Origin of the sequence: Streptomyces sp. NPDC005791, from assembly GCF_042871485.1 — a bacterium.
GTDB lineage: Bacteria > Actinomycetota > Actinomycetes > Streptomycetales > Streptomycetaceae > Streptomyces.
Genome location: NZ_JBIAIP010000011.1, coordinates 1 through 57,531, shown reverse-complemented (window position 1 = coordinate 57,531; position 57,531 = coordinate 1). Strand labels below are relative to the sequence as shown.

Here is a 57,531-nt window from a genome sequence, read left to right as displayed (position 1 = left end):
CGCCTTCATCGAGATCGCGCAGAACCCGCACAGCCAGGCCGTGCCGGCCTCGAACAACGGTGGCCAGTACATCACTTCGTTCGGTGACTTCTCGCAGTCCGTCGAGGCGGGCAGGACCAAGGACCTGCACCGGGCCCTGAAGGAACTCGACGAGCAGATCGACGCCGACAACCTCCAGTCGGAAAGCTGAGGAGCCGAGTCATGGCACTTTCCTTCTCCACCCCGGCGAAGTCCGCCGGGCGGGGGACCGAACCGGCCCCCCGCGACTCCCCCCTGCGGCGCAAGCGCAACCGCGAGCGACTGCGCACCCTGGGGTTCCTCTCGCCCTGGCTGGTCGGGTTCTCGGTCTTCTTCGGCTACCCGCTGATCGCGACCGTCTACTTCTCCTTCATGCACTACAACCAGATCAAGGCACCCACGTTCGTCGGGCTGCGGAACTGGCGGTACGTGCTGGAGCAGATGCCGCTGTTCGGCCCGGCTCTGTGGAACACGCTGTGGCTGGTCGTCGTGATGGTCGCCCTGCGCGTGGTGTTCGGTCTCGGTGTCGGCCTGCTGATCACGAAGATCAAGACGGGGGTCGGGCTGTTCCGCACGGCCTTCTACGTCCCGTACCTGGCACCGCCGGTCGCGGCCACCGTCGCCTTCGTCTTCCTGCTCAACCCGTCCACCGGCCCGGTCAACGAGATGCTCTCGTGGATCGGTCTGCACGGCCCCAGCTGGTTCAACGACCCGGACTGGTCGAAGCCTTCGCTGGTGCTGCTCTCCCTGTGGGGCATCGGCGACCTGATGGTCATCTTCATGGCCTCCCTGCTGGACGTACCGAAGGAGCAGTACGAGGCCGCCGAGCTGGACGGCGCGGGCGCCTGGACGAAGTTCCGCTACGTCACCTGGCCCGCGATCACCCCGATCGTGCTGTTCGCCGTGGTCACCGGTGTCGTGCAGACGATGCAGTACTACACGCAGGCCCTCGTCGCCGGAAAGCTCGCCTCGGGCGTCTCCATCGGTCCCGGCACCGTGATCCAGCCCGGATACCCGGACCACTCCACCCTGACGGTGCCGCAACTCGTGTACTCGATGGGCTTCCAGAACTTCAACACCGGTGCCGCGTGCGTGCTCTCACTCGTGCTCTTCGCCATCGCCATGGCCGTCACCCTTCTGCTGATGCGTAAGAGCGTCGGCCTCATCCCGGCGGAGGACTGACATGACCACCACCACCCTGACCAGGCCGGACACCGCCGTGCGGACGCGTCCGAGCGGCCCGGACGCGGCAGGACACAGGCGTAAGCGCGTTCTGCACTGGATCGCGGTGCACTCCGTGGCCGTCGCCCTCGCCCTGTTCTTCGTCCTGCCGTTCGTCTTCGTCCTCCTCACCTCGGTGATGAGCGACGCGCAGGCGATGAGCGGCGACCTGTGGCCGGACTCCTGGAACTGGTCGAACTACTCGACCGTTTTCCACACCCCGGGATTCCTCGACTGGTGGCGCAACTCGCTGATGTACGCGCTGCTGGGCACCGTGTTCACGGTGTGCTCGTCGGTACCGGTCGCCTACGCACTGGCCAAGTTCCGTTTCCGTGGCCGGCGGACCGCGATGATCCTCGTCATCTCCACGATGATGCTGCCGCCGCAGGTCGTCATCATCCCGATGTACCTGGTGTGGGCGCAGCAGTTCCACCTGTCGGGTTCGCTGTGGCCTCTGATCATTCCCATGGCGTTCGGCGACGCCTACTCGATCTTCCTGCTGCGGCAGTTCCTGCTCACCATTCCGCAGGAGTACATCGAGTCGGCGAAGGTCGACGGCTGCGGTGAGTTCCGCACGCTGCTCAAGATCGTCGTGCCGATGGCCAAGCCGGGCATCGCGGCCGTCGCGCTCTTCCAGTTCTTCTACTGCTGGAACGACTACTTCGGCCCGCAGATCTACGCCGCGCAGAACCCGGGCGCCTGGACCCTGAGCTACGGCCTGGAGTCCTTCAAGAGCGCCCACGCGGTCAACTGGAACCTGACGATGGCCGCGACGCTGCTCGTCATGGCGCCGGTCGTCATCGTGTTCTTCTTCGCACAGAAGGCCTTCGTCGAAGGCGTCACCCTCACCGGAGTAAAGGGCTGAGAACCATGAAGCTCGCAGTAGTTGGTGGCGGGTCCACCTACACCCCCGAACTGATCGACGGTTTCGCGCGGCTGCGGGACACCCTGCCGGTCGAGGAGTTGGTGCTCGTCGACCCGGCGGCCGACCGGCTGGAGCTGGTCGGCGGCCTGGCGCGGCGGATCTTCGCCAAGCAGGGGCACCCGGGGAAGATCGTCACCACCTCCGACCTGGACGCCGGGGTCGCCGGCGCCGACGCGGTGCTGCTCCAGCTCCGCGTCGGCGGCCAGGCCGCCCGCGACCAGGACGAGACCTGGCCGCTCGAATGCGGCTGCGTCGGCCAGGAGACCACCGGGGCGGGCGGTCTCGCCAAGGCGCTCCGCACCGTTCCGGTCGTCCTCGACATCGCCGAGCGGGTGCGCCGCACCAATCCCGACGCCTGGATCATCGACTTCACCAACCCGGTCGGGATCGTCACCCGGGCGCTGCTCCAGGCCGGGCACAAGGCCGTCGGGCTGTGCAACGTGGCGATCGGCTTCCAGCGCAAGTTCGCCGCGCTGCTCGACGTGACCCCCGGTGAGGTGCACCTCGACCATGTCGGGCTCAACCACCTGACGTGGGAGCTCGGGGTGCGTCTGGGTGGCCCGGACGGCGAGGACGTCCTGCCGAAGCTGCTCGCGGAGCACGGCGACGCGATCGCCGGCGATCTGCGCATGCCCCGGCAGATCGTCGACCGGCTCGGCGTGGTCCCCTCGTACTACCTGCGGTACTTCTACGCACACGACGAGGTCGTACGGGAGCTGGGCACGAAGCCGTCCCGGGCGGCCGAGGTCGCCGCGATGGAGAAGGAGCTCCTGGCGATGTACGGAGACCCTGCCCTGGACGAGAAGCCCGCCCTGCTGGGCAAGCGGGGCGGCGCCTTCTACTCGGAGGCGGCCGTGGACCTGGCGTCCTCGCTGCTCGGCGGGGGCGGCCCGGCGGTGCAGGTGGTCAACACGTACAACAAGGGGACGCTGCCGTTCCTGCCGGACGACGCGGTGATCGAGGTCCAGGCCCGGGTCGACGGCACGGGCGCGACACCACTCGCCGTGCCCGCGCTGGACCCTCTGTACGCCGGGCTGATCGGGCACGTCACCGCCTACGAGGACCTGGCCCTGGACGCCGCGCTGCGCGGCGGCCGTGACCGGGTGTTCAAGGCGTTGACGGCCCACCCGCTGATCGGCCAGTTCGAGTACGCCGAGGCGCTCACCGACAAGCTGATCGCGCACAACCGGGAGCACCTGGCGTGGGCCTGACCGCGCATGTGCTCGCGATCGACGCGGGCAACAGCAAGACCGACGTGGCCGTGATCGGCGCCGACGGCACGGTCCTCGGCGCCGCGCGTGGTGGTGGCTTCCAGCCGCCGGTCGTCGGGGTCGACGCGGCCGTGGACGGACTCGCGGAGGCGGTCCTGCCCGCACTCACGCTGGCCGGGGTGGAGGGCGTCGAGCATGTGTCGGCCTGCCTCGCCAACGCCGATCTCCCGGTCGAGGAAGCGCAGTTGGCCCAGGCGCTGGCCGCCCGCGCCTGGGGACGCACCGTGGAGGTCCGCAACGACACCTTCGCGATACTGCGCGCGGGGGCCGACGAGCCCCTGGGGGTGGCCGTGGTGTGCGGGGCGGGGATCAACTGCGTCGGCATGCGGCCGGACGGGGCCACCGCCCGTTTCCCCGCGATCGGCCGGATGTCCGGTGACTGGGGCGGCGGTGCGGGGCTCGCGGAGGAGGCGATGTGGTTCGCGGCGAGGGCCGAGGACGGCCGCGGTGAGCCGACCGCGTTGGTGCGGACCCTGCCGGGGCACTTCGGGCTCGACTCGATGTACGCACTGATCGAGGCCCTGCACCTGGGGCACGTCCCGTACGCGCGCCGGCACGAGATGACACCGGTGCTGTTCGCCACCGCCGCGGACGGCGACCGGATCGCGCGTGGACTGGTGGACCGGCTCGGCGACGAGGTCGTGGCGATGGCCTCGGTGTCGCTGACCCGGCTCGGCCTGCTGGCGGAGGAGGTGCCGGTGGTGCTGGGCGGCAGCGTGCTGGCGGCCCGCCACCCGGCCCTGGACGACCGGATCGCCGGACTCCTCGCCGTACGCGCCCCGAAGGCGCTGATCCGGGTCGTCTCGGCGCCGCCCGTGCTGGGTGCCGGACTGCTGGGTCTGGACCGCACGGGGGCCGCCCCGGCGGCGCACGACAGGCTGCGCGCGCAGTACACCTGAGGCCCGGTCGGCCGGGAAGGCGTCCCGTGCGGTGTCGCGCGGGGCGCCCGTCGCGTCCGGGGAACCGATGAGTTCGGGAACCGAGCAGCTGTCCCGGACGTGTTCATGGTGGGGAGACCGGTCCGTTCGGGGGACGACCGGCCGATTACCATGATCACTTGCGTTCATACTGATCGAATACGGGTGGACAGACGGGATGTGACCGTTCCTGGTGGACCGGGGTCCCTGGGGTCATACTTCTGGCCAGGACCCAGTCGTCCCCCGATCGGCCGGGGGGCCGGGGCCGTCGCCAGTGACCGAGGGGGAGGTCGAGTGACATACCCGCCGAGCGGGACCGCGCTGCGGGAGCCCGGGCCGGACCAGCCGTCCGCGCCCGTGACCGTACCCGCGCAGCGCCGTGGTGTCCCGTCCGTGGCCGTCGAACGGCTGCGCGCCGCGGCGACGACCGAGCCGGGCAGGCTGCGGATCATCGGCGCCGCGCTGGCCCTGCTGGTCGTGGTGTTCGGAGGGGTCACCTTTCTGGAGGTCTCCGGCCGGGCGTCCTCCGCCGACGACGTGGTGACCCGCAGTCAGCCGCTGAGCGCGGGCGCCGCGGGCATCTACCGTTCGCTGGCCGACGCGGACACGATGGCGGCGAGCGGCTTCCTGGCGGGGGCGCAGGAACCCGAGGATGTGCACGACCGGTACGAGGCGGACATCAACGAGGCCTCCCGACTGCTGGTCGAGGCCGCGGCGAGCACCGACGCCACCACCTCGTCCCACCAGGAGATCGTCACCCTGGGTGAGTTGCTTCCCGAGTACACGGGCCTGGTCGAGCGGGCCAGGGCCAACAACCGGCAGGGGCTTCCGCTCGGCGGCGCGTATCTCCGGTACGCCAACCAGAAGATGACGAACGACATCCTCCCGGCGGCCGAGCGGCTGTACGCGGCGGAGACCGGCCGGCTCGGCACCGACTCGGCCGACGCGCGGCAGTGGCCCTTCCTCTCGCTGGCCGCCGGCATCGTGGCGCTGGCCGCGCTGGTGTGGACTCAGCGGCGCGACTACCGCAGGACGAACCGTGTCTTCAACCACGGACTGCTCGCGGCGACCGCGGCGGCCGCGGTGGTGCTGCTCTGGCTCGCCGTGGGACACACGGTGGCCAGGACCGAGCTGCGTAGCGCGATGGTGCACGGGCAGGAGTCACTCGACGTGCTGAACAAGGCACGGATCAACTCGCTGAAGGCGCGCGCGAATGAGAACCTCACGCTGGTCGCCCGAGGTGCCGTACTCACCCCGGACGGCACCCGGGACAAGTACGAGACCGACTACAGCACGGGCATGAAAGCACTCGGCGCACAGCTCGAGAGCGCGGAGAAGCTCGCCGGCGACCTCACGGCGAGAAAGCCGGTGGAGGACGCCATCAACAGTGTGTCCGAGTGGCAGGACCGCCACGAGCAGGCCCGGGAGACGGACGACCGGGGCGAGTACGACAGCGCGCTGTCGCAGATCATCGCCCCGGAGAACTCCACGGGTGAGTCCTTCGAACAGGTCGACGACGCCCTGGAGCGGGCCCTCGCCCGGGAACAGGACGAGTTCGACGCGGCGGCCGAGGACGGGCGCGGGGCGCTGGGCGGGCTGCCTGTGGGTGCCGCCGTCCTCGCCGTAATGGGTGCGGTGGCCGCGATCGCCGGGGTCAACCGCAGGCTCTCGGAGTACCGGTGAGGGGACGAGCGATGACCAGGGCGGAAGGCCGGTCCACAGTCGGCAGGCTGCGCGGCTGGGGCGGGGTGACGGCCATGGCGGTGGCCTGCGCCGTCACGGCCTCGCTCACCCTGCTGCCGCTGGCGCACGGCGACGGGACGTTCGGCGGGCAGAGTGCGGGCCACGGCGCCACCTCCGCGGTGCCCGCCGAGGCCGAGACGTGCGAGGACCCGGAGGCGAGCCTGCCGGCCCGGGACGCCGACGGCCCGAGCATCCGGAAGATCAAGGAGCGCGGGAAGCTGATCGCCGGTGTCGACCAGAACAGTTACCAGTGGGGTTACCGGAACACGGAGACCGGCACGGGCACGCTCGAAGGCTTCGACATCGATCTCGTGCGCGCGATCGCCCAGGACATCCTCGGTGACCGCGACGCCGTGATCTTCCGTGCCATCCCCACCAACCAGCGCATCGCCGCGCTGGAGAACGACAAGGTCGACGTCGTCGTGCGAACGATGACGATCAACTGCAAGCGCGCGGAACAGGTCTCGTTCTCCACGGCGTACTTCCAGGCCGGCCAGCAGGTCCTGGCCCCCAAGGACTCCACGATCGACGGCTACGACCAGTCACTCAAGGGCAAGCGGGTCTGCTCCGCAGAGGGATCGACGGCGTACGACGCGCTGGACGAGGAGTCCTTCGGCGCGATCTTCGAGGACGAGCACGACGGCACCCCGCGGGACGAGGACCAGCTGACCGTCCCCAACCAGCTGGACTGCCTGGTGCGCCTGCAGCTCGGCGAGGTCGACGCGGTGGTCACGGACAACGCGCTGGCGGCCGGCCAGGCGGCCCAGGACCCGGCGGTGGAGCTCAAGGGCGAAGGGCCGTTCACCACGGAGTACTACGGCGTCGCGGCGAAGCTCGGCGCCGACGACCTGGTGGCCCGGGTCAACCACGTACTGGAGGAGTACCGCGCGGGCGGCGCGGACAGCGACTGGATGACGTCGTACCGCACCTGGCTGGAGGAGGGGCTGCCCGGTATCACGGGCCCCCCGGCGCCCAAGTACCGGAGTAACTGAACCTGCCCGGGCCCCCGGGCCCGGCGGAACGAGCGGAGAGGTGATCGATGGGCGTCGCGGGTTCCTTCCCCAGCTTCGCGGGGAGGCCCCCCGACCCGGTCATGGGCCGGGACGAGGCGGACCGTACGCTGGCCCGGCTCGGTGCGGAACACGAGGCCATCGAGGCCTCGCTCCTCGCCCTGGAGGAACATGCCGGCCGCCGGCTCCTGGAGGGCGCCGATCTGACCGGTGTCACCAAGGAACGCTGGACCTCCACCGAGCAGTCGATCACGCTGCTGTGGACGTACTTCGACGCCTACACCGGGGCGCTGGTCTCGGCCCGTGAGATAAGGGCCAGGCGCCGCTACCCCGGCAGGAGCGACCTGGTGGCCCTGACCGACCTGCTGCGCGGCGACGGTGTGACCGTGGCGAACCAGGGAGCGGCCGGCCCCGGCGCCCCGCTCACCGGTCCGGCCCGGCTCTCCGAACGGTTCACCCTGGAGGAACTGGTCGCCCGGATGAACGACCTGTACGCCCACGCGCTGGACATGGTCCTCGCGTCGGACTGCGTGTGGTCGGCGCTGCCCGCCCGGATAGACCTGCTGGCCGACGAGCTGCGCCGTACCGGCTCGCTGGCGCACTCCGTCGGGGTACGGCCCGGGGAGCACGCGGCCGGTGACGACCTCGAGCAGATCGCGGAGGAGCTGACCGTGCTGCGGGAGCAGGTGATCTCCGATCCGCTGGCGTTCTGGCTGCCGGGCCCCGGCAGTGCCGCGCCGGGCGGAGGGCGGCCCGACACCACGCGCTACGACCGGGCGGCCCGCGCTCTGGAGGACGTGCGCCGGGAGGTCGAAGCGGTGCTGGCGGTCCGGCAGGACGCCGACCAGCGCCTGCTTCAGGTACGTGACCTGTTGTCGCGCGCGAACCGTACGCTCGCCGAGGCCCGTCTGGCGCGTGGCGAGGTGCTGGCGAAGATCGCCGCGTCGGAGGTGCCCGCCGTCAGCGGACCGCCGACCGTGCTGCATGAGCGGCTGGCCGTCGCCTCCGAGTACCGGAGGTACGCCCAGTGGAACCGGTTGTCGCCGTTGCTGGACTCGCTGGAGCGGGAGGCGGAGGACGAACTGCTGCGCGCCCGCGAATCACTGACGTCCGTCACCGCACCGCTCGCGGTCCGTGCGGAGTTGCGCGGCAGGCTGGACGCGTACAAGGCGAAGGTGGCCCGGCACGGCCTGGCCGAGGACCCGCTGCTGATCGAGCGGTACGACGCGGCCCGCCGGATGCTGTGGAGCGCGCCGTGCGATCTGCGCGTCGCCGGGCAGGCGGTGCTGCGCTACCAGCACGCCGCCACCGACCTGCTGACACCACACCGTCGGGGCGGGAACGACGGACAGGGGGAGACATCATGAGTACGGAGTGCCAGCGCCCCACGTGCGGGGGCGCCTACGAGGACATGGGCGGCGGCGAGCTGTACTGCGACACCTGCGGCCTCGCGCCGGTCGTGTCGCCGACGGGCATGGTGAGTTCACCGCCCACCGGCATCGCGGGCGGTGGCGGGGCGGCCGGCGGCAGAGGAAGCGGCAGCACCTCGCAGCGGACCGGCTCCCAGGTGTCCGCGCGCTCCTCGTCCCGCTCGTCGACCTCCCGGCGGTCGGTCTCCGGGCGGTTGTCCCGCTCCCTGTCCGCGGGCTCCACCTCTCCCTCCGTGTCGGTGCGCTCCTCGGGCGCCTCGACCAGCTCCGCCTCCGGGCGCGGCAGGCTGGGCGCGGGCCTGGTGCTCGTCCCCGACGTACCGCGGCCCGATCCGCACACCGCGGTGATGGAGAACCCCGAGGTCCCCGAACGCAAGCGCTTCTGCTCGCGCTCCGACTGCGGCGCACCGGTGGGCCGGGCCCGTGGGGAACGGCCGGGCCGAACCGAGGGGTTCTGCACCAAGTGCGGTCATCCGTACTCCTTCGTGCCGAAGCTCCGCAGCGGTGACATCGTGCACGGCCAGTACGAGGTGGCCGGCTGCCTGGCGCACGGCGGGCTCGGCTGGGTCTACCTGGCGGTGGACCGCGCGGTCTCCGACCGCTGGGTGGTCCTCAAGGGCCTGCTGGACACCGGGGACCAGGACGCCATGGCGGCGGCGATCTCCGAGCGGCGCTTCCTCGCGGAGATCGAGCACTCCAACATCGTCCGCATCTACAACTTCGTGGAACACCTCGATCAACGCACCGGGTCGCTCGACGGCTACATCGTGATGGAGTACGTCGGCGGGAAGTCGCTCAAGGAGATCGCCAACGAGCGCCGCACCCCGGCCGGTAAGCGCGATCCGCTGCCCGTCGAGCAGGCCTGCGCGTACGGGATCGAGGCGCTGGAGGCGCTCGGCCACCTGCACAGCCGCAACGTCCTGTACTGCGACTTCAAGGTCGACAACGCGATACAGACCGAAAACCAGCTCAAGCTCATCGACATGGGCGCGGTGCGCAGGACGGACGACGCCGAGTCGGCCATCTACGGCACCGTCGGCTACCAGGCGCCCGAGGTGGCGGAGGTGGGCCCGTCCGTCGCCTCCGACCTCTACACGGTCGCGCGGACGCTCGCGGTGCTGACCTTCGACTTCCAGGGGTACACGAACGTCTTCGTGGACTCGCTGCCCGATCCGGACAACATCGAGGTGTTCCGGACGTACGAGTCGTTCTACCGGCTGCTCGTACGGGCCACGGACCCGGACCCGGACCGCCGGTTCTCCTCGGCCGCGGAGATGGCGGAACAGCTGACGGGCGTGCTGCGGGAGGTGGTCGCCCTGCAGACGGGACGACCGCGCTCGGCTCTCTCGACCCTGTTCGGTGTGGAGACGCGGGTGACCGACACCGAGTTGTTCGCGGACCTGACCGGCGAGGTGTCGCGGCTCGGCGTCCGCACGGGTCCGGCCGGCGGCACGGGACGCTTCGGGCGCCGTCGCGGGACGGCCTCCCCTGCCGCTCCGCCCGCCTCCGGCCCGCCGGGCGCCGCCGCGTCGTCGGCCGTCCGGGGGGCCGCTCCCGCCGTCGCGGGGCCGCCGGGGGCGGGCGCCGCACCGCTGTACGCGCCCGACACCCATGTCCGGGGCAGCACCGGGAGCGGCGCCCCGACCGGCGCTGTGGTGGCCCCGCGGACCGCGGTGGCGGCCGTTCCGGCACCTCGCGCGCCGGACCCGGGGCCGGGAGCGTTCCCGGCCGCCGTGGCACGGCTCGCCGTGTTCGACGCGCGGGCGGCCTCGCTGGCCCTTCCGGTCCCCCGGGTCGACCCGAACGACCCGAACGCCGGTTTCCTCGCCGGGGTGATGGCGTCGGCCCCCACGGAGCTGATCGCCGCCCTGCACTCGGTGCCCGCCGCCTCGCTCGAGACCCGGCTGCGGGAACTGCGCGCCCGCCTGGAGATGGGCGAACTCGACGCCGCCGTACGGGTACTGACGGCGGTGGAGGCTCGGCACCCGGACGACTGGCGGGTGGTCTGGTACCGCGGGATCACCTCTCTGGTGACCGGTGATCATCACAACGCCGCGCTGTCCTTCGACGCGGTCTACGACGCCTTCCCCGGTGAGCCGGCGCCGAAGCTCGCGCTGGGTGTCTGCGCGGAGGTGCTGGGACAGCTGGACAACGCCGCGGAGTACTACCGCCTGGTGTGGGCGACGGAACCGGGGTTCGTCAGCTCGGCGTTCGGCCTGGCCCGGGTACAGGTGGCCGCCGGTGACCGGGCCGCGGCGGTGCGGACCCTGGAGTCCGTACCTGAGTCGTCGATCCACTACACGGCGGCCCGGGTGGCCGCGGTGCGGGCCCGGCTGCGTGAGCGGGCTCCGCACGACCCGCTGATCGACGACCTGTCCGCCGCGGCGGACCAGGTGACCGCGCTGCGGGGCTACGGCCTGGACGCGGTGCGGCGCGAACAGTTGTCGGCCGAGGTACTGGGTACGGCCCTTGACTGGGTACTCTCCGGTAGTCCCACGGCTCAGCCGGCGGCTCCGTCCTCCCCCGCAGCCGCGGGTCCGAGGACGGTCCTGGGCAGTGAACTGGACGAGCGAGGCCTCAGGTTCGGTCTCGAACGCTCGTACCGGATGCTCGCCCGGCTCGCGCAGCGGGGCGACGAGAGGATCGAACTGGTGGAGCGGGCCAACCGTTTCCGCCCCCGGACCTGGGTGTGAAGATGTCACAGATCCACCAGCAGGCCTCCTTGCCGGGGTGCCCCAGCTGCGAGGAACCGCTGGAGTCGGGCGACCTGTTCTGCGGAGCGTGCGGGTACGACCTCTCCGCGGTGCCGGCCCGGCCCGGCGACCGCCCGACGGTCGCCATCACGGTGCCCGCGCAAGGGCCGCCGGCGCCTGCCGCCGCCCGCCCCGTGGAGTGGCCTCCCGCCTCCGAGACGGACAGCTCCGACCTGCCGGCGCCCACGCACCGCGCGGCCGACCTCCCGGGCGTGGACTCGGGCGGGGAGCCGCTGCCCACGGCGGACGGGCCGGCGGTCCGCTTCGACGAGCCGCACGTTCCGCCGTCCGCCGTCCAGGACGGCCCGGACGCCTCGGGCGACTTCGAGCTGGCCGCGCCCGACCCCCGTACGGTGGAGCACGCCACCGCCGTTGCCCCGGCGGGGGGCGCCAAGGTCTGTGTGGCCTGCCGCTCGGGCCGTGTGGACGACGACGGTTACTGCGAGAACTGCGGCCACGCGCAGCCTCGTGAGCGTGACCACATGGAGCAGGAGCTGGGTGCGGTCGCGGCGGTCAGCGACCGGGGCCTGCGTCACCACCGCAACGAGGACGCGTTCGCGGTGTCCTGCACCGCCCTGCCGGACGGCTCACCGGCCGTCGTCGCCCTCGTGTGCGACGGCGTCTCCTCGGCGAGCCGCCCCGACGAGGCGTCGGCCGCCGCGGCGAGTGCTGCCAACGAGGCACTGCTGGAGTCGCTGCCGCGCGGTACGCATCCGCAGCAGGCGATGCACGAGGCGATCGTGGCCGCCTCCGAGGCGGTCAACGCACTGGCGCAGGACCCCGGCCAGGCCCTGGAGCACGATCAGCACCGCCATCAGAACGCCCCGGCCTGCACCCTGGTCGGCGCGATCATGGCGGGCGGTCTGCTGGTCGTCGGCTGGGTCGGCGACAGCCGTGTCTACTGGGTCCCCGAGGACCGCTCGAACCCGCCGGCCCGGCTCACGGAGGACGACTCCTGGGCCGCGCAGATGGTGGCGGCCGGCCTGATGAACGAGGCGGAGGCCTACGCCGACGAGCGTGCCCACGCCATCACGGGCTGGCTCGGCGCCGACGCCTACGAACTGGAGCCGCACACCGCGTCGTTCAAGCCGGACCGGCCCGGTCTGGTGGTGGTGTGCACCGACGGCCTGTGGAACTACGCGGAATCAGCGGCGGAGATGGCCGCGGCCGTTCCCCCCGAGGCGTACGGACGCCCTTTGCACGGCGCCCAGGTGCTGGTCGGACACGCGCTCGACGGCGGGGGCCACGACAACGTAACAGTGGCGCTGCTGCCGTTCGCGGTGACGGTCCCAGGGGCAGGATCGGCCTGAGCCTCGCCCGGTCCGCCTCCCGCGCCCTGCCCTCTGTCCTGCCTGTCCGCACAGCCTTCGTCTGACATACGTGGAGCATCGAGGAGCCGATCAGATGGCCAACTTCTCCAAGTCCAGCGTGCCGCAGTTCTCCGTCGAGGTGTACCAGAACGAGTACCTGCCCGAGGGCGGTCGCGACGTCAACGCGATCGTCACCGTCACGTCCACGGGCGGCGGGACGACCGGCGGCGTGCCCATGGCGGGTGGTGCCCCGGACGCCGCCGTGGTGCTGATGGTCGACTGCTCGGGCTCGATGGACTACCCGCCGACGAAGATGCGCAACGCGCGCGACGCGACGGCCGCGGCCATCGACACCCTGCGGGACGGCACGCGGTTCGCCGTGGTCGCCGGAACGCACGTGGCCGAGGACGTCTACCCGGGCAACGGGCGGCTGGCGACGGCCGGCCCGCAGACCAAGGCCCAGGCGAAGGAGTCCCTGCGCCGGCTGAGCGCGGGCGGGGGCACCGCGATCGGGACCTGGCTACGGCTGGCCGACCGGCTGCTCGGGGCAGCGGAGGTGGGCATCCGGCACGGCATCCTCCTCACCGACGGGCGCAACGAGCACGAGTCGCCGGAGGATCTGCGGGCCGCTCTCGATTCCTGTGCGGGCCGGTTCACGTGTGACGCGAGAGGTGTCGGCACCGACTGGGAGGTGAAAGAAGTCACAGCGATCGCCTCCGCCCTGCTCGGCACGGCGGACATCGTCGCTGATCCTGCCAACCTGGCCGCGGACTTCACACGGATGATGGAGAACGTGATGGGCAAGGAGGTCGCGGATGTGGCGCTGCGGCTCTGGACGCCCGTCGGTGTCGAGATCGTGTTCGTCAAACAGGTGGCGCCCACGGTCGCCGAACTGACCGGCCGCCGCACCGAGGCGGGGCCGCGCGCCGGTGACTACCCGACCGGCTCCTGGGGCGACGAGTCCCGGGACTACCACGTTTGTGTGAGGGTTCCGGAGGCCGGGATCGGCCAGGAGATGCTGGCGGCCCGCGCTTCGCTGATCCTGCCGGCGCCGTCGGGCGGCGGCGTCCCGCAGACCCTTTCCCAGGGCCTCGTGCGGGCCGTGTGGACGGACGACATGGCTGCGTCCACCTCGATCAACCCACAGGTGGCGCACTACACAGGCCAGGCGGAACTGGCACAAGTCATCCAGCAGGGACTGGATGCGCGTAAATCCGGAGACTTCGACGGCGCGACGGCGAAACTGGGCCGTGCGGTGCAGCTCGCGTCGGCCTCCGGAAACGCGGATACTGCGAAACTGCTTTCGAAGGTGGTCGACGTCGTCGACGCGGCGACGGGTACTGTGCGACTGAAAGCGAGGGTCGCGGAAGCGGACGAGATGACACTCGAAACGCGCTCGACCAAGACGGTTCGCGTCAAGAAATAGCCGCCCCGGGCCACCTCCGGACGGCGCACCGACAAGCATGGCGGCCTCCGGGCCGGACGAGGAGAGGGGGAAGCGCCGACATGCCGACCTGCCCGAACGGACACCAGTCGGGTTCCGAGGACTGGTGCGAGGTCTGCGGACATCGCATGGCCGGGACGGGCGCGCCCTCGGGCGCGGTCCCGCCGCCGCCTCCTCCGGCTCCCGGTTACGGCTACCCGCAGGCGCCCGGCGCCGGGCAGCCCACCGCACAGGCCGAGCTCTGCCCGCAGTGCCGCACCCCGCGTGAGGCGAATGCGCCGTACTGCGAGGAGTGCCGCTGGAACTTCCTCACGAACACGGCGACGTCGTACACCCCGCTGGCGCCGCAGGGCGGCGTGGGCGGACCGGCGCCCGGCCTGAACCTGCCGCCCGGCTTCCAGGCGCAGCAGGGCCCCCCGCCCCAGCAGCAGAGCCCGCGACAGCAGGACCCGTTCGAGTACCGGAGCTCCCGGCCTTCGCAGATCAACCGGCCGGCCGAGCCGCTCTCGCCCGAGGCCGAACGCCCGGGACCGCCGCCCCCGCCGTCCTTCCAGCAGGGTCCGCCGCCCCCGCCGTCGTTCCAGCAGCAGTCGCCGTCGCCGTTCGAGGCTCAGGGACAGCAGCCGGGCCGGCAGGTTCCCGGGCAGCAGGGCCCGCAGTCACCGTTCGCACCTCGGCGTCAGCCCGACTCCGCCGAGCTGAGCCCGCAGGGGCCCGGTGGGCAGGGCGGCCCGCCGTCGCCGTTCGAGCCCCAGCGGCAGGGGCCGCCTCCCCCGCCGTCGTTCCAGCAGCAGTCCGCGCCGCCCGCGCCTCAGCGGCCGCAGACGCCGCAGACCGGCGGGGGCGACGACTGGATGCTGCCGCCGCCCTCCGCGCAGCAGCAGCCGCCGCAGGCCTTCCAGCAGGGCCCGCAGACGCCGCAGGCGCCGCAGCCCGACCAGCCTCCGCAGTCCTCGCAGCCTCCGCAGCAGCAGTTCGCCGGCCAGGGCCCCGGAGAGGGTCCCGCCCAGGGCGGACGGGAGCAGGGGCCCGGCAGCTGGAACGCCGTGATCGGCCCGGACCGCGACTACTTCCTGGCGATGATGCAGCGCAGCGGCCCCGAGGCGACCGGGCTCAACCTGCCCGCGTACTCCCCGGAGCAGCGCCTGCCGCTCACCGGCAGCCAGATCACCATCGGCCGCCGGCGGCACAGCACCGGCGAGTCCCCCGACGTCGATCTCGCCGTACCGCCGGAGGACCCGGGTGTCTCGCACCAGCACGCCGTGCTGGTGCGGCAGCCGGACGGCAGCTGGGCCGTCGTCGACCAGAACTCCACCAACGGCACCACGCTCAACGGCGCCGAGGACCCGATCCAGCCCTATGTGCCCGTACCGCTCCAGGACGGTGACCGGGTGCACGTCGGTGCGTGGACGACCATCACGGTCCGCCGCGACTGATCCGGCGGGAGCGGGAAGCGTACGGCCGAGGACCGGGGTCCTAGGACCCCGGTCCTCGGCCGGTGTGTCTGCGACGATGGACGGGTGACAGAGATTCCGCGCGACACGCTGCAGGAGCAGACCTTCTACGAGCAGGTCGGCGGCGAGAAGACCTTCCGGCGCCTGGTCCACCGCTTCTACCAGGGCGTCGCGGACGACCCGCTGCTGAGGCCGATGTATCCGGAGGCGGATCTGGGCCCTGCCGAGGACCGGTTCGCGCTGTTCCTGATGCAGTACTGGGGCGGCCCGCGCACCTACAGTGACCAGCGGGGACATCCCCGCCTGCGTATGCGGCACGCCCCGTTCCAGGTGGACCGGGCGGCGCACGACGCCTGGCTCGGCCACATGCGCGTAGCCCTCGACGAGCTCGGGCTTCCTCCTGAGCAGGAGCGCCAGTTGTGGGACTACCTCACCTACGCCGCCGCCTCGATGATCAACGCCGCCGGCTAGTGCCGCATCAGCCAAGGTTCGCCCCGTCGCGACGCCCGGCACGCACTCTCGCCGCACCGGCCGAAAGCCCGAGTACATCCAGTACAAGGGCTTCCGGCCGGCACACCGATAGCACGCACCTGACGCCGCTCCTTGACGGGCAAACCCTGACTGACGCGGCACCAGTGATGACCCGAGCAGCAAGCCCGGGACTTCAGTCCCGGGTAGTTGACACCGTCCCGACCGTCACGGCGAGCGTGCCGAGACCGCCGCCCGCTCCCCGCAGGGCGATCGAGCCGTACGGAGTGCGCAGCCGCAGCCAGGAACCGGCTGTGAGCAGCGCGACGGGGAAGTCGGGTGCCGGGCGCAGGAAGCCGAGGGACTGGGCGGCGTGCACGGCGCGCAGTGGCAGTTCCGTGCTCCCGACCGTCCGGGACCAGATGTCGCGGCCGATCAGGTCACGTTCCGCCCGGGTGCGCCGCTCCTCGGGCAGCGCCGCGTCACGGGTCCGGAATTCGGCCACGGCGTCGGCGAGTCGGGTGCGCAGGTCGACGGGTCCCGGCAGTCCGGGGCGCTCCTGCCAGCCGCCGCGCGGCGGCAGCATGCCGGCCCACGGCGGCCCGGTGACGGGCGCCGGCAGGGCGCTCAGGCCTGCCGCTTCACCGGCCCCGTCCGTGTTCAGCGCTTCGAGGAGCTCACCGGCCGAGACCGTGATGTCGAAGTCGTGGGAGCCGGCCAGCCGGACCGTGCGGATCGCGAGGACCTCGAACGACGGCGGTCGGCCGAAGACGGCCAGCGCGCCGCCGCCCGCCTGGAGGCGGACGGCGGCGGCCCGGTCGTAGTGGAGCAGCCGGCCGAGGAAGGCGGCGAGATCCGCCGCCTCCCTCGCGTCGGCGAACCGCGGCGACCGTACGGGCACTGTCATACGACGGCGGGCTCCTGGTCGAGGTACTCCTGCAGGAACCGCTTCTCCTCGGCGGTGATCCGCCGGGGCCGCTCCTCGGCCAGGTTGTAGGGCACGACGACCGTCGACGCCCGTACGTACACCTGGTCGGGGTCCTTGACCTCGTACGCGATCGTCAGCGACGCCGCGGTTATCTTCGTGACCCAGGACTCGATGGTCACCGGTGCGTGCCGGTGGACCAGCGGGCGCACGTAGTCGATCTCGTGCCGGGCCACGACGGAGCCGCCGGCGAAGGACGGCGAGCCGTCCCCCGGCGCCAGCCGGAACATGAAGTCGATGCGCGCCTCCTCCAGGTAGCGGAGGAAGACCACGTTGTTCACGTGGCCGAAGGCATCCATGTCCGACCAGCGCAGCGGGCAGCTGTAGATGTGACGGGCCAAGTCGATCAGCCTCGCGTGAGCTTCTTGTAGGTGGCACGGTGCGGGCGGGCCGCGTCCGCGCCGAGGCGCTCGACCTTGTTCTTCTCGTACGACTCGAAGTTGCCCTCGAACCAGTACCACTTGGAGTCGCCCTCGTACGCCAGGATGTGCGTGGCGACGCGGTCCAGGAACCAGCGGTCGTGGGAGATGACCACCGCTGCTCCGGGGAACTCCAGCAGCGCGTTCTCGAGCGAGGACAGGGTCTCGACGTCGAGGTCGTTGGTGGGCTCGTCGAGGAGCAGCAGGTTGCCGCCCTCCTTGAGCGTCAGCGCCAGGTTCAGGCGGTTGCGCTCACCACCGGAGAGGACACCGGCCGGCTTCTGCTGGTCCGGGCCCTTGAAGCCGAACGCGGAGACGTACGCCCGCGAGGGCATCTCGACCTGGCCGACGTTGATGTAGTCCAGCTCGTCCGACACGACGGCCCAGAGGGTCTTCTTGGGGTCGATGTTGGCGCGGGACTGGTCGACGTAGGAGATCTTGACGGTGTCGCCGACCTTGATCGAGCCGGAGTCCGGGGTCTCCAGGCCCTGGATCATCTTGAACAGCGTGGTCTTGCCCGCGCCGTTCGGACCGATGACGCCCACGATGCCGTTGCGCGGCAGCGTGAACGACAGGTCGTCGATGAGGACCTTGTCGCCGAAGGCCTTGGAGAGGTTCTCGACCTCGACGACGATGGAACCGAGCCGCGGGCCCGGCGGGATCTGGATCTCCTCGAAGTCCAGCTTCCGCATCTTGTCCGCCTCGGCCGCCATCTCCTCGTACCGGGCGAGACGCGCCTTGGACTTGGTCTGCCGGCCCTTGGCGTTGGAGCGGACCCACTCCAGCTCTTCCTTGAGCCGCTTGGCGCGCTTCTCGTCCTTGCGGCCCTCGACCTTGAGGCGGGTCGCCTTCTTGTCGAGGTACGTGGAGTAGTTGCCCTCGTAGGGCAGGGCGCGGCCGCGGTCGAGCTCGAGGATCCACTCGGCGACGTTGTTCAGGAAGTACCGGTCGTGCGTGACGGCGACGACGGCGCCCGCGTACTTCGAGAGGTGCTGCTCCAGCCAGTTCACCGACTCGGCGTCGAGGTGGTTGGTGGGCTCGTCGAGGAGGAGGAGGTCCGGGGCCTCGATGAGGAGCTTGCAGAGCGCCACACGGCGCTTCTCGCCGCCGGAGAGGTTGTTGACGGGCCAGTCGCCGGGCGGGCAGCCCAGGGCGTCCATGGCCTGCTCCAGCTGGGCGTCCAGGTCCCACGCGTTGGCGTGGTCCAGGTCCTCCTGGAGCTTGCCCATCTCGTCCATGAGCGCGTCGGAGTAGTCGGTCGCCATCAGCTCGGCGACCTCGTTGAAGCGCTTGAGCTTGCCCATGGTCTCGGCGGCGCCGTCCTGGACGTTCTCCAGCACGGTCTTGTTCTCGTCGAGTTCGGGCTCCTGCATGAGGATGCCGACGCTGAACCCGGGCGAGATGAACGCGTCACCGTTGGACGGCTGCTCCAGGCCCGCCATGATCTTCAGCACCGTGGACTTACCGGCACCGTTGGGCCCCACGACACCGATCTTCGCGCCGGGCAGGAAGTTCAAGTTGACGTCGTCGAGAATCACCTTGTCGCCGTGCGCCTTGCGCGTCTTGCGCATGGTGTAGATGTACTCAGCCAAGAGAAACCGTCCGGCAGCAATAGAGGTGTGGGCAGATACACCCATCTTGCCTGACGTCCGCACCCGGACGGAAACCAGTCCGGTCTCCGGTACCACCCCGGGCACGCGAAGAGCCCGGCACGGAGGTCCGTACCGGGCTCTTCAGCGCTCTTCGCCGGCGCGCGTTCCCGCTGCGCCCGCGCTCAGTCACTCACCGCTGCCCTGCGGCTTCTTCCGCCGGAGCAGGAAGACCGCGCCGCCGCCGAGGACGACGAGGGCGATGGCGACACCCGCGATGACGGGGGTGGCGCTGGAACCGCCGGTCGCGGCGAGGTCGCCCTCCGCACCGGTGGAGCTGGTGCCCGTCTGGGCGGGCACCGGCTCGGCGCCACTCTGGGTGGTGACGTCGTCACCCACGGCGGGGGTGCCGGCGGTCGCGCAGTCCAGGACGCCCTTGAAGTTCTTGCTGTAGCCGCCCGGCCCGGTGATCGTGAAGTCGTACGCCTGGTCCTCGGCGACCGGGATCGTCACCGTGCGGGTCTCGCCCGCCGCGATGGTGTGCTCGGCGCCGGCCAGTTCGAAGGTGAACGCCTCGTCGCCCTTGTTGCTCGCCGTGATGTCCACGCCGCCCTTGGCGCAGTTCTTCTGGGCGGTGAGCGCGGGGACGGCGCCCTTCTCGGCCCAGGTGGCGCTCGCCGTCGCGGTGACCGTGGACTGGCTGGAGCCGGCGAGAATCATGGTCTGGCTCTTGGTCAGCCCGGCGAAGACCCGGCCGACGGGCACGGACGTGGTGGCCTGGACGGACAGCGAGGCGGAGCCGTCCGCGGCGTCCTCGGGGATCTCGAAGTAGAGGCCGGTACCGTCGACCGCCTCGGTGACGGCCTTGCCGTCCTTGTCGGTGACCTTCACCCCGCTCGCCACGGCGTCGGCCGGCGGGGTGACGGACACCTGACCCGCGTCGGTACGGACGGTGACCGGGCCGACCCGCTCGCCGGCCTTGCCGGAGACCGCGGCGGGCTCCAGTGCCACGGACGCCTTGGGCTCGGCGACGCTCTCCGCCTTCTTCTCGAGCCAGTCGGCCAGCTTCTCCGCGTGCTCGTCCTTGGCCTCGACGTCGGCCTTGTCCGAGAAGCGCCAGATGGCGACCTGGGTGCCCGCGGCCGCCGTCTTCGCGGTGAGCGGCCCGGTGCCGGCCTCGTCGGCGAGCTGCGTGAGGTCGTCGACCTGCGGGTAGGAGTGCTGCAGGATCCAGCGGATCTTGCCGGCGTCCTCGTTGGCACCGAGCGAGGTCTGGTCCCAGGGAGTCTCCAGGTACTTCGCCCGGTCCTGTGTGGGGTTGTGGATGTCGATGCAGTACGTCTTCAGCTGGCCCCCGCCGTCGACGCCCAGCTCGAACAGTCCGGCGGGAATCTCCTGCGTCCTGCCCGCCTCGCCGTCCTCACCGCTGGTGCGCAGCACTGCGCTGTCGTAGGTCTTCAACCCGTCCAGCACGGCGGTCGCCCCGCCCTGGTGCTGGCCCGTCTCGTCCGCGGCCGCGGCCGTCGCACCGACGAGCGTTCCCGCGGCGACCAGCCCGGCGGCCAGCATCGAGGCTGCCGCTCGGACGAGACCGCGCCCCGGCTCGTGGCCGTGCCGCCGTCCACTCCTGCTCCCGCTCCGGCTCCCCATGGAGCCCTCCGCCGTCGACGACGAACTGGATGCTGAAGACACAGAAAACACAGAATTCCCCTCCGGGCGAGACCTTCACGCTTGATGCGCGTGTGGGAGGTGCCTCGCCAGCAAACTCAAGTGCCGCATGAGTACGGGGGAATCGTAAGGAGCGGGCGGAGGGGAATCCCCCGTCATGCCGTCAGATAACCATTCCGACTCGCAATCGTTACAGCCGTGTTCGGCGCGCCTCCTCTTCTTCAGGACATCGATGCCATTTCGGTGGCCGGTTTCTGACGATGCGTAGGCGCCGTCAGGGAGGGGTCACCCTTGACCACGCGCCGGAACGCGGCCGTTCCCCTGGTCAGGTCGTGCCCCACTGCCATCGCCTCGATGTCCACCGAGGTCTTCCACACCCCGTCCTTCTCCTCCTCGCGCACCTTCAGGCGGCCGTGCACGACGAGCGGCTCCCCGACCGAGACCGAGCCGGACAGATTCGCGGCGAGCGTCCTGCGTGCCCACACCGTGTAGAAACCGGTGCGGCCGTCCGTCCATGCCTGCTGCTCCCGGTCCCACCGCCGGGGCGTCACCGCCAGGCGGAATCGCGCCGTCGCCCCTGTCGCCGTCTCCCGGAAGTCCACCGCGGTCGCGGCGTTTCCCACCAGCGTCACCAAGGTCTCATTCATTTCCCGTCCCCCGATTCCCTGCCACATTCCGTCCGCTTTCCGTCCCGGTGTCCGCCCTGCTCCGATGCGGCGCAATGAGGGGCGGTGTCGTGCGGTCCGGTGCGTCTGCCTGTTCCGTCACGCACCATGCTGGACGGAAACCGGGAATCCTGTGCGGCCTGTGGATTACCCGCGGGTTGTGGAGAACTCCGTCACCGCCCCGTACCGTTCACGCACCTCGCGGTAGCGCGCCAGTTCCGCCGCCACAGGGTCGAGGACCCTGGCCCTGCCGCAGCCGGCGGCGGCCTCACGGAGCCGCCGTTCCGCCTCCTGCCCGTACCGGCGCGAGGGCCCCCGCGCCGCGGCGGCGCACGACCACTCGACGAGCGGCCCGCCGGCCACGCCGGCCAGCATGAGCAGGGCCGGCACGATCAGGCCGGGTTCGAGCACGCCCACGATCTGGCCGAGCAGCCACAGTCCGCCGAAGATCTGGAGCAGCGTCATGGATGCCTGCACGAGTACCGCCGCGGGCCACCACGCCGGGCGCGGCGGCCTGCCGACACGGCCGCCCGGAGCTCCGGCGACGGGGGCGCCCGGGGTGCGCACGGATCCGTCCGGACGCGCCGGGGCGGACCCGGTGTCCCCGCTCCCGCTCCTCCCGCGGGAGCGTCCCCCGGTTACCGCCTGCGCTTTGCGTGACAGCTCGTCCAGCGCTTCCGGCAGCCCTTTCGCCCCGTTCACCGCAGCCTCACGCACAGCCTGCGCCCACGGTGCGGGCAGCCCGTCCACCGCGTCGTCCGCCAGCTTCCGCACGGCCTGCTCCACCCGCTGCCGGGCGGTGATCTCCTCCTCGGGCTGCGTGAGCACCTGCGCCATCAGGTCGAGGCCACCCAACTGCCGGGTGGACTCGTACCAGTGCCACAGCCGCAGCCAGGGTGTCCCGCAGGCCCGTCCCGCGTTCCTGCGCCACTCGCGTTCCGCCGCCTGCCCCGCCGTGCCCGCGCCCACGGCATCCGCGAGCCGGTCGGTGAACTCCTCGCGGACCCGCTCGCCGAGCCCCGGCCGCCCCTCGGCGACGTACACCGGCCGGAGCCGAGCGGCGGCCGCGTCCACGTCGGCGGACAGCCTGCGCGCCGCCGCCGTACGGGCCTGGACGAACCTGCCGAGCAGCTCGCGCAGGTCACCCACCCCGGCCCCGGTGAGCGCGGACAGGGACATGACCGTGGCACCCGGCTCGCCGTGCTCCCCCACCGGAATCCCGTCCTCGTCGAGCAGCCGGCGCAGATCGTCCAGGACCAGATGGGCGGCCTCTCCCGGTAGCCGGTCGATCTGGTTGAGCACGACGAAGGAGATCTCCGCGTGTCCGGCGAACGGCCGCAGGTAGCGCTCGTGCAGCGCCGCGTCGGCGTACTTCTCCGGGTCGACGACCCAGATCACCGCGTCGACCAGGGCCAGCACCCGGTCCACCTGCTCCCGGTGGCCGGTCGCGGCCGAGTCGTGGTCGGGCAGGTCCACCAGGACGAGGCCCTGCAGCGCCTCGTCGACGGCCGTGAAGCCTTGTACGGGCCTGCGCCGCAGCCGGCCCGGGATGGCCAGCCGGTCGAGCAGTCCGGCGGCACCATCGGTCCAACTGCAGGCGATCGGGGCGGAGGTGGTCGGCCTGCGCAGCCCGGTGTCGGAGATCTGGACGCCGGCCAGCGCGTTGAAGAGGGTGGACTTCCCACTGCCGGTGGCCCCCGCGACGGCGACGACCGTGTGCCGGGAGGACAACCGCTGACGGGCCGACGCCTCGTCGAGGACGCGTCCCGCCTCGGCGAGGGTGTCCCCGTCGAGCCGGGCGCGGGAGAGGCCGACCAGTTCACGGAGGGCGTCCAGCCGCGGCCGCAGGGGGCTGCCGGGCAGTCCGTATGCCTCGACCTGGGGTTCCGCGTCGTCGTCCACGGGAGACGGCTCGTCCTCGGCGCCCTCCTGCGCCGCCTCCGCGGCACGCCGCGCGATGAGCCCGTCGTCCCAGCACCCGTCGTCCCTCCGGGTCTCTTCCGGGGCTGTGTGCTCCGGCCCCTGTCCGTGGTCCCGGCCCTGGTCAGTGACGGCAGTCATCGCTGCCACCTCTCCTTCTGCAGTACGGACAGCGCGGCGATGAGTTCGGCCTGCGGCTCGGGGGCGACCTCGAGCGCGTCCAGCGGGGCGAGCCGCCGGTCGCGCTCGCCCCGGATGACCTGGTCCAGGCAGTCGGTGAGCAGGACCCCTCCCTTGTCGCGGAGCCGCAGCGCCCCCTGGGCGCCGATCCGTTCGGCGAGCTGCTCCCCGGCCCCCCGGGCGCGGGTGCCTCCGAGCAGTGCGGCGGCCAGCAGTGCCGCCACCGTCTCCGCGTCGGGCGCCGCGTTGCGTTCGAGCAGCCGGACCTCCTCCTCGGCCAGTTCCTCGAGGACCCGCCGCCAACGCCGTACGGCCATGCCGATCCGGCCCTGGACGTCCTCGGCGGGCCCCCATCCGCCGGCTTCCCGGCCGGCGTCCTCGAACCGGAAGATCCCGCCGGCGGGCTCGCGCTGCCAGGTCGCCCGGATCTGCTCGTCGGACGCCGCCACGGCGCACTGCAACAGGGCCACGAGGCTTTCCACCAGTGCGTCCAGAAGCTCCCCGGCGGTGCTGTAGAGCGGATATCCGCGCCACCGGGTGCGGGCGCCGCCGGAGAGCACGGCGCCGTCCCGGAGCCACCGGCGAACGCGTGACAGCTCCTTCCCGTACGCCTCCTCGACCACACCGGTCAGCCGCACGGCCGCGGCGTACTGCGCGGCCACCGCGCCGGCCAGCTCGGGCATCCGTACGTTGAGCGAGTCGATGACTCCGGACGCCGTACGGCCCACGGCCTGCTGACGGGCCGCCGGGTCCAGTGCGCGGTGGGTGAGCCAGGCGCGCAGAGGGGCGACGGCCGTGGTGGGCAGCAGCCCCGAACCGCCGCCCGCGGACTCGGGCAGCTCGGGAATGGTGAAGCGGGGGACCTGGCCCAGACCGGCCCGGGTGAGCAGGGCGGCGTACTGCCGGGACACCTCGGCGATCACCTGGTGCGGCACCCGGTCAAGGACGATGACCAGGGAGGCGTCGTACTCCTTGGCGGTACGCAACAGGTGCCACGGCACGGCGTCCGCGTAGCGGGACGCGGTGGTCACCATGACCCACACGTCGGCGGCGCAGATGAGTTCGGCGGCCAGGACCCGGTTGCGCACGACGAGCGAGTCGATGTCGGGGGCGTCCAGGAGCGCGAGCCCCCGGGGCAGCGTCGCCGCCGTCTCCACCCGCAGCACGGTGTCGTCGTCCCCGTCGGCCCCGAGGTGGTCGAGGCCGTCGGGGTCCGGCACCTGCCCCGGGGGGAGCCACACCCGGGTCAGCTGCGGCAGTACCCGCACCCCGGCGAACCAGTGGTGGTCGTCCGGGTGGCAGACGAGTACAGGGGTCCGTGTGGTCGGGCGCAGCACACCGGCCTCACTGACCCGGCAGCCCACCAGCGAGTTGACGAGCGTCGACTTCCCCGCGCCGGTGGATCCACCGATCACCGCGAGCAGCGGTGCCTCGGGGTCCTTCAGGCGGGGTACGAGGTAGTCGTCGAGCTGGGCGAGCAGTTCGGTCCGCGTCTGCCGGGCGCGTGGGGCACCCGGCAGCGGAAGTGGAAGACGCACGGCAGCGACACGGTCGCGCAGGGCGGAAAGTGCGTCGATGAGCTGGGGCCGTACATCCATGGTTACCACATGTGAAGAATGCCCAATTTTAACGCCTTTTTGAAGCGTATAGGCCCCCTCTGCGCGGCGAATCCACCCCACGGACAGAGGGGACGAGTGGGGCGCAGGCATAACGAGTGCACAACACCCGGGGCGTGAGGCGCCAAAAGCGATGCGTGAATCGCACCTACCTGCGATTATCGGTTCGCTTCACCGAACCTCCACATCGTGCCACGCAGGTGAAGCAACCAGGACGAGGTGATCTGAGCCCTATCCTTGTCCCGGCAAGGTCACGGATGGCTTGAACCAGGCCCTCCGGGGCACCAGGCCGACACCCGGCCCCCGTAGCTCAGTGGATAGAGCAGGCGCCTTCTAAGCGCTTGGCCGCAGGTTCGAGTCCTGCCGGGGGCACACACATCCATACAGGTCAGAGCCCGCCTCAAGCCCTTCGCGTAAACACTCGCGAAGGGCTTTCCCTTCAGCACCGCTCCCAGTCCGTCACCGACCACCAGCCCCTTCGTCCACGGCGATCTGTTCCGACGGCCCAGCGGCGCTTCGATGTGGTGTCGCGGGCTTGGACCCGCTTGGTCGAAGGCGTCGAGGCGACCGGCATGGACGAACGGGTGGTCTATGCCCTGCTGCCCGCCTTCTCGGACGCCAAGGTCCGCCGCACCGTCTACCAGCAGGACGCCGACCTCAGTGACCAGCAAGCCATCCGCGACATCCGGGAACTCGTCGCCCGCGGCTGGCTCGTCCCCCACGGCAAGGCCCGAGCCCGCTCCTACGCCCCAGGCCCCCTCATGAACCCGGTCCGAGAAGAGGTCCGCCAGTCCACGGAGCCATACACAGATCCCTACCGACGGGAGCGCTGACCCGGCTCGCCCGCTCAGGTGGCCGAGTGGGCCGGCACCGGACGGCGTAGCGAACGCGCAAGTGCCGGACCGCCCCCCACCTCACGGTGGGGAGGGCCCGGCACTGACCGCCTTCAGGGACCGTCAGCGATTCACTTCGGCTCGACCGGCGGGCACGTACCCGTGTCCTCGCCGATCGAGTTGATCTCGGCGTTGGACCGCGGGTCGCCCGCGTAGTCGAGCTGATCCGTGCACTTCACGCCGGACGGCGACTTCTGGACCGGCGGGCATGTACCCGTGTCCTCACCGATCGAGTTGATCTCGGCGTTGGACCGCGGGTCGCCCGCGTAGTCGAGCTGATCCGTGCACTTCACGTCGGACGGCGACTTCTGGACCGGCGGGCACGTACCCGTGTCCTCACCGATCGAGTTGATCTCGGCGTTGGACCGCGGGTCGCCCGCGTAGTCGAGCTGATCCGTGCACTTCACGCCGGACTGGGCGGGCGCGCCCGACGACTGGGCGGACGTGCCCGACACCTTGCTCTCCGCGGTGTCGGCCCGGGGGGTGCTCGCGGCCGCCGCGGACGAGCTGCTCGTGGCAGAGGACGCGTTGCCGGCGCCGTCGTTGCTGCATGCCGTCAGCGCCAGGCCGAGGGCCACCGCGGTCATGGTCATTACCGAGATCTTCCGAGTGCGCATGCTGGTGTCTGTCCTCTGCGTGGGGGCTGTCGCCCCTGGGAAGCGGGTGAGCTGGGCGACTGGTCGTCCGTGTGGTTTTCTGTCCTGCCAGACGGTCGGTGCGTTGCGCCAGTTGCCTCTTGATCGCGCTCAGGACACGTTCGTGACATGCCGGTGGCCGCACCGTGAAGTCAGCGGCCTCGGGGTCTCGATGAGTGGCTCGCGCCATACGGTGGCCGGGTGACGCCGATCAACGTGCGTCCCGATGCTGGAGATCGAGGGCAACGACTTCGTGCGTCGGCTGAGGCACCGAGGTCACGACATGACTCCTCACTCGCCTCCGAGCAGGCCGACGAGACCCGCCAGGCCCTCGTCGCCGTGGCCCTGGGCGGCCCGGCCGCGCATCAGCTCCATGTAGGGGACGAGCAGCCGAGGATCGACGGACTGACCCCGCGCCGTGGCCAGGAGTGTGTCGTTGGCCGCCGACATCATGGCGAGGTTGGAGGTGACGCCCTCGGTGTAGTCGCCGCTTTCCAGCTGGGCGGCGACCTGGTGCGCGGATCCGGACATGGCCTGGAGCCATTGCGCGAGCAGGGTGGCGAACCGGGCCCGGTCGTAGTCCTTCTCGGGGCGCATCAAGGCGAAGGCATGAGTGATGCCTGCGAACATGCCGGTCATCGCGCTGAGCAGGGCGATGTCGTGCAGTGCGGCGTGGCCGGGGTCCTCGCCGACGAACTCCGCACCCGCGGGGGCCTCCAGCGCCTCGCGGTAGCCCTCAAAAAGCGCGTGATCGCCGCTGTAGAAGATGTAGCCACCGGTCTCCGGCCGGCCGATCATCGGGGGGACGGCCATGATCCCGCCGTCCAGGAAGCGGGCCCCCCGCTCCTGGGCCCAACGGGCGCGCTGCTGGGCCTGGGCGGGTGTGCTGGTGGTCAGGTTGACCACGTTCTTGCCGTGCAGGTCGACGCCGTCGAGGGCTTCACCGACGGAGGCGTCGTCGAGCAGGCAGAGGACGACGGGGCCGGTGGCCGCGGCTACCGCCTCGCCCGGGGTCGCCACCGCCCGCGCGCCCTCGCGTACCAGTGGTTCGGCCTTCTCCTGGGTGCGGTTCCAGACGGTCAGCGGATGCCCTGCGGTCAGCCAGGCGCGGGCGAGCGCGGTACCCATGTCGCCGAGGCCGAGGAGTGTGACGGGAGTGCGAGAAGTGCTGTGGGAGTCCATGCCGATCAGGCTCTTCCACGCCCGGACCGTGGACAAGTACGCACTTAATAGTGGGTGACTACCTCAAGGGTGCGTGGCTGACCAGGCGGGACGCGTGCATCTGCGGCACCGACGTGGTCGGCGACAGGCGGCAGACACAGCACCTGACTCAGGTCATCGCGGAGCTTGGACGTACGGATGAATGGCTGCCCATGGTGGGCAGCCTGGCTCCCGGCGCTCCGGGGTCGTCATGCACCGATCGCGTCGGTGGCGCCTCGGCCCCCTGCCCGTGCTTGCCCGGGGCCCCGGCCTGTCGATCAGCACCGCCCCGATTCGCTCCGTGCGCCCGCCGTCCCCGACTTGCCGAACCCGGGCACATGCGGTGGTCTCGGAGGTGGAAGGGTGCGCCCCAGTTGGAGGTGAACCACTGTGCTGTTCGCCGACCGCACGGATGCCGGGCGGCGGCTCGCCGTCGCCTTGCGGCATCTGGAGCGGCGGGATCCCGTCGTCCTGGGCCTGCCGCGTGGCGGGGTCCCGGTGGCGTACGAGGTGGCGCAGGCCCTCGGTGCCCCGCTCGACGTGATCGTGGTCCGCAAACTCGGTGTGCCGCACCACCCCGAGCTGGGCTTCGGTGCCATCGGTGAGGGCGGGGTCCGGGTCATCAGCGACGAGATCGTCCGCCGGGCCGGGGTACGGGGCAAGGACCTCGTGGCCGTCGAGCGCGCCGAGGAGGCGGAGCTCGTACGGCGGGCGCAGGCGTACCGGGAAGGCCGGCCGCGCCTGTCCCTGAAGGGGCGCGCGGTGGTGGTGGTGGACGACGGGGTCGCCACAGGGGCGACCGCGCGGGCCGCCTGCCAGGTGGTACGGGCGCAGGGCGCGGCCCACGTCGTGCTGGCCGTGCCGGTCGCGTCACCGGATGTCGCCGCCCGGCTCGGCGAGGACGTCGACGAGGTCGTGTGCCTCTCCACGCCGAGCTTCTTCTCCGCCGTCGGTGAGTGGTACCGGGACTTCTCCCAGACCTCCGACGAGGAGGTCGTCTCGCTGCTGGCGCGGGCTACCGGAGGTCACGTCACGGCCGAGGAGGTCGAGGTGGACGCGGGCGGGGTCCCGCTCCCCGGGGATCTCGTGCTGCCCGGGGGCGCCGAGGCGGTCGTGGTGTTCGCCCACGGCTCGGGCAGCAGCCGCCACAGCCCGCGCAACCGTGCCGTGGCCACGGCCCTGAACCGCGCCGGCCTGGGCACCCTGCTCTTCGACCTGCTCACCCCCGGGGAGGAGGTCTACCGCGCCAATGTCTTCGACATCGGCCTGCTGGCCGGGCGGCTGGCGGACACCACCGGCTGGCTGCACCGCCGCGTCTCCCTCCCGGTCGGCTCCTTCGGTGCGAGTACGGGAGCGGCGGCGGCGCTGCGGGCCGCGGCCGAAGCGGGCTCGGGCGTCGGCGCCGTGGTCTCGCGCGGCGGGCGCCCCGATCTGGCCGGGGCCGCACTGTCCGGGGTGCGTGCGCCCACCCTGCTCATCGTGGGCGGTGACGACACGACGGTGATCGACCTCAACCGGCAGGCGCAGTCCGCGCTGGAGTGCGAGAACCGGCTGGAGATCGTCCCGGGCGCCACCCACCTGTTCGAGGAGCCGGGAGCCCTGGACCGGGTCGCGGAGCTGGCCCAGGACTGGTTCACGACGCATCTGGCGGCGCGGGCCGCCTGACACCCCGGGTGGCCCTCCCTCAGCGGCGGGCGACCGCCCTTCCGTAGGGGACGAGCCGCACCGGCCCCACCAGTCCGTACTTCTGCCGCTGCGCCACCCCGAAGACGGGCGCGTTCGACACCCGCAGCCGGTTGAGGAGGGTCGTGGCGACCTCCACCTCGATGGTGTTGGTGCCGCTGCGCAGGTACGGGCCGACGTCGACGGTGGTGGTCAGCTGGTCGGCGGGCGGCAGATGGCGTCCGTTGACGGTGACGCGGTAGGTGTCGAAGACCTCGCCCAGTTCCAGCGTCGCGCCGTGGCCGCCGGTCCAGGGCCCGCCGAGGCGGACGGTGGCGCGGTAACGGCCGATACCGGAGGAATCGGCGAGTTCCGGGATCTGCGACCAGGGGACGAGCCCGTCGAGCTCGACCGTGCGGCGGGTCCTGACGGTGGCGGAAGGCCGGGCGCCCGGGGTCCAGTCCTCGGCCGTCAGCGTCCAGCGGGTCAGCGGGATCGCCTCGGGTACGTCGTCGAGGCGGGCCCGGACCGTACGGCCGTCGCCGAGGGTCGTGGCGTACGTCCCCGGGCGGGTGTCCCGGATCTCCACCTTGCCGCCGGCCACGCGGCGCACCTCGGCGGCCTCGGTCGCGGTGGCGTGCCACTGCGGGGCCGGGCCGGTGGCCCAGCGGCCGGGGCGGGCGGTCGCGATGATCGTGGTGGCGCCGGGTTCCAGGGTGATGCGGAGCCGGAGGCGTCCGTCGGGCAGCCGTGTGTACACCGCGAGCGGCTCGATCGTGCCGGTCCACGCGTCGAGGCGGTAGGGCACGACATCACGGTGGCGGGTGGTGAGGGTGACGTCGTGGCTGATCCGGGTGCCGGTCGAGTTCTTCTTGCTGACGGCGTCGTTGGCGAAGAAGTAGTAGTCGGCGTCGGTGTCGGCGCGGTGGTTGTGGAGCAGCATCGAGGACTCGGCGTACTCGACGTCGCGGGTGAGGCCGAGCGCGGCGATGCCCTGCGGGACGTCGGGGCGGTCGGGGACGTTGCTCACGGTGGGCTGGGCGAGCAGCTCCCGGATCAGGGCGAGGAGCCGGGCGTTGTCGCCGGTGCGGGGCATGCCGGGGACATGGCCGTCGCTCCAGTCGCCGATGACGATGATCGGCAGGCCCTCGCGGGCGTAGCCGAGGAGCTTCTGCGCGACGTCCGTCTGGAGGGTGTGCTCGCGGTTGATCATGACGTCGCCGTCGACGAGCAGCGCCTTGTAGGCGGGCCCCTCGGGCGCGAGCCTGCCGTTCTTCACCACGGCGTTCGGGAGGCTCAGCAGGCGTGGACTCAGGAAGAGGTGGGTCCAGCCGACGGGTACTCCGTCGGCGGTGAACCAGGAAGCGCCGAGTCCGGAACCGGCGTAGCCCTTCTGCCACAGGACGCCGACGTCGACCTTGTTGACCCCGGTCCGGAGCACCTGCTGGGTGCGGCTCAGATAGCCCGCGATGTCGGGGGCGTGGCCCCAGGTGGGCTGGCGCGGGCCCCAGGCCTCGCCGTAGCCGGTGCCGCCGTTGTACGGGGAGAAGGCGGCGAAGCCGGGCCAGGCGGCGCCGGGCGCGGAGGCGTACGCGAAGCCGTGGAAGACGGCCTGGTTGACGCCGGCCGCGTACTGGATGACGAGCTTCTTGAGCGTGGCGTCCCAGGTGGTGGCGTAGGCGCCGCCCGCGGTGCCGCCGGCCTCGTTGGAGAGGATCAGCTTGCCGCCCATGTCACGGCCGCCGGCGAGGGTGCGGAAGTCGTCGAGGTTCTTGAAGCCGAGCGACTCGCCCTCGGAGATGTCCAGGAGCGCCGCCTTGTACATGGCGTCGGTCTGGAGTCCGTACGGCTGGATGCGCAGCTGCAGGCCCAGGCCGTGGGCCCACTCCTGCACCGGGAGCAGGTGGTTCTCCACGTACAGCTCGGTGACGACCTCCATGAAGTCCCGCCGGACCGCCTTGTTCGTGGCGGCGTCGAAGGCGAAGACGTACTTCTCCTTCGTCTGGAGGAGCGCGGGGAGGTACGGGGCGAGGGCGTAGCCCGTGCGGCGTTCGAACTCGGCCTCGATGCCGGGGGTCCAGAGCGTGGCGTGGGTCTCGATCTCGAGGGAGTCCTCGAAGAGTGCGCCTCCGTTCTCCTTCAGCAGGGCGCGCATGCGGGGGGTGAGGATGTGATCCTCCCAGTGGTCGATGACCGCGCGGGTGCCCGCCGCGCTGAAGTGGTCGACGACGTAGCTGAGCGGGGCGGTGTGGGCGGGGCCCTCGGGGCGCTGGCCGGAGCCCCTCAGCCAGCAGGCGATGACGAGCCAGGTGCCGTCGTCGGGGGCCGTCCACTCCAGGGTTCCGGCCGCCGGCACCCGGGAGGTGAGGTCGGTGACGGTGTCGAGGTCGAGCTGTACGGGCGCGGCGGTCGGCGAGGTGCCTGCGGTGACCCGGGCGGCCAGGACGCGGTGGAGCGTACGAGCGGTGACACCGGAGCTCGGGGCGGTGACGGGCTCGGGCAACGGGCCTTCGAGCGTGGTGCCGGCGGGCAGGACCGTGACGCCGTGCGCGATTTCCTTGACCGCGCCGGGGCTGTCGGGCGTGATGCCGGGGACGGCGGCGGGCCAGGCCGGTCCGAGGGTGAGGTCGACGACGATGTCGCGCTTGCGGGCCCTGCGCAGGGCGGTTTCGACGGCGTCGGTCCAGGCGCGGGTGCCCCAGCCGTGGCGCACCGGGTCGATGGGCTCGGAGACGCTGTGGGTGACCGCGGCGATCTCGACCCCGCCGAAGCCGGCGGCCGCGATCTGGTCGATCTCCCGCTCGATCTCGTCGGCGTCGACCAGGGCGTCCGGCCACCACCAGCGGAACTTGGGGCGTACGGGGGCGGCGGGGGCCGCGAAGCGGCGGGCGAAGGCGCCCTCGGCGGCGGGGCCCGCGGCCGGGGACGCGGGTGCGGCCGTCGCCTCGCCGGCGGAAAGGGGCAGGGCGGCCAGCGCGCCCGCCGCCGCGGCCATCCCGAGGACGGCCCGCCGTCCGAGGCCGGTGTGCGGACCCGCACCGCCGTCCGCCTCGGCGTGCGCCGCCGCGTCGCTCACGGCCGTCTCGCCGATGCCCGGTCTGTTCTGCATCTCGCCACCCTGCTGGTTCGCCCGTGCCGGCACATAGGTCGCGGTGCAGACACACATGGAGGTTTGAACGATTCAATATCCCGGCCGGAACTTATGTGACCTCGGCGACCGACCACAAGGGGTATGCACGATCTTCTCCCTGCGGACACCACCGGCACGGACATCCAGCCGACCGACATCGTGCACATACAGGGGCGAAACGGCAGGTGACGCCCTGTCGCACCCTTCCGGCGTGAAGTCTTGACGCTTGCAGCGGCAGCACTTAGCTTGCCACCGGGCGCCGTAAAACGTTTCAACTCATCTTCGGGGAAGCCTTGTTCACAGCCGACCGGGCCTCAGTGTCCGACGGCCGCTCCCCGCAGGAAGGAGCCCGGCCCTTGACTGCCTCGCCTCCCCCGCCCCCGCCGATCCCCTCACGCCGATGACGCCAGGTCCCGGCGCGTGTTTCCGGCAGGGCGGGGCTCGTCGTCCTCCCCGGTCCTGACCATCCGGCGCGAACACCTGGTGCGCACTTGTGAGTTCAGCGATACAGGACCGTTATGTGAATCGATTCAACCACCGGTTTGATAGTGGGCCGCCCCGAAGGCTGTCAAGGGCGCCCACGCATTCCCCCCTTCAGGTCGCACACCGCCCCTTTCCCCGGAACTTCTCGCCGGGAACCCATTGACTGTGCCCGCAATCCCCGTTTAGCTTCCGAGCAACCTCATTGAAACCTTTCACGGCGCGTGGAGCGGAACAGTCCCACCGCTGAGGAGCTCCCATGAACAAGTCCGCCCCGGACCCGGCCCCGGTCCTGGCCCTGAAGGGCGTGAGCAAGTCCTTCGGTGCCGTACGGGCCCTGCAGGACGTGTCCCTGCAGTTGTTCCCCGGCGAGGCCCACGCACTCGCGGGTGAGAACGGCGCAGGCAAGTCGACCCTGATCAAGGCCCTCGCCGGAGTGCACCGTCCGGACGGCGGCGAGGTGCTCCTCGACGGCGAGCCCGTCGTCTTCCACGGTCCGGCGGACGCGCGTGACGCCGGCATCGCCGTCATCTACCAGGAGCCGACGCTCTTCCCCGACCTGTCCATCGCCGAGAACATCTTCATGGGACGCCAGCCCCGGCGCTCACTCGGCCGCATCGACCGCAAGGCCGTCCACGCGACCACCGCCGGGCTGATGCGGAGGCTCGGGGTCGACCTGGCACCGGACCGGCCCGCCCGCGGACTGTCGATCGCCGACCAGCAGATCGTCGAGATCGCCAAGGCGCTCTCCTTCGACGCCCGCGTCCTCATCATGGACGAGCCGACCGCCGCACTCACCGGCAGCGAGACCGCGCGGCTGTTCTCGGTCGTGCAGGCGCTGCGGGCCGAGGGCGCCGCCGTGCTCTTCATCTCGCACCGCCTCGACGAGATCTTCGAACTCTGCCAGCGGGTCACGACCCTGCGCGACGGCCGGTGGATCTCCTCCGAGCCGCTGGAGGGGCTCACCGAGGACGATCTGGTGCGCCGGATGGTCGGCCGTGACCTCGACGACCTCTACCCCAAGCAGGAGGCCGAGGTCGGCGACGTCGCCCTGTCGGTACACCGGCTGACCCGCGAGGGTGTCTTCCGCGACGTGTCCTTCGACGTCCGCCGCGGCGAGATCGTCGCGCTCGCCGGGCTCGTCGGCGCCGGGCGCACCGAGGTCGCCCAGGCGGTCTTCGGCGTCGACCGCGCCGACGCCGGCGAGGTGAAGGTGGCCGGCACGGTGCTGCGCCCCGGTTCGCCGACCGCCGCGATGGACGCCGGGCTCGCGCTCGTACCCGAGGACCGGCGTCAGCGCGGGCTGGTCATGGATATGTCGATCGAGCGCAACATCGGTCTCACGGGCCTGGACGAGGTCCGCAAGCGCGGCCTCGTCAGCCGGGCCCTGGAGCACGACCGGGCCGCCGACTGGGCGGTGCGTCTCCAGCTCAAGTACAACCGGCTGGCCGACGCCGTGGGCGTACTGTCCGGCGGCAACCAGCAGAAGGTCGTGCTGGCCAAGTGGCTGGCGACCGGCCCCGCCGTACTGATCGTCGACGAACCGACCCGCGGGATCGACGTCGGCACCAAGGCGGAGGTCCACCGGCTGCTCTCCTCGCTCGCGGCGGAGGGCCTCGCCGTACTGATGATCTCCTCCGACCTTCCCGAGGTCATCGGCATGGCGGACCGGGTGCTCGTGATGCACGAGGGCCGGCTCGTCGCCGAGATCCCGCGCGAGAGCGCCACCGAGGAGTCGGTCATGGCCGCGGCCACCGGACGCAATGAGAGGGAAGCGGCATGACCACCACCATCGAGAGCCCCCCGGACACCGCGAAAGCGCCGGAGCGGAGTGCTACCTCGCTCGTGGACGCGGTCTTCCGGGCGCGCGAGATCTCCATCGCCGGGGCCCTGGTCCTGCTGATCCTCGGCACCTACCTGGCCAACCCGCGCTTCCTGTCCGACCAGGGCATCAAGGACCTGCTGCTCAACGCGTCGATCCTGGTGCTGCTCGCGGTCGGCCAGTCCGCGGTCGTGATCACCCGCAACATCGACCTGTCCGTCGGCTCCGTCGTCGGCCTGTCCGCCTTCGCCTGCGGCAAGTTCGTCGCGGGCAGCGACCACGGTGTGCTGACCGTGATGCTGCTCGGCATCGCGATCGGCGTCGTCTGCGGCCTGGTCTCCGGCGCCCTCGTCAGCTTCGGCAAGGTACCGGCACTCGTCGTGACCCTGGGCATGCTCTACATCATCCAGGGCATCGACTACTGGTGGGCGCAGGGCGAGCAGATCAGCGCCTCCGACGTGCCGGAGGCGATCCTGGGCCTCGGCAGCGGCAGCGTGCTGGGCATCCCGTACCTGCCGCTGATCGCACTCGTCCTGCTCGCCGCGACGGCGTACTTCATGCGCGGCTACCGCTCGGGGCGCGAGCTGTACGCCATCGGGTCGAGCCCCGAGGCCGCGCGTCTCGCCGGCATCCCGATCCGCCGCCGGGTGCTCGCCGCGTACGCCTTCTCCGGGGCCGTCGCCGGATTCGCCGGGGCCCTGTGGCTGGCCCGCTTCGGCACCGTCGTCGCGGACAACGCGCACGGCTGGGAGCTGACCGTCGTCAGCGCCGTCGTCGTCGGCGGTGTCGCGATCACCGGCGGCACCGGCACCGTCTGGGGCGCCGCGCTCGGCGCCCTGCTGCTCACCACCATCGGCAGCGTCCTGGTGGTGCTCAAGGTGGACTCCTTCTGGCAGGGCGCCATCACCGGCGCGCTCCTCCTGCTGGCCATCAGCGTCGACCGGATCGTGAACCTGCGGATGACCGCCGCACTGAGGAAGAGGAACGCCCGTCATGACCACGGCGCCTGACACAAAGACGGCTCCCACGCCGCGGGCCGGAACGAAACCCTCCCTCGTGCGCAGCCTGGCGCTGCGCTGGGACACCGCGGTCGGTGTCCTGCTGGTGGCGGTCCTCGTCGTCGGGCTGGGGACCACGGAGGGCTTCGGTTCAGCTGGGAACCTCGCGTTCGCCTTCAACGACATCGCCGAAGTCGCCATCATCGCCCTTCCGATGACCCTCCTCGTCGTCGCCGGGCAGGTCGACCTGTCGGTCGCCTCCATGCTGGGCCTGGGCAGCGCCCTGACCGGCGCGCTGTGGGAGGCCGGCTGGGCCTTCGAGACGATCGTGCCGGTGGTACTCCTGGTGGGCGTCGCCGGAGGCCTCCTCAACGGCTGGCTGGTCACCAAGGTGGGGCTGCCGTCCCTGGCCGTCACCATCGGCACCCTGGCGCTCTACCGGGGTCTGGCCTCGGTGGCGCTCGGCAGCGACGCGGTGACGGACTTCCCGCAGGTCTACGCGGACTGGGCCGTCGACACCACGACCGTCCCCGGCACCTTCCTCACGTATCCGGTGCTGCTCTTCATCATCCTGGCAGCGATCACCGCGGTGGTGCTGCACGCCACCGGCCTGGGCCGCTCGCTCTTCGCGATCGGCGCCCAGGAGGAGGCCGCGTACTTCGCCGGCATCCGGGTCAAGCGGATCAAGCTGCTGCTCTTCGTGGTGACCGGGCTGTTCTCGGCCTTCGCGGGCGTCGTCTTCACCCTCCGCTACGGAAGCGCCCGCGCGGACAACGGACTCGGCTTCGAGATGCTCGTCATCGCCTCCGTCCTGCTCGGCGGCATCGACTTCGACGGCGGGAAGGGCACGCTCTTCGGAGCGGTCGCCGGTGTCCTGCTGATCGGTGTCCTGAAGAACCTGCTCACCCTCAACGACATCGCCAACGAGGTGCAGGTCATCGTGACCGGCCTGCTGCTCGTCGCGTCGGTCCTGACCCCACGGATCATCGCCACCGTCGTCGAACGACGGCACCGGCGGGCCGCGAACGCCCCCGCTCCCCAGCCGTAACCCTCTTCTCCCTCCTCGAAAGGCACACGCCGCCATGATGCTCCGCAATGCCGCTGGGCGCCGCGCCGTCGCGACCGCAGCCACCGCCGTCTCCCTCGCCCTCGCCCTCACCGCCTGTTCCGGCACCACGAAGGACAGCAAGGACAGCGGCGGGAGTGCGAAGGCCGGCAACAGCTCCGCGAAGGCCGACCCGGACGCCCCGCTGAAGAAGGGCCTGAAGATCGCCTTCCTGCCCAAGCAGATCAACAACCCGTACGAGAAGATCGTCGACGAGGCGGGCATCGCGGCGGCAAAGGAGTACGGCGGCACGGGCAAGGAGGTCGGCCCGTCGGACGCGAACGCGTCCTCGCAGGTCTCCTACATCAACACCCTGATCCAGCAGCGTCAGGACGCCATCCTCGTCGCGGCGAACGACCCCAACGCGGTGTGCGGCCCGCTCAAGCAGGCCATGAAGAAGGACATCAAGGTCGTCGCGTACGACTCGGACACGGCGAAGGACTGCCGCCAGCTCTTCATCAACCAGGCCAGCTCCGAGGAGATCGGCCGCAGCCTGGTCCAGCACCTCGGCGAGCAGATCGGTTACAAGGGCAAGGTCGCGATCCTGTCGGCCACGCAGAACGCGACGAACCAGAACACCTGGATCGAGTTCATGAAGGAGGAGCTGAAGCTCCCCGCGTACAAGGAGATGGAGCTGGTCAAGGTCGCGTACGGCGACGACGCGGACCAGAAGTCCTTCCAGCAGACGCAGGGCCTCATGCAGGCCTACCCCGACCTCAAGGGCATCATCTCGCCCACCACGGTCGGCATCGCCGCCGCGGCCCGCTACCTGAGCGACTCCTCGTACAAGGGCAAGGTCGTGCTCAACGGGCTGGGCACGCCGAACCAGATGCGCAAGTACGTCAAGGACGGCACCGTCGAGCAGTTCTCGCTCTGGAACCCGGAGGAGCTCGGCTACCTCGGCTCGTACGCGGCCGCGGCGCTGGCGTCGGGGCAGATCACCGGTGCGGAGGGCGAGAAGTTCAAGGCGGGCAAGCTCGGCGAGTACACGATCGGCAAGGACGGCGAAGTCATCCTCGGGGAGCCGACCGTGTTCGACTCCAAGAACATCGACACGTTCAACTTCTGATCGGAGGACCGGACTCCATGCAGCGCGTCTGTTTCCTGCTGAAGGTCCGTGAGGACCGCAAGGACGAGTACCGCGAGCGCCATGCGGCGGTGTGGCCGGAGATGCTGTCCGCACTGTCGGAGGCCGGCTGGCACAACTACTCGCTGTTCCTCCGTGAGGACGGCCTGCTGGTCGGCTATCTGGAGACGGAGGACTTCGACGCGGCCCGGGAGGCGATGGCGGCGACGGAGGTCAACGCGCGCTGGCAGCGTGACATGGCCGGCTTCTTCGAGCAGTCGGAGGCCGCCGACGAGGCCATGGTCCCGCTGACCGAGGTGTTCCACCTGGCCTGAGGCTCCGTGCCCGATGCCCGCCCTGGCTGTCACCGGCTGTCACCGGCTGTCAGGGCGGACGTCTGTCAGGACGTGGTGGAAGTCCCCGTACGTCCGGGTACTCCACCTCCTCGGGGAGCTCATGGCCGAGCGCGGTGAGCCGGGCCGCGACGTCCGCGGGGCTCCGGCCCGTCAGGCTCGCGCTGCGCCAGGGGCTGCCGAGGATCAGGGCACCGCCACCGACGGGCCGGCCCGGCAGGAGTGGGCCCCTGCCGGGTCCGGGCGGCCGTGTCAGCCGAGCTCGCCTTCGCCCTCACCGCCGGGCGGTTCGTCGCCCCCGCCGTTCCTGATCCGGTCGGCCTGCTCGATCGCCGTGGCGAGTTTCTCCACCGAGCTGTCCTCGGTGGACGACGCCAGCTTCCTCGCCCGTGAGGCGAGTTGACCGAGTGACGGCGTGCCCGGTAGGTCACCGCCCCGTAGCGTGTCCGCGAAGTACGCCGCCACCGCGGTCACCTGGAGCCGCGGCGCAGCACCGTCCCAGAGCTTCCCGTCGATCGCGCCGGTCTCCACCGACCCGGTCTCCTCGTGCGCCGTGCGTGTCTTCGGGTCCAGCCAGCGCACCGTCGCCGTCGCCACACGGCCGGAGGCGCCCTCACGGAGCCGTACGGCGTAGAGCGCGGTCACCGTGTGGCCGGGGCCCACCTCGCCGCCGTCGACGCTGTCGTCCCGGAAGTCGTCGTCGGCGACCTTGCGGTTCTCGTAGCCGATGAGCCGGAACTGCTTGACGGTCTCGCGGTCGAAGGCCACCTGGGCCTTGGCGTCACGGGCCCGGAGTTCGACATGGGCGGGCAGCTGGTCGACGAAGACCTTCCTGGCCTGCGTCTCGTCGGCGATGTAGGTGGTGTTGCCGTCGCCCTTGTTGGTGAGCCGTTCCATCAGCGCGTCGCCGTAGTCGCTGCCGACCCCGACGCCGAACAGGGTGATGCCGTACTCCTCGCGCGCGTCACCGATGCGTTCCAGGATCGCGTCGGCGTCGGTCTCGCCGGTGTTGGCGAGCGCGTCGGAGAGCAGGACGACCCGGTTGGTGGCGCCCTTGCGGTGGCCTTCGACCGCTTCCTCGTAGCCCTGCTGGACGCCTGCCGCCACGTTCGTGCTGTCGGCGGGTTCCATCTCCTCGATGGCGTCCCGGACCTTGGTGCGGTTGCCCTGGAGGCGGGTCATCGGCAGCCGGGTCTCGGCTTCGCCGCTGAAGGTCACCAGGGAGACGGAGTCGTCGTCGCGCAGCTCGTCGGCGAGGACGCCCAGCGAGGTCTTCACCAGGTCGAGGCGGCCCGGTTCGGACATCGATCCGGAGATGTCGACGACGAAGGTCAGCGCCGCGGGCGGACGGTCGCCCGCGTCCGAGGCCGCCTTGGTGGCCAGTCCGACCCGTACGAGGGACCAGTCGGAGGCCGCCCCGGGGCGGGCGCCGTCGACGTTCACCGAGAAGCCGTTGTCCTTCGGCCGCTCGTAGCCCTGGCGGAAGCTGTTGACGAATTCCTCCGGGCGCACCGTGCCGGCGGCCGGCAGCTGCCCGTCGCCCAGGGTACGGCGGGCGTATCCGTAGCCGGCGGTGTCCACGTCGAGGGCGAAGGTCGACAGGTAGTCGGGCGCCGCGCTCTCCCGTGCCGCGCCGTCCTCCGCCCGGCCCGCCGCGTCCTCCTCCTGGCCCGGCACGGCGGACGGAGCGGCGGGGGGCTGTTCGCCCCCCGCCGGTCCGCCGCTGCCGGCGACACCGCGGTCGGCGGAGGTCTCGCTGACCGTGCCCCCCGCGCCGCAGCCGGTGATCAGGATTCCGCCGGCCAGGAAGAGCGCGAGCACCCCCTGCCGTGTCCGTGTCCTGCGTTCCATCGGTACCCCCCACGTCGTGGACATTCATGAATGTGACGTGTGGGACGGCCGGGCGGAGTCGTCAAAAGCGTTGCGGAACCGTCTCGATGACGCAACGACGGGCACGGACAGGGCGGTGCGTCAAGGTCAGGACACGATGTCCTTACGGCTGAACCCTCGGAAGGCGAGCGCGAACAGGATCAGGGCATAGGTCACCGATACGGCCGCGCCCTTCACCATCCCGCCCCATGCGAGGTCGGGCTGGAGCGCGTCGGCCCAGGCGAACTGCCAGTGGGCGGGCAGGAACTCGCGCCAGGTGCCGAGTGCGGTGACCGCGTCCAGGACATTGCCGACGATGGTCAGCCCGACCGCGCCGCCGACCGCGCCGAGCGGTGCGTCCGTCTTCGTCGACAGCCAGAACGCCAGCCCGGCGGTGACGAGTTGGGAGACGAAGACGAAGGCGACGACGAGCGCGAGGCGCGGCACGGTGTCCGAGGTGCTGAGCTCGCCCCCCGTGGGCAGCCGCAGCGGCCCCCAGCCGTACGCCGCCGCTCCGGCCCCCAGGGCGACGAGCGGCAGCAGCACCATCGCGGCGAGGCTGAAGCCGAGCGCCACGACGAGCTTGCTCCACAGCAGCCTGGCCCGGGGCACGGGCGCGGCGAGCAGGTAGCGCAGCGAGGACCAGCTCGCTTCGGAGGCGACCGTGTCCCCGCAGAACAGGGCCACGGGCACGACCAGCAGGAAGCCGGCGGAGACGAAGAGGCAGGTCGCCGCGAAGTTAGCGGCGGACTCCGTCGCCACGTCCATGAGGTTGATCCGCGAGCCGCCTCCTCCGCCGCCGCCCTCACCGCCGCCCGGGGTGCCGCCGACCGCGAAGGCGATGATCAGGACGAACGGCAGGGCCGCCAGCACCCCGCCCATCAGCAGGGTGCGCCGCCTGCGCAGTTGCCTCATCGCCTCCACGCGCAGCGGCAGGGTGCGGCGGGCGTGGTAACCGGGGGCTTCGGCGAGTGCCTGGATCTCTGGTGCGGAGCTCATGCGGATCCTTGGGAGATGAGGGTGAGGAACGCGTCCTCCAGGCGGCGGTGCGGCCCGACACCCGTCACCGGCACGTCGAGACGCACCAGATCGGAGACCAGCTGCGCGGCTGTGGCGCCGTCGAGCCGTACGAGCAGACCGTGACCGTCGTCCAGGCGGACGGCGGAACCGATGCCCGGGAGGGCGGCCACCTTGTCCACGAGTGGTTCGGCCACCTCGGCGTCCGTGGTGACGAGCAGCGTGTCGCCGGAGCCGGTGATCTCGGCGACCGGGCCGGCCTGGACGAGCTGCCCCCGGTCCATGACCACCAGGTGGGTGCAGGACTGTTCGACCTCGGAGAGGAGGTGGCTGGAGACGATCACGGTCCGGCCCCCGGCCGCGTACCGGATCATCACGTCCCGCATCTCACGGATCTGGGGCGGGTCGAGACCGTTGGTCGGTTCGTCGAGGATGAGGAGGTCCGGCATGCCGAGCATGGCCTGGGCGATGGCGAGGCGCTGCCGCATGCCCTGGGAGTAGGTGCGCACGGCGCGGGCCAGGGCGTCACCGAGTCCGGCGATCTCCAGGGCCTCGTCGATGTGGGCGTCCTCGGCGGGCCGTCCGGTGGCCTGCCAGTACAGCTCCAGGTTGGATCGGCCCGACAGGTGGGGGAGGAAGCCCGCGCCTTCGACGAAGGAGCCGACGCGGGACAGGACGGGCGCCCCGGGGCGGATCGCGTGCCCGAAGACGCGGATCTCACCGGCGTCGGGGGTGATGAGCCCCATCAGCATGCGCAGGGTGGTGGTCTTGCCCGCGCCGTTCGGTCCGAGGAGGCCGAGGACCTGACCCTGCTCCACCCGGAAGCCGAGGTCGCGCACGGCGTACCGGTCGGCGGACTTGGCGTACTTCTTGGACAGGCCGGTGATCTGCAACGGCACTCCGGTCAGCGCCGGGTCGGGGGCGGGGGTGGCGGTGCGCCGCCGTGCGGTGAGCAGGAGGGCGGCGGCGACGACCAGCGCGGCGGCCGGGAGACCCCAGGTCCACCAGGGCGTCGTGACCGCGGCGGTCTTCACGGCGGGGGCCGTGGGGACGGTCAGCGCCCCGTCGAGGGAGACGGTGTACGTCGCGGGCTCGGCGGGTGAGGCGTAGGCCAGGTCCGTCGCGGAGAGGACGAGGCGGAGCCGGTGCCCGGCGTCCACCTCGTGGTCGACGGCGGGCAGGGTCAGCTCGACCGGCTTGCCCTGCTCCTCGGGTGTGATCCGGTAGGGCGAGACGAGCTGGGAGGGCAGCACCTGCTGCTTCCCGTCCGGCGAGACGTCGTAGACCTTGCCGAAGAGCACCGCGTCGCCCTGGTCCGCCTTCACGTTCACGCGGACGGTGGGCGATCCGGTGACGTGTACGGCGCGGTCCAGCGGGGCGGAGTCGAAGCGCGCGTACTGCCCGGGGAAGTCGAGGGAGAACCCGACGCCGAGCGAGGACAGCTGGGAGAGCCCGCCACCGATGCCGGGGACGGCGGAGATGGAGGGCGGGTTGGCTCCGGCGGGGTTACGGAAGGTCTGGGTCCCGCCGCCGGCGGGGGCACCCTGCCCCCCGCCGCTCGCTCCTGCCAGGGTGATCTTCTTACCGCCGCTGGTCAGTCCGGGGTACGTGTCGCTGCTCGCGCCGCGCTTCAGGGCGGCGCCGTCGGTGGAGTCGACGCCGCCGGTACGGGTCACACGGAAGCCGGGCCCGGTGTCGGCGCCCTCGTCCTCCTTCAGATACCGGTCGAACCAGTCACCGACCCGGCCTTCGACGCGGTCCCCCTCGTCGTCGCCTCCGTCGTGCCCGCCCGCGATCCAGTCGACGGACACCGGCGCGCCGTTGGCCTTGATGGCCTCGGCCATGGCGTCGGCCTGGCCGAGCGGGAAGAGCGAGTCGCTCTGACCCTGGAGGATGAGCGCGGGTACGTCGATCCGGTCGGCCACGGCCTCGGGGGAACGTTCCGTCAGGAGGGCGCGCGCGGCGGCGTCCGGTTCGCCGCTGACGGCGACCCGCTCGTACATCTCGCAGAGCTGCTTCTCGAACTTCTCGCAGCCACCGCCTGAGCTGACGAAAATGCCGGCCCACAGTTTCTTGAACACTCCGTCCGGGAAGAGCGCGTCGGCGAGGTTCCAGTAGCTGATCACCGGTGCGACGGCGTCGACCCGGTCGTCGTACCCGGCGGCCAGCAGCGAGACGGCGCCGCCGTACGAGGCGCCGGTGACACCGACGCGCGGGTCGCCCTTCGCGTCCTGCTCGACCTCGGGCCGTTGCGCCAGCCAGTCGATGAGCCCGGACACGTCCTTGACCTCGCCGTCGGGGGCGTTGAGCGTGATCTCGCCGCTCGTCCTGCCGAAGCCGCGCGCGGACCACGTCATGACGGCGTACCCGTCGGCGGCCAGCTGCTCGGCCTGGGCGCGCACCTCGTCCTTGCTGCCGCCGAAGCCGTGTCCGATGAGGACGGCCGGACGGGGCTGTGTGCCCCCGGAGGTGAAGTACGAGGTGTCGACCGACACCCCGTTCATCTTCATCATCCGGTCCGTCCGGTGCACGGGCGGTTCACTGTCGTCGGCGACGGCGGTCCAGGTCCCGGCACCCGCGAGCACGGCGAGGGCGGCGACGACCGCGGCCCACCGGCCTGGGGTACGGGGCAGCCGGTGCCGCCACCGGGAAGTCGGTTTCTCCATGACTCGACCCTAAACGGAACGCGCGGTGCCCCAGGATGCCGCCAGGGGGAGGCCCCCGGCCTCCCTGAGAGGTACGGCGCGGCCCGCCCGTACTCCGCATGCGGTACACCGAACGCACGAAAGGCCCAGACGTGGACATCCGCCCCGCGACCACCGTCGCGGAGCTCCTCGCGGCGCCGCCCCTGACGAACGTCCCATACGGCCTCTGCCGTTCGGCCCGGGTGCCCGGCCCCTCGGCGCTCGTACGTTCGGCGGCATGAAGAAGCCACTGTCTCTGGCCGCCCGCCTGCTCTGCGCGGCAGCCCTCCTGGCGTCGGCCGCCGGCGCCGTCGTACTCCTGTCACCCGGTGGGCTCGGCCGGGCCGAGCCCACCGAGGTGACCCGGGGTGTCTCCGTGTCCGTGTACCGGTCGCTGACCGCTGCGGTCGCGGACGCGCCCGACCGGCTGGTCCACCTGCTGGAGCCGGTCACCGAGGTCACCCTGGTCGCCCTGGGCCTGTTGCTGCTCCTGCTCGGCTGGACGGCTGTACGCCGCAGGGACCCGCGCCTGGCTGCCGGAATGGCCCTGACCGGCGCCGGGACGGTGGTGGCGTACGCCGTCAGCGAGGCGCTGAAGCTGGTGATCGACGAGGAACGCCCGTGCCGGGCCGTGTCCGGTGCCGAAGCGGTGGCCGCGTGCCCGGAGGCCGGCGACTGGTCGTTCCCCAGCAACCACGCCACGCTGGCCGCCGCGCTGGCGACGGGGCTTGCGATCCGACGGCCCCGTCTGGCCGCCGTGACCGTGCCGTTGGCCGTGGCGGCAGCGCTGCTGCGTGTCCTGACGGGGGTCCATTACCCGCACGACGTACTCGCCGGCGCACTGCTCGGCGCGGCCGTGGTGGCGGCGCTCCTGATCGTCGCCCAGCGGCCGGTGGAGCGCGTCGCTTCAGCCGTTCTCCGCCGTGTGCGCGGGCACGACACCCGCCTCGTGGGCCACGACGGCGGCAGCGGCCCGGTTGTCCACGCCGAGGCGGGACAGGACGGAGCTGACATGCGCCTTGACCGTCCCCTCCACCACATGCAGCCGTCGGGCGATCTGCCCGTTGGACAGCCCGCTGCCGAGGAACGACAGCACCTCGCGCTCTCTGGGGGTCAGTCCGGCGACCTTCTCCCGGGCGGCGGCCCGGCGCCCGGCCTGGGCACCGGCTCCGCCCGACGCGAGGTGCGCGACGACGCGCGCGGTGACCTTCGGTGACAGATAGGCGGCGCCGCCGGCCACCGCCCGTACGCCCGCGAGGAGTTCCTCGGGCTCGCCCGACTTGATCAGGAAGCCGGCGGCCCCGCAGCCGAGCGCCCGGAGGATGTAGTCGTCCTCACCGAACGTCGTGAGCATGATGACGCCCGTGGCGGGAACGGTCCGGCTGATCTCCGCCGCGGCGTCGATGCCGTCGGTCCTCGGCATCCGTACGTCGAGGACGGCCACGTCGGGCCGGTGGAGCCGCACGAGCTCCACCGCCTCGTGGCCGTCGCCCGCCTCGGCGACGATCTCGATGTCCGGGTCGGTGGTCAGCACGGCTCGCACCCCCGCCCGGATCATCGGCTCGTCGTCGGCGATCAGCACCCGGGTCATCGCGCGCTCATCCGGTCAGGGCGTCGAGGGAGATCAACCGGTCCTCGCGGAAGCAGAGCCGGTAGGCGTCCCCTGACCGGCTGTCGAAGCGGTCGGCCGTCATCGCGTAGTACTCGCATGTCACTCCTCGTCCCTCGGGCCGCTCGCCACCGGACGGCCGGTGGACCGACTGGCGGTCCGGAAGCACCCGCCGTACCTCCGCACGATCCTGCCCCACTCGCAGCCGGGCGTAGTCGCCGGGATCGAGTGTCGAGCGTGCCGCCGCCACCATGTCCCACCCCGTCACCGCGGCGGCCAGCACCGCGCCCGCGACCGGCGGGACCAGGAGCGCGGCGATCAGGGTGCGGCGCGCGCGCCGCCGCGTCCTGCGGAACTCCGTCGGCGCCCCGGCCCGGGGCTCGGGTGCGCGACGGCCCGGCAGCCGTGCCGGGAGACGGTGTGGCAGCCTGGCGGACACGACGAAGCCACCGTCGCGGGGCCCGTGCTCGAAGGTGCCGCCGGCGAGCCGGACCCGCTCGTCGAGTCCGATGAGCCCCCGGCCCCCTTGCCCCGGGGCCCGCCCCGCCGGGGTCTGCGCGGGACCGTTGAAGACGACGACCTGGGTCTCGGTCTCCGTGTGCCGGACCTCGACGGTCGCCGCCGCGCGGGGTGCGTGCCTTGCCACATTGGTCAGCGCTTCCTGCACGACCCGTTGCACGGCCCGCCCGACGACGGGAGGAAGTCCGTCCGCCTCACCGTCGACCCGCAGTTCGACCTGCAGCCCGGACTCGGCCGCATCGCCGACCAACTCGGTCAGCTCCCGCCCTTCCGGCCGTGACAGCGGTGGTTCCGCGTCCTCGCTGAGAACACCGACCACGGCGCCCAGGCGCTCGACCGCCATGGCTGCCCGTGCCCTGATGTCCTTGGCGGTACGCCGCTGCCGCTCGTCGAGACCGGGTGCGAGCTGGAGGGCGCCCGCCGACAGGGCGATCAGGCTGAGGTCGTGGCCGAGCACGTCATGCATGTCCTGCGCGATACGGGCCCGTTCCGCCAGCCGCGCCTGCTCGCCCACCAACTGCCGCTCCCGCTCGAGCCGTTCAGCCTTCTCCCAGCCGGCCCGGACCAGCTCCTGGTACTGCCGCCAGAACCTCCCGGCGAACCAGGGCAGCAGGACGCCCGGAACCAGCACCCCGACGAACCGGGTACCGAGCGCGAGCATGGAGGGCATCAGCGACGCGGCCACCACGCCGACCGCGAGCACGGCGACGAACGAGCAGAGGGCCGCTCCGGTACGCCCGGGGCCCCGCCCCGCCAGGAACGCGGCGACCACGGTCGGCACCACCCACCACAAGCTCACCAGGCTCAGTCCGCCGAACACGGCCACGGCCGTGAGGCGCCACATCAGGTTCGGGTTCACCGGCCCGACGGTACGGAATCCGGGGCCTGCCCGGCACTGCCGAAAGTCAGGGTCGTGTCCGGGAGGCCGAGGCCACCGGACGGGGAGCACGGAGATCCAGCGGTGTCTCCACGGGCAGCAGGGCGGCGGCCCTCTCCCGCTCCCCCGCCCGGACCGCCGCGTGCACCTCGCGGGCCAGGGGTGTAACATCGCGGACGGACACGGTCCACTCGTCGGCGTACCGCCGGGCTGCCTCCCCGGAGAGCCCGAGCTGGAGCGAGCGGTACGGCAACGGGTTCAGGTGGAGATCGCGCTCGGGGTCCCACTGGACCCGTGCGGGAGCGGCCCGCAGCGCTCGCTTCCACGCGCTCTGGTCCTCGTGCACGTCGCCTACGTAGTGGGAGAGTTCGGCGTTCTCCAGCGCCCAGGCGAAGCCCTCACGGGTGATCTCGACGGCGAGCACGGTCTCCTGGCCCTCCTTCGTGCCCCAGCCACAGCGGTACATCATCCACAGGAAGCTCGGCTTGATCCACGTCATACGGTCGCGCTTCCAGGCCCGCGGGAAACGCCCGTCACGGGCGGCGGGCAGCCCGATGGCCGGCCGGTAGGCCTGGTAGACGGTGACGGTGGAGTCGGTGTGCTGCGCGCGGATCTCGTGACGGGGCGGGTGGACCTGATCGTTCATGCGCCCCAGGATGCGGGGCCGGCCGCATCGCGGCACCTGGTTTTCCGCGCTGCCGCGAGACGCGTCCGAAGGCCAGGCACGCGGTGGGCAGATGGGTGGGTCGCGGCCGGCATCTCCACCTGTTCCCCTTGAACACGCCGTGGCATCGTGGGCAATTGCACGGCGGAATTATCTGACGTTCAGCCAAACGGGGGCTGTTGCGCTGCGGGAGTTCGGGGGGACTACAAAGAACCCTGTCGGTCGCGCTCCAGAATCCTCCCGTTGGCCGGCGTCACAGCACACACGTAGGCAAGGGCAACATGCCAATTCTGCACACACACGAAGAAGTGGACGCCTGGCTGACAGAGGCCGGGTGGCACCCAGGACGCGATGTCGGGGAGGAGGCATCCGAAGCGATCAAGACCGTCATCGAGCGATATCGCTCCTACGATGTGGAAATCGAACCTTCCGACCCCGCCCTCGCATTCATTCGGGAGCACGCGTTCCTTCGTACCGTCATCGACACCGCACCAGAAAATTTCGCCATTTTCACCCCACATCTCGTCTTCAAGGGGGATGCCGAGGAGGTCGCCGAGCTCGCCACTGACCTCGGTGTGCAGCTTTTCCCTGTGGGGTACGACACCTATGACGGTTCCACCCTGCTCATGGACACGAACGGGCGCTTCTTCTTTTCGCATCATACGGGCGCGTATTACCTTGGGCGCGAAAAATACGAGGCCCTGATGAGCCTGATGAGCAGCGAGATGGAAGATGCGGAGGACTATTTCGTCTGACCGTGTTCCCGGCGTGGCGGCGTCACTTCTCGTCAACGGGCAGATCTTCAGTCAGACGAGTTTCGGTGGGTGAAGGCCGGCCTGACCTCCACCACGCCGTGCAGGACTTCTTCGACGCCCTCCCCGCGGAGCGCCGCGAGTACTTCGTCGGACACTGTGCCGAGTCCGCGCTGGTCTCGGACCAGTTGTGGGGGTTGGACCGTCAGCGCGTCGGCGGGGGGATGACAACCCTCGACGAGGCCGCATCTCACTTCGCGGGCGCCGTCCTGGTCGCGAAGAAGATCCGCAGTCAGGGCGACGGCCCCGCCTCACGGGCATCCTTCCCCAAGCTCTCAACTTCGTTCGAGCAGGGGAGGCCCCGGCCCGGGTAGGGCTCCGCAAGGGCCGGCGGACATCACTGCATTCATGGAGCTTCCACCAGCTTGGCGCCTTCATCGAGTACAAGGCACGCCGGGCCGGAGTGCCTCTGGTGTACGTCGATCCGGCGTACACCAGCCGCCAATGCTCCCAGTGCGGGTACACCGACCGGAGGGCGAAACCGTGTGGACAGTGGGGCGTGAGTCACGCGTCCCAGCCACCCCATAGGCGGCCCGGACGGAGGAGACAACCCAGCAGCCAGCTGGGCTCTACCTCCAAGCCCGGTCCTTCAGGACCGGGTCAAGTTGACTGACTACTCCGGACGCCTCTCCGGCACCGGACGGACCGTAGGCCACCTGTCCAGGACCGCGCGCCGCGACTCCGCCGCGAGAACTCCGAGATGCCGCAGGTCCCCGTCGCCCATGGCCATGTCGGCGACCACGCCGAGCCGGTGGGCGAGGCGTTGGCGGGCGGTGGCCGTGCCCCAGGTCCAGTCCTCGTCCGGGACACGCGCCAGGTGGTCGGTGGAGCCGCGGTGGGCTCGCTGTACCAGGGCGTCGCCCCGGATCAGCCAGCCCGCACAGGCGTCGGCGAGGCCGGTTTCCGGGAGCGCGGTGCCGGTCTCGGTGTGCCAGGTCGTGCGGTAGGTGGTCTCCGCCCGCTCCAGCACGGGGCCGGCCGCCCTCGTGACGCACCAGCAGGTCGGGAATCCGATGCGGAGATAGGCGAGCTCCATGAGGCCGCTGCCCAGGGACGCCTGCTCGAAGTCGATGAACCTGACCCCGTCCGGGGTGTGCAGGTCGTTGCCGGGGCAAGGGTCGCCGTGGAGCAGCGCGGTCCCTTCGGCCCGGCCGAGGCGTTCCACCAGGGCGTCGAGGTCGCCCCGCGCTCCCGGTGCCGCGCGGACCCCGAGGGTGTCGGCCAGGGTGAGGAAGGACGTGACGTCTGCGCCGGTCGGGCCCCGCCAGTGGGGCAGAGCTCCCACGTCGCCGGGGCCGGCGGTGGCGTGCAGCCTGGCGAGGGCCGCCGCGTAGTCGACGATCCAGTCGGCGGACGGCCGCCGGTGGTCCAGGTGTTCGAGGACCAGGACCCGCTCGGCCGGGTCGGTGCCGAGGATCGCGGGCACGACCGGGGTGCCGGATGCCCGGCCGGCGATGCTCAGGGCGGCCACTTCGCGGGCGTACCGCTCGTCGGCCCCGGGACCGGCCACCAGTTGTTTCAGCACCGCCGGGCGTCCGGACAGCTCGATGCGCCAGACCTGCGAACGCGGGCTGCTCTCCAGGACGGAAGGGTGGGCCGCCGGGCCCAGACGGTCCCTCAGGGTCTCGCCGAACGGAAGCTGCGACGCCGTCGTCATGCGGTCAGTCTTCCACCCGGCGAGGGCCCGCGTACGCCGTGTCGGTGAGGATCAGTGGTTGTGCGGGAAGCCGAGGTCCACGCCCGCCGGGGCGTCGGCCGGGTCGGGCCAGCGGGTCGTGACGACCTTGCCGCGGGTGTAGAAGTGCACCCCGTCGTTGCCGTAGATGTGGTGGTCTCCGAAGAGGGAGTCCTTCCAGCCGCCGAAGGAGTGGTAGCCCACCGGCACCGGGATGGGGACGTTGACGCCGACCATGCCGGCCTCGATCTCCAGCTGGAAGCGGCGGGCCGCCCCACCGTCTCGGGTGAAGATCGCGGTGCCGTTGCCGAAGGGGGAGGCGTTCATGAGGGCGACGCCGTCCTCGTACGTGTCGACGCGCAGGACGCACAGCACCGGGCCGAAGATCTCGTCGCGGTAGGCGTCGGAGTCCGTGGAGACGTTGTCCAGGAGGGACAGGCCGATCCAGTGGCCGTCCTCGAAGCCCTCGACGGTGTGGCCGGTGCCGTCGAGGACGACGTCGGCGCCCTGGGCGGCGGCTCCGGTGACGTAGGAGGCGACCTTGTCGCGGTGGGCGGCGGTGATCAGCGGGCCCATCTCGGAGGCGGGGTCCGTGCCGGGGCCGATGGTGATCTTCTCGGCGCGCTCGCGGATCTTCGCGACCAGTTCGTCCGCGACGGAACGGACCGCGACGACCGCGGAGACGGCCATGCAGCGCTCCCCCGCGGAGCCGTACGCCGCGGAGACGGCGGCGTCGGCCGCGGCGTCCAGGTCGGCGTCGGGGAGGACCAGCATGTGGTTCTTCGCGCCGCCGAGCGCCTGGACGCGCTTGCCGTTCGCGGAGGCCGTGGCGTGGATGTGGCGGGCGATCGGGGTGGAGCCGACGAAGGAGACGGCGGCGACGTCGGGGTGGGTGAGGAGCCCGTCGACGGCGACCTTGTCACCGTGCAGGACGTTGAGCACCCCGTCGGGCAGCCCGGCCTCGGCGGCCAGCTCGGCCAGCAGGTTCGCGGCCGACGGGTCCTTCTCGCTGGGCTTCAGCACGAAGGTGTTGCCGCAGGCGATGGCCAGCGGGAACATCCACATCGGCACCATGGCCGGGAAGTTGAACGGGGTGATGCCGGCGACGACGCCGAGCGGCTGCCGGATGGAGGAGACGTCGACCCGGCTGGAGACCTGGGTCGACAGCTCGCCCTTGAGCTGGGTGGTGATGCCGCAGGCCAGCTCGACGATCTCCAGCCCGCGCGCCACCTCGCCCAGAGCGTCGGAGTGCACCTTGCCGTGCTCGGCGGTGATCAGTGCGGCGATCTCGTCGCGGTGGGAGTCCAGCAGGGCGCGGTAGCGGAAGAGGACGGCGGTGCGGGCCGAGAGCGAGGAGGTGCCCCACGTCTCGTACGCGGTCCTCGCCGCGGACACCGCCGCGTCGACCTCCTCGGTGGAGGCGAGCGCCACCCGGGTCGTGACGGCTCCGGTCGCCGGGTCGGTGACGGGGCCGAAGTTACCCGACGTGCCCTCGACGGTCTTGCCACCGATCCAGTGGTCGACGGTCTTCATGAGCGTGCTCCTTCACAGGTGGCGGCGTCGGGCTGCGATCTGCCGGTCGTACTCTTTCCGGGCCTCGACCGCCGACGGGCGGGTCGCGGTTTCGGCTACGGGAACATCCCACCACGCCTGTGCCGGCGGGGGCCCCGACACTGTGTCTGGCGTTTCGGTCTCGACGTAGACACAAGTGGGGCGGTCCGCTCCGCGCGCCTCGGCGAGGGCCTGGCGCAGCTCCCCCACCGTCCCGGCGCGCAGTACGTCCATGCCCAGGGAGGCCGCGTTGGCCGCGAGGTCGACGGGCAGCGGGGCGCCGGTGAACGCCCCTTCCGCGGTGCGGTACCGGTAGGCGGTGCCGAACCGTTCGGCGCCCACGGACTCCGAGAGGCCGCCGATGGACGCGTAGCCGTGGTTCTGCAGGATGACGAGCTTGACGGGCAGGCCCTCCTGTACGGCGGTGACGATCTCGGTGGGGTTCATCAGGTACGTGCCGTCGCCGACCAGGGCCCAGACGGGCCGGCCCGGCGCCGCGAGCTGGACGCCGAGGGCGGCGGGGATCTCGTATCCCATGCAGGAGTAGCCGTATTCGACGTGGTACTGGCGCGGGGAGCGGGTCCGCCACAGTTTGTGGAGGTCGCCGGGGAGGGAGCCCGCCGCGTTGATCAGGATGTCGTCCTCGGTGACCAGCTCGTCCAGCAGCCCGAGGACCTGGGCCTGGGTGGGGCGGGCGTCCGGGGCGGTGGCGGCGTAGGCCGCGTCGACGCGCTGCTCCCAGCGGTCCTTGGCGTCGGTGTACGCGCTCTCGTAGGCGGGGTCGACGCGGTGCCCGCGTGCGCCCAGGGCCTCGCCGAGCGCTTCGATCGCGGTGCGGGCGTCCGCGACGAGGGGGAGGGCGGCGAGCTTGTGGGCGTCGAAGCCGGTGATGTTGAGGTTGAGGAAGCGGACGGCCGGGTCGGCGAAGAGCGTGCCGGACGCGGTCGTGAAGTCGGTGTACCGGGTGCCGATACCGATGACCAGGTCGGCCTCGCGGGCGAGCGCGTCCGCCGTGGCGGTGCCGGTGTGGCCGATGCCGCCCACATCGGCGGGGTGGTCGTGGCGCAGGGAGCCCTTGCCGGCCTGGGTGGAGGCGACGGGGATGCGGGTGGCGGCGGCGAACGCGGCGAGGGTCTCCTCGGCGGCGCTGTGGTGGACGCCGCCGCCCGCGACGATCAGGGGGCGGCGGGCGGCACGCACCGCGCGGACGGCCTGGCCGAGTTCGTACGGGTCGGGGGCGGGTCTGCGGACGTTCCAGACGCGCGTCGCGAAGAACTCCGCGGGCCAGTCGTACGCCTCTGCCTGCACGTCCTGCGGCAGCGCGAGCGTGACGGCGCCGGTGTCCGCCGGGTCGGCGAGGGTGCGCATGGCCTGGAGCGCGGCCGGGATCAGGGCCTCGGGGCGGGTGATCCGGTCGAAGTAGCGGGAGACGGGGCGCAGGCAGTCGTTGACCGACACGTCGCCGGTGTGCGGCACTTCGAGCTGCTGGAGCACGGGGTCGGCGGGGCGGGTCGCGAAGGTGTCGCCGGGCAGGAGCAGCACGGGCAGATGGTTGACGGTGGCGAGCGCGGCGCCGGTGACGAGGTTGGTGGCGCCGGGGCCGATGGACGTGGTCACGGCGTGGGCGGAGAGCCGGCCGGACTGGCGGGCGTATCCGACGGCGGCGTGCACCATGGCCTGTTCGCTGCGGCCCTGGAGATACGGCATCGTGGGGCCGCATGCGACGAGCGCCTGTCCGATGCCGGCGACGTTGCCGTGGCCGAAGATGCCCCAGGTGGCGTTGATCAGGCGGTGGCGCCGGCCGTCGCGCTCGGTGTACTGGCGGGCGAGGAAGGCGACGAGTGCCTGGGCGGTGGTGAGCCTGCGGGTCGGCTTCGGGGCGGTGCGGGGTGTGCTGTGCGGTGTGGTCACCGGGCGGCCTCCGTGCCGTGGAGCGGCAGTCGTGGGTCCACGGGCTGCTCGGGCCAGCTGTCGCGGATCCAGCGGTGGTCCGGGTGGTCGCGGATCAGCCACTCACGCTGCTCGCCGGGGCCCGCCATCACGTTCAGGTAGTACAGGGTGCGGCCGGGCGGGGCGATCGACGGACCGTGCCAGCCGTCGGGGATGAGGACGGCGTCCCCCGTGGCGACTTCTGCCAGGACGTCCGTGCCTCCGGGGCGGGACGGCGACACCCGGTGGTAGCCGAGGCCGTCGCCCTCGACCTCGAAGTAGTAGATCTCCTCGAGCACGGACTCGGTGCCGGGGTGGTGCTCGTCGTGCTTGTGCGGCGGGTAGGAGGACCAGTTGCCGCCGGGGGTGAGGACCTCGACGGCGATGAGCCGGTCGCAGTCGAAGGTGTCGGCGGCGGCGAAGTTGTTCACCTGCCGCGAGCAGGCGCCGGCGCCGCGGAGTTCGACCGGTACCTCCGGCGCGGGGCCGTAGCGAGCGGGGAGTCGTCGCTCGCACTTCGCTCCTGCCAGGGCGAAGCGGCCTCCTGCGCCGGAGGCGATCTGGGCGCTGGCGTCGCGTGGGACGTAGGCGAAATCGGTGACGGCGCCGAACACGTCTTCCCTGCCCAGCAGTTCGAAGACCTCACCTGCTGTCTGCACCGTACAGCCACCGGACAACGGAAGGATGATCCACTCGCTCTCCCCGGTTACCAGGGTGTGAACACCACCCGGTTCGAGCTCCAGGACGCGCAGGCTCGACCGCTCCCACCCGGCGCGCTCCGGGTCGATGTCGAGGGCGTAGGGGCCGTGTGCGGTCCCGCCGGCCCTGAGGTGGTACCTCTGTTGCGCGTCGGTCGTCGTCATGGCCCCATCCCTACCCGTCGTCCCGCTCGTTCACAGAAGTCCTACGGCGGTGTCGACCGCCCCCGCCACGTCCCCGTCGGCGGGGTAGAGCAGTGAACGCCCCACCACCAGCCCCTGGACGGTCGGCAGCCGCAGTGCGCCGCGCCATTTCTCGTACGCCGTGTCCGGGTCCCCGGTGACCTCGCCGCCGAGCAGGACGGCGGGGAGGGTCGAGGCTCGCATCACCCGGTCCATGTCGCCGGGGTGGTCGGTGACGGGGACCTTGAGCCACGTGTACGCGGACGTCCCGCCGAGCCCCGAGGCGATGGCGATGGAGGTGGTGACGGCGGCGGCTCCGAGGTCGGTGCGGAGCCCGTCACGGGTGCGGTGGCAGAGGAACGGCTCGATGAAGACCGGCAGCCGGAGGGCCGCCATCTCGTCCACCGCGCGCGCGGCGGTGTGCAGGGTGTCCAGGGATCCCGGGTCGTCGTGGTCGATCCTCAGCAGGAGTTTGCCCGCGTCGTAGCCGTGGCGGGAGAGGTCGGCGGGTCGGTGGCCGGTGAAGCGGTCGTCGAGCTCGAACGCGGCTCCCGCGAGCCCTCCGCGGTTCATGGATCCGAGGACGACCTTGTCCTCCAGGGCGCCGAGGAGCAGCAGGTCCTCCAGGACGTCGGCGCCCGCGAGTACTCCGTCGACGCCGGGGCGTGCGAGGGCGAGGCACAGGCGTTCCAGCAGGTCGAAGCGGTCGGCCATGGCCAGGTCGTCGTCGCCGACGGCGAGGGCCCCGCGGGCCGGGTGATCCGCCGCGATGATCATCAGCCGGCCGGAGGGGCCGACGAGGGGGCGTCTGCGGCGGGCGGTGGCGGCCTCGGCGACGGCTTCGGGGCGGTGGGCCCGCAGGCGGACGAGATCGGAGACGCCGGCGGCGGGCGGGGTCACGGTGTGGCGTCCGCGGCAGCTGCGACGGCGCCGTCGGCGAGGGCCTGTTCGACCTCGTGCGGGTACGGCATCGCGGACGAGCAGGCGAGACGGGAGGCGACGATGGCCCCGGCGGCGTTGGCGTAGCGCATGACGCGTTCCGTGCCCCAGCCTGCGAGGAGGCCGTGGCAGAGGGCGCCGCCGAAGGCGTCGCCGGCGCCCAGCCCGTTGACGACGTCGACCGGAAGGGGCGGGATCTCGGCGGTGGTGCCGTCGCGATGGACAGCGAGGACCCCTGCCGGTCCCTTTTTGACGACGGCGAGTGCGGGCCCGGCGGCGAGCAGGGCGCGGGCGGCCGCGTGCGGTTCGCGTTCCCCGGTGGCGATCTCGCACTCCTCGAGGTTGCCGACGGCGACCGTGGCATGGGCGAGCGCCTCGCGGTAGTGGGCACGGGCCGCTCGGATGTCGCCGTCCTTCTCCTCGTCCCAGAACATGGGGCGCCAGTCGAGGTCGAAGACGGTGACGCGCGGATGCCCGGCCGCGTCCGGTGCCGCCGCCGCACCACGGGCCCGGAGTGCGGCGAGGGTCGCGGCACGGCTGGGTTCGGCGCAGAGTCCGGTGCCGGTCATCCAGAAGACCCGGGCGGCCCGTACCGCGTCCAGGTCGAGCTCTCCGCTGTGGATCTCCAGGTCGGGGGCCTTGGGTTGGCGGTAGAAGTAGAGCGGGAAGTGGTCGGGCGGGAAGATCTCGCAGAAGGTGACCGGGGTCGGATACTCCGCCACGGCGCTCACCCACCGGTCGTCCACACCGAACTCCCTCAGCGCCTGGTGCAGGTAGTCACCGAAGGCGTCCCGGCCGGTCCTGGTGATCACGGCCGTACGCCGTCCCAGCCGGGCGGCGGCCACCGCCACGTTGGACGGCGAGCCGCCGAGGAACTTGCCGAACGTCTCGACCTCGGCCAGCGGTACCCCGGTCCGGAGCGGGTAGATGTCCACTCCGATCCGCCCCATGGTGATCACGTCGTACGGCTCAGGCATACGCATCCCTTCCACCCGTGCTCCGGTCCGGCACATCGACCCGGGGGTCGGCCATGGCCGGGTGGCCGCCCTCAGGTCTAGCCCTCGCCCGGTACCCTGTCAACACTTTGTCCGGACATTCGGACGAACTCTTGACACTCCTCGTCGAGGACTGGAGGGTGGGCGATATGACCTCCCCCGTACCCTCTCCGGCCCGCATCCGTATCGGTTCGGCACCTGATTCGTGGGGGGTGTGGTTCCCCGACGACCCGCGACAGGTGCCCTGGGAGCGATTCCTCGACGAGGTGTCCGAGGCGGGCTACGAGTGGATCGAGCTCGGTCCGTACGGCTATCTGCCGACCGACCCCGCCCGGCTCGCGGACGAGACGGCCCGCCGGAATCTCGCCGTCTCCGCGGGCACCGTCTTCACCGGATTGCACCACGGCCCGGCGGTCTGGGACCGGACCTGGGAGCATGTCGCGGGCATCGCGGCACTCACGCGGGCGATGGGCGCCGGGCATCTGGTGGTCATCCCGTCGTTCTGGCGGGACGACAAGACGGGCGAGGTGCTGGAGGACCGCACGCTCACCCCGGCGCAGTGGCGTGACCTCACCACCCAGACGGAACGTCTGGCTCGCGAGGTGGGGGACCGCTACGGGCTGCGGATCGTGGTGCACCCGCACGCCGACACGCACATCGACAGCGAGGAGAACGTCAACCGCTTCCTCGACGCCACCGACCCCGATCTGGTCTCCCTCTGCCTCGACACCGGCCACTACGCCTACTGCGGCGGGGACAGCGTGCGGCTCATCAAGACCTACGGCGAACGGATCGGCTATCTGCACCTCAAACAGGTCGACCCGGTGGTGCTCGCCGATGTCGTGGCGAACGAGGTGCCGTTCGGTCCGGCCGTGGCGCGCGGCGTGATGTGCGAACCACCGGGCGGGGTGCCCGCACTGGAGCCCGTACTGGACGCCGCGCGCGCCCTGGGCACCGACCTGTTCGCCATCGTCGAGCAGGACATGTATCCCTGCCCGCCCGACAAGCCGCTGCCCATCGCACGCCGCACCCGCGAGTTCCTCCGCATCTGCGGACCCGCGAGGCCGTCCTCCTAGGGCGTGTTTCGAAAGTAGCGCCGTCCGCCCGAAGGGCGGGCCTGGCGGCGTCTGGTGCGTGCGATCGCAAGGCGGAGGGTCGCC

Annotated in this window: 46 protein-coding genes, 1 tRNA gene and 1 pseudogene (1 of these 48 only partly in view); 26 read left to right on the top strand and 22 right to left on the bottom strand. The window is 71.6% G+C overall.

Annotated elements, in window-relative coordinates; all coding sequences use genetic code 11:
• The 13 genes from ACFYSH_RS21980 to ACFYSH_RS21920 all read left to right on the top strand — a co-directional run.
• Window positions 1-190, top strand: partial view of an ABC transporter substrate-binding protein gene (locus ACFYSH_RS21980; RefSeq protein WP_388754585.1) — the 3' end only. 1,151 nt of this gene lie to the left of the window's left edge; 190 of the gene's 1,341 nt are visible here — the last part of the coding sequence; the start codon falls outside the window, past its left edge; its stop codon occupies window positions 188-190.
• A gap of 11 nt (window positions 191-201) precedes the next feature.
• Window positions 202-1,200: a carbohydrate ABC transporter permease gene (locus tag ACFYSH_RS21975; RefSeq protein ID WP_388754583.1), complete on the top strand. Its 999-nt coding sequence runs from the start codon at window positions 202-204 to the stop codon at window positions 1,198-1,200.
• Window position 1,201: 1 nt separating this feature from the next.
• Entirely contained in the window at window positions 1,202-2,104 is a 903-nt protein-coding gene (locus ACFYSH_RS21970; protein WP_359477907.1) for a carbohydrate ABC transporter permease, read from the top strand.
• Window positions 2,105-2,109: 5 nt separating this feature from the next.
• Entirely contained in the window at window positions 2,110-3,375 is a 1,266-nt protein-coding gene (locus tag ACFYSH_RS21965; protein ID WP_388754580.1) for a 6-phospho-beta-glucosidase, read from the top strand.
• The gene (locus ACFYSH_RS21960; protein WP_388754577.1) at window positions 3,366-4,334 is read left to right on the top strand and encodes an N-acetylglucosamine kinase; all 969 of its coding nucleotides are present in this window, start codon (window positions 3,366-3,368) and stop codon (window positions 4,332-4,334) included. Before ACFYSH_RS21965 ends, ACFYSH_RS21960 begins: the two co-directional genes overlap by 10 nt.
• Before the next feature lie 312 nt (window positions 4,335-4,646).
• Window positions 4,647-6,035 carry a hypothetical protein gene (locus ACFYSH_RS21955; RefSeq protein WP_388754574.1) on the top strand — a complete coding sequence of 463 codons (1,389 nt, stop codon included), beginning with the start codon at window positions 4,647-4,649 and terminating at the stop codon, window positions 6,033-6,035.
• Window positions 6,036-6,046: 11 nt separating this feature from the next.
• Complete coding sequence (locus tag ACFYSH_RS21950) at window positions 6,047-7,087, top strand: glutamate ABC transporter substrate-binding protein (RefSeq protein WP_388754571.1); 1,041 nt, start codon at window positions 6,047-6,049, stop codon at window positions 7,085-7,087.
• 47 nt (window positions 7,088-7,134) lie between these two features.
• The gene (locus ACFYSH_RS21945) at window positions 7,135-8,472 is read left to right on the top strand and encodes a hypothetical protein (protein ID WP_388754568.1); all 1,338 of its coding nucleotides are present in this window, start codon (window positions 7,135-7,137) and stop codon (window positions 8,470-8,472) included.
• Window positions 8,469-11,228 (top strand): tetratricopeptide repeat protein, encoded by a 2,760-nt coding sequence (locus tag ACFYSH_RS21940; RefSeq protein ID WP_388754565.1) that lies wholly within the window; start codon window positions 8,469-8,471, stop codon window positions 11,226-11,228. The genes ACFYSH_RS21945 and ACFYSH_RS21940 overlap by 4 nt, the downstream gene beginning before the upstream one ends.
• A gap of 2 nt (window positions 11,229-11,230) precedes the next feature.
• Window positions 11,231-12,598, top strand: a complete 1,368-nt coding sequence (locus ACFYSH_RS21935) for a PP2C family serine/threonine-protein phosphatase (protein ID WP_388754562.1) — start codon at window positions 11,231-11,233, stop codon at window positions 12,596-12,598.
• 94 nt (window positions 12,599-12,692) lie between these two features.
• Entirely contained in the window at window positions 12,693-14,024 is a 1,332-nt protein-coding gene (locus ACFYSH_RS21930) for a VWA domain-containing protein (RefSeq protein ID WP_359477932.1), read from the top strand.
• An 80-nt stretch (window positions 14,025-14,104) separates the two neighbouring features.
• Complete coding sequence (locus ACFYSH_RS21925; RefSeq protein ID WP_388754559.1) at window positions 14,105-15,478, top strand: FHA domain-containing protein; 1,374 nt, start codon at window positions 14,105-14,107, stop codon at window positions 15,476-15,478.
• An 84-nt stretch (window positions 15,479-15,562) separates the two neighbouring features.
• The gene (locus ACFYSH_RS21920; RefSeq protein WP_359477938.1) at window positions 15,563-15,967 is read left to right on the top strand and encodes a globin; all 405 of its coding nucleotides are present in this window, start codon (window positions 15,563-15,565) and stop codon (window positions 15,965-15,967) included.
• Between the two features lie 193 nt (window positions 15,968-16,160).
• Here ACFYSH_RS21920 and ACFYSH_RS21915 read toward each other — a convergent pair whose 3' ends face one another.
• From ACFYSH_RS21915 to ACFYSH_RS21885, 7 genes are all read right to left on the bottom strand, one after another.
• Complete coding sequence (locus tag ACFYSH_RS21915; protein ID WP_388754556.1) at window positions 16,161-16,871, bottom strand: hypothetical protein; 711 nt, start codon at window positions 16,869-16,871, stop codon at window positions 16,161-16,163.
• Entirely contained in the window at window positions 16,868-17,290 is a 423-nt protein-coding gene (locus ACFYSH_RS21910; RefSeq protein WP_388754553.1) for an acyl-CoA thioesterase, read from the bottom strand. Before ACFYSH_RS21910 ends, ACFYSH_RS21915 begins: the two co-directional genes overlap by 4 nt.
• Before the next feature lie 5 nt (window positions 17,291-17,295).
• Window positions 17,296-18,960 carry an energy-dependent translational throttle protein EttA gene (gene ettA / locus ACFYSH_RS21905; RefSeq protein ID WP_359475012.1) on the bottom strand — a complete coding sequence of 555 codons (1,665 nt, stop codon included), beginning with the start codon at window positions 18,958-18,960 and terminating at the stop codon, window positions 17,296-17,298.
• A 186-nt stretch (window positions 18,961-19,146) separates the two neighbouring features.
• Window positions 19,147-20,607 carry a Cys-Gln thioester bond-forming surface protein gene (locus ACFYSH_RS21900; protein ID WP_388754550.1) on the bottom strand — a complete coding sequence of 487 codons (1,461 nt, stop codon included), beginning with the start codon at window positions 20,605-20,607 and terminating at the stop codon, window positions 19,147-19,149.
• 239 nt (window positions 20,608-20,846) lie between these two features.
• On the bottom strand, window positions 20,847-21,272 hold the full coding sequence (locus ACFYSH_RS21895; RefSeq protein ID WP_359475017.1) for a single-stranded DNA-binding protein: 426 nt from the start codon (window positions 21,270-21,272) through the stop codon (window positions 20,847-20,849).
• Window positions 21,273-21,437: 165 nt separating this feature from the next.
• Complete coding sequence (locus ACFYSH_RS21890) at window positions 21,438-23,351, bottom strand: GTPase (RefSeq protein WP_388754549.1); 1,914 nt, start codon at window positions 23,349-23,351, stop codon at window positions 21,438-21,440.
• Entirely contained in the window at window positions 23,348-24,988 is a 1,641-nt protein-coding gene (locus ACFYSH_RS21885) for an ATP-binding protein (protein ID WP_388754546.1), read from the bottom strand. Before ACFYSH_RS21885 ends, ACFYSH_RS21890 begins: the two co-directional genes overlap by 4 nt.
• A gap of 317 nt (window positions 24,989-25,305) precedes the next feature.
• Here ACFYSH_RS21885 and ACFYSH_RS21880 point away from each other — a divergent pair.
• A tRNA-Arg gene (locus ACFYSH_RS21880) sits at window positions 25,306-25,378 on the top strand.
• Between the two features lie 200 nt (window positions 25,379-25,578).
• Window positions 25,579-25,839 (top strand): hypothetical protein, encoded by a 261-nt coding sequence (locus ACFYSH_RS21875; RefSeq protein WP_388754543.1) that lies wholly within the window; start codon window positions 25,579-25,581, stop codon window positions 25,837-25,839.
• 131 nt (window positions 25,840-25,970) lie between these two features.
• Here the strand turns inward: ACFYSH_RS21875 and ACFYSH_RS21870 are convergent, their stop codons facing one another.
• Both ACFYSH_RS21870 and ACFYSH_RS21865 read right to left on the bottom strand, forming a co-directional pair.
• A complete protein-coding gene (locus ACFYSH_RS21870) occupies window positions 25,971-26,492 on the bottom strand; it encodes a hypothetical protein (RefSeq protein ID WP_388754540.1) in 522 nt (173 codons plus the stop codon).
• A 333-nt stretch (window positions 26,493-26,825) separates the two neighbouring features.
• A complete protein-coding gene (locus ACFYSH_RS21865) occupies window positions 26,826-27,716 on the bottom strand; it encodes an NAD(P)-binding domain-containing protein (RefSeq protein WP_359475029.1) in 891 nt (296 codons plus the stop codon).
• 408 nt (window positions 27,717-28,124) lie between these two features.
• On the opposite strand from ACFYSH_RS21865, the gene ACFYSH_RS21860 reads away from it, so the two are divergent.
• Complete coding sequence (locus tag ACFYSH_RS21860; RefSeq protein ID WP_359475032.1) at window positions 28,125-29,399, top strand: phosphoribosyltransferase family protein; 1,275 nt, start codon at window positions 28,125-28,127, stop codon at window positions 29,397-29,399.
• Window positions 29,400-29,418: 19 nt separating this feature from the next.
• On the opposite strand, the gene ACFYSH_RS21855 is transcribed toward ACFYSH_RS21860, so the two are convergent.
• The gene (locus ACFYSH_RS21855; RefSeq protein ID WP_388754537.1) at window positions 29,419-32,505 is read right to left on the bottom strand and encodes a glycosyl hydrolase; all 3,087 of its coding nucleotides are present in this window, start codon (window positions 32,503-32,505) and stop codon (window positions 29,419-29,421) included.
• Between the two features lie 760 nt (window positions 32,506-33,265).
• Between ACFYSH_RS21855 and ACFYSH_RS21850 the strand changes: the two genes are divergently transcribed.
• The 5 genes from ACFYSH_RS21850 to ACFYSH_RS21830 are packed head-to-tail and all read left to right on the top strand — an operon-like array spanning window position 33,266 to window position 38,332.
• A complete protein-coding gene (locus tag ACFYSH_RS21850) occupies window positions 33,266-34,789 on the top strand; it encodes a sugar ABC transporter ATP-binding protein (RefSeq protein ID WP_388754534.1) in 1,524 nt (507 codons plus the stop codon).
• A complete protein-coding gene (locus ACFYSH_RS21845; RefSeq protein WP_388754532.1) occupies window positions 34,786-35,838 on the top strand; it encodes an ABC transporter permease in 1,053 nt (350 codons plus the stop codon). Before ACFYSH_RS21850 ends, ACFYSH_RS21845 begins: the two co-directional genes overlap by 4 nt.
• Entirely contained in the window at window positions 35,822-36,874 is a 1,053-nt protein-coding gene (locus ACFYSH_RS21840; RefSeq protein ID WP_388754529.1) for an ABC transporter permease, read from the top strand. Before ACFYSH_RS21845 ends, ACFYSH_RS21840 begins: the two co-directional genes overlap by 17 nt.
• A gap of 34 nt (window positions 36,875-36,908) precedes the next feature.
• A complete protein-coding gene (rhaS, locus tag ACFYSH_RS21835) occupies window positions 36,909-38,000 on the top strand; it encodes a rhamnose ABC transporter substrate-binding protein (protein WP_388754526.1) in 1,092 nt (363 codons plus the stop codon).
• Between the two features lie 17 nt (window positions 38,001-38,017).
• Window positions 38,018-38,332, top strand: a complete 315-nt coding sequence (locus ACFYSH_RS21830; protein ID WP_359475050.1) for an L-rhamnose mutarotase — start codon at window positions 38,018-38,020, stop codon at window positions 38,330-38,332.
• Window positions 38,333-38,602: 270 nt separating this feature from the next.
• Here the strand turns inward: ACFYSH_RS21830 and ACFYSH_RS21825 are convergent, their stop codons facing one another.
• The 3 genes from ACFYSH_RS21825 to ACFYSH_RS21815 all read right to left on the bottom strand — a co-directional run bounded on the left by ACFYSH_RS21825 (window position 38,603) and on the right by ACFYSH_RS21815 (window position 43,902).
• Window positions 38,603-40,201 carry a von Willebrand factor type A domain-containing protein gene (locus ACFYSH_RS21825; protein ID WP_388754523.1) on the bottom strand — a complete coding sequence of 533 codons (1,599 nt, stop codon included), beginning with the start codon at window positions 40,199-40,201 and terminating at the stop codon, window positions 38,603-38,605.
• Between the two features lie 126 nt (window positions 40,202-40,327).
• Window positions 40,328-41,218, bottom strand: coding sequence for an ABC transporter permease (locus ACFYSH_RS21820; protein WP_388754520.1), 891 nt, complete (start codon window positions 41,216-41,218; stop codon window positions 40,328-40,330).
• The gene (locus ACFYSH_RS21815; protein ID WP_388754517.1) at window positions 41,215-43,902 is read right to left on the bottom strand and encodes an alpha/beta fold hydrolase; all 2,688 of its coding nucleotides are present in this window, start codon (window positions 43,900-43,902) and stop codon (window positions 41,215-41,217) included. The genes ACFYSH_RS21820 and ACFYSH_RS21815 overlap by 4 nt, the downstream gene beginning before the upstream one ends.
• A 256-nt stretch (window positions 43,903-44,158) precedes the next feature.
• On the opposite strand from ACFYSH_RS21815, the pseudogene ACFYSH_RS21810 reads away from it, so the two are divergent.
• Window positions 44,159-44,746, top strand: a pseudogene (locus ACFYSH_RS21810) (phosphatase PAP2 family protein); the annotation flags it as partial.
• An 81-nt stretch (window positions 44,747-44,827) separates the two neighbouring features.
• On the opposite strand, the gene ACFYSH_RS21805 reads toward ACFYSH_RS21810, so the two are convergent.
• The 3 genes from ACFYSH_RS21805 to ACFYSH_RS21795 are packed head-to-tail and all read right to left on the bottom strand — an operon-like array spanning window position 44,828 to window position 47,571.
• A complete protein-coding gene (locus ACFYSH_RS21805) occupies window positions 44,828-45,511 on the bottom strand; it encodes a response regulator transcription factor (RefSeq protein ID WP_359475062.1) in 684 nt (227 codons plus the stop codon).
• A gap of 7 nt (window positions 45,512-45,518) precedes the next feature.
• On the bottom strand, window positions 45,519-46,907 hold the full coding sequence (locus ACFYSH_RS21800; protein ID WP_388754514.1) for a sensor histidine kinase: 1,389 nt from the start codon (window positions 46,905-46,907) through the stop codon (window positions 45,519-45,521).
• Window positions 46,908-46,953: 46 nt separating this feature from the next.
• The gene (locus ACFYSH_RS21795; protein WP_388754511.1) at window positions 46,954-47,571 is read right to left on the bottom strand and encodes a DUF4291 domain-containing protein; all 618 of its coding nucleotides are present in this window, start codon (window positions 47,569-47,571) and stop codon (window positions 46,954-46,956) included.
• Between the two features lie 326 nt (window positions 47,572-47,897).
• On the opposite strand from ACFYSH_RS21795, the gene ACFYSH_RS21790 reads away from it, so the two are divergent.
• From ACFYSH_RS21790 to ACFYSH_RS21780, 3 genes are all read left to right on the top strand, one after another.
• Window positions 47,898-48,344, top strand: a complete 447-nt coding sequence (locus ACFYSH_RS21790) for an SUKH-3 domain-containing protein (protein WP_359475070.1) — start codon at window positions 47,898-47,900, stop codon at window positions 48,342-48,344.
• Between the two features lie 65 nt (window positions 48,345-48,409).
• Complete coding sequence (locus ACFYSH_RS21785) at window positions 48,410-48,715, top strand: YwqJ-related putative deaminase (protein ID WP_388754508.1); 306 nt, start codon at window positions 48,410-48,412, stop codon at window positions 48,713-48,715.
• Window positions 48,661-49,014: a zinc ribbon domain-containing protein gene (locus ACFYSH_RS21780; RefSeq protein WP_388754802.1), complete on the top strand. Its 354-nt coding sequence runs from the start codon at window positions 48,661-48,663 to the stop codon at window positions 49,012-49,014. The genes ACFYSH_RS21785 and ACFYSH_RS21780 overlap by 55 nt, the downstream gene beginning before the upstream one ends.
• On the opposite strand, the gene ACFYSH_RS21775 is transcribed toward ACFYSH_RS21780, so the two are convergent.
• From ACFYSH_RS21775 to iolC, 6 genes are read right to left on the bottom strand one after another with little or no spacing between them, the layout of a single operon-like run.
• Window positions 49,015-50,058, bottom strand: a complete 1,044-nt coding sequence (locus ACFYSH_RS21775; RefSeq protein ID WP_359475073.1) for an aminoglycoside phosphotransferase family protein — start codon at window positions 50,056-50,058, stop codon at window positions 49,015-49,017.
• 51 nt (window positions 50,059-50,109) lie between these two features.
• Window positions 50,110-51,609: a CoA-acylating methylmalonate-semialdehyde dehydrogenase gene (locus ACFYSH_RS21770; protein WP_359475076.1), complete on the bottom strand. Its 1,500-nt coding sequence runs from the start codon at window positions 51,607-51,609 to the stop codon at window positions 50,110-50,112.
• 12 nt (window positions 51,610-51,621) lie between these two features.
• On the bottom strand, window positions 51,622-53,538 hold the full coding sequence (gene iolD / locus ACFYSH_RS21765; RefSeq protein ID WP_359475079.1) for a 3D-(3,5/4)-trihydroxycyclohexane-1,2-dione acylhydrolase (decyclizing): 1,917 nt from the start codon (window positions 53,536-53,538) through the stop codon (window positions 51,622-51,624).
• The gene (gene iolB / locus ACFYSH_RS21760; protein WP_359475081.1) at window positions 53,535-54,419 is read right to left on the bottom strand and encodes a 5-deoxy-glucuronate isomerase; all 885 of its coding nucleotides are present in this window, start codon (window positions 54,417-54,419) and stop codon (window positions 53,535-53,537) included. Before iolB ends, iolD begins: the two co-directional genes overlap by 4 nt.
• Window positions 54,420-54,449: 30 nt before the next feature.
• On the bottom strand, window positions 54,450-55,337 hold the full coding sequence (locus tag ACFYSH_RS21755) for a deoxyribose-phosphate aldolase (RefSeq protein ID WP_359475084.1): 888 nt from the start codon (window positions 55,335-55,337) through the stop codon (window positions 54,450-54,452).
• The gene (iolC, locus tag ACFYSH_RS21750) at window positions 55,334-56,353 is read right to left on the bottom strand and encodes a 5-dehydro-2-deoxygluconokinase (RefSeq protein ID WP_359475087.1); all 1,020 of its coding nucleotides are present in this window, start codon (window positions 56,351-56,353) and stop codon (window positions 55,334-55,336) included. Before iolC ends, ACFYSH_RS21755 begins: the two co-directional genes overlap by 4 nt.
• A 167-nt stretch (window positions 56,354-56,520) precedes the next feature.
• On the opposite strand from iolC, the gene ACFYSH_RS21745 reads away from it, so the two are divergent.
• Window positions 56,521-57,447: a sugar phosphate isomerase/epimerase gene (locus ACFYSH_RS21745; RefSeq protein ID WP_359475090.1), complete on the top strand. Its 927-nt coding sequence runs from the start codon at window positions 56,521-56,523 to the stop codon at window positions 57,445-57,447.
• The last annotated feature ends 84 nt before the right edge of the window (window positions 57,448-57,531 follow it).

Excerpts from the sequence above, each read along its gene's own strand:
- ACFYSH_RS21975 (WP_388754583.1), top strand. The coding sequence starts at position 202 with ATGGCACTTTCCTTCTCCACCCCGGCGAAGTCCGCCGGGCGGGGGACC.
- ACFYSH_RS21970 (WP_359477907.1), top strand. The coding sequence starts at position 1,202 with ATGACCACCACCACCCTGACCAGGCCGGACACCGCCGTGCGGACGCGT.
- ACFYSH_RS21965 (WP_388754580.1), top strand. The coding sequence starts at position 2,110 with ATGAAGCTCGCAGTAGTTGGTGGCGGGTCCACCTACACCCCCGAACTG.
- ACFYSH_RS21950 (WP_388754571.1), top strand. The coding sequence starts at position 6,047 with ATGACCAGGGCGGAAGGCCGGTCCACAGTCGGCAGGCTGCGCGGCTGG.
- ACFYSH_RS21945 (WP_388754568.1), top strand. The coding sequence starts at position 7,135 with ATGGGCGTCGCGGGTTCCTTCCCCAGCTTCGCGGGGAGGCCCCCCGAC.
- ACFYSH_RS21940 (WP_388754565.1), top strand. The coding sequence starts at position 8,469 with ATGAGTACGGAGTGCCAGCGCCCCACGTGCGGGGGCGCCTACGAGGAC.
- ACFYSH_RS21935 (WP_388754562.1), top strand. The coding sequence starts at position 11,231 with ATGTCACAGATCCACCAGCAGGCCTCCTTGCCGGGGTGCCCCAGCTGC.
- ACFYSH_RS21930 (WP_359477932.1), top strand. The coding sequence starts at position 12,693 with ATGGCCAACTTCTCCAAGTCCAGCGTGCCGCAGTTCTCCGTCGAGGTG.
- ACFYSH_RS21925 (WP_388754559.1), top strand. The coding sequence starts at position 14,105 with ATGCCGACCTGCCCGAACGGACACCAGTCGGGTTCCGAGGACTGGTGC.
- ACFYSH_RS21915 (WP_388754556.1), bottom strand. The coding sequence starts at position 16,871 with ATGACAGTGCCCGTACGGTCGCCGCGGTTCGCCGACGCGAGGGAGGCG.
- ACFYSH_RS21900 (WP_388754550.1), bottom strand. The coding sequence starts at position 20,607 with ATGGGGAGCCGGAGCGGGAGCAGGAGTGGACGGCGGCACGGCCACGAG.
- ACFYSH_RS21895 (WP_359475017.1), bottom strand. The coding sequence starts at position 21,272 with ATGAATGAGACCTTGGTGACGCTGGTGGGAAACGCCGCGACCGCGGTG.
- ACFYSH_RS21890 (WP_388754549.1), bottom strand. The coding sequence starts at position 23,351 with ATGACTGCCGTCACTGACCAGGGCCGGGACCACGGACAGGGGCCGGAG.
- ACFYSH_RS21885 (WP_388754546.1), bottom strand. The coding sequence starts at position 24,988 with ATGGATGTACGGCCCCAGCTCATCGACGCACTTTCCGCCCTGCGCGAC.
- ACFYSH_RS21875 (WP_388754543.1), top strand. The coding sequence starts at position 25,579 with ATGGACGAACGGGTGGTCTATGCCCTGCTGCCCGCCTTCTCGGACGCC.
- ACFYSH_RS21870 (WP_388754540.1), bottom strand. The coding sequence starts at position 26,492 with ATGACCATGACCGCGGTGGCCCTCGGCCTGGCGCTGACGGCATGCAGC.
- ACFYSH_RS21865 (WP_359475029.1), bottom strand. The coding sequence starts at position 27,716 with ATGGACTCCCACAGCACTTCTCGCACTCCCGTCACACTCCTCGGCCTC.
- ACFYSH_RS21855 (WP_388754537.1), bottom strand. The coding sequence starts at position 32,505 with ATGCAGAACAGACCGGGCATCGGCGAGACGGCCGTGAGCGACGCGGCG.
- ACFYSH_RS21850 (WP_388754534.1), top strand. The coding sequence starts at position 33,266 with ATGAACAAGTCCGCCCCGGACCCGGCCCCGGTCCTGGCCCTGAAGGGC.
- ACFYSH_RS21845 (WP_388754532.1), top strand. The coding sequence starts at position 34,786 with ATGACCACCACCATCGAGAGCCCCCCGGACACCGCGAAAGCGCCGGAG.
- ACFYSH_RS21840 (WP_388754529.1), top strand. The coding sequence starts at position 35,822 with ATGACCACGGCGCCTGACACAAAGACGGCTCCCACGCCGCGGGCCGGA.
- rhaS (WP_388754526.1), top strand. The coding sequence starts at position 36,909 with ATGATGCTCCGCAATGCCGCTGGGCGCCGCGCCGTCGCGACCGCAGCC.
- ACFYSH_RS21830 (WP_359475050.1), top strand. The coding sequence starts at position 38,018 with ATGCAGCGCGTCTGTTTCCTGCTGAAGGTCCGTGAGGACCGCAAGGAC.
- ACFYSH_RS21825 (WP_388754523.1), bottom strand. The coding sequence starts at position 40,201 with ATGGAACGCAGGACACGGACACGGCAGGGGGTGCTCGCGCTCTTCCTG.
- ACFYSH_RS21820 (WP_388754520.1), bottom strand. The coding sequence starts at position 41,218 with ATGAGCTCCGCACCAGAGATCCAGGCACTCGCCGAAGCCCCCGGTTAC.
- ACFYSH_RS21815 (WP_388754517.1), bottom strand. The coding sequence starts at position 43,902 with ATGGAGAAACCGACTTCCCGGTGGCGGCACCGGCTGCCCCGTACCCCA.
- ACFYSH_RS21805 (WP_359475062.1), bottom strand. The coding sequence starts at position 45,511 with ATGACCCGGGTGCTGATCGCCGACGACGAGCCGATGATCCGGGCGGGG.
- ACFYSH_RS21795 (WP_388754511.1), bottom strand. The coding sequence starts at position 47,571 with ATGAACGATCAGGTCCACCCGCCCCGTCACGAGATCCGCGCGCAGCAC.
- ACFYSH_RS21775 (WP_359475073.1), bottom strand. The coding sequence starts at position 50,058 with ATGACGACGGCGTCGCAGCTTCCGTTCGGCGAGACCCTGAGGGACCGT.
- ACFYSH_RS21770 (WP_359475076.1), bottom strand. The coding sequence starts at position 51,609 with ATGAAGACCGTCGACCACTGGATCGGTGGCAAGACCGTCGAGGGCACG.
- iolB (WP_359475081.1), bottom strand. The coding sequence starts at position 54,419 with ATGACGACGACCGACGCGCAACAGAGGTACCACCTCAGGGCCGGCGGG.
- iolC (WP_359475087.1), bottom strand. The coding sequence starts at position 56,353 with ATGCCTGAGCCGTACGACGTGATCACCATGGGGCGGATCGGAGTGGAC.
- ACFYSH_RS21745 (WP_359475090.1), top strand. The coding sequence starts at position 56,521 with ATGACCTCCCCCGTACCCTCTCCGGCCCGCATCCGTATCGGTTCGGCA.